The sequence below is a fragment of the Streptomyces sp. NPDC055506 genome (assembly GCF_053643595.1).
Genome location: NZ_JBSHKH010000065.1, coordinates 1 through 44,449, shown reverse-complemented (window position 1 = coordinate 44,449; position 44,449 = coordinate 1). Strand labels below are relative to the sequence as shown.

At 72.6% G+C, this 44,449-nt stretch carries 44 protein-coding genes; 17 read left to right on the top strand and 27 right to left on the bottom strand.

Annotation, left to right across the window (positions count from 1 at the left end; translation table 11 throughout):
* On the top strand, nucleotides 1–259 hold a 259-nt coding region (locus ACWIF2_RS23900), incomplete at its 5' end, for a substrate-binding domain-containing protein (RefSeq protein ID WP_454362670.1).
* Here ACWIF2_RS23900 and ACWIF2_RS23895 read toward each other — a convergent pair.
* Genes ACWIF2_RS23895 through ACWIF2_RS23880 form a run of 4 tightly spaced genes read right to left on the bottom strand, consistent with a single transcriptional unit; the run spans nucleotide 222 to nucleotide 4,835 of the window.
* Entirely contained in the window at nucleotides 222–1,604 is a 1,383-nt protein-coding gene (locus ACWIF2_RS23895; RefSeq protein ID WP_454362669.1) for a glycoside hydrolase family 32 protein, read from the bottom strand. The genes ACWIF2_RS23900 and ACWIF2_RS23895 overlap by 38 nt on opposite strands.
* Nucleotides 1,601–2,455, bottom strand: coding sequence for a carbohydrate ABC transporter permease (locus ACWIF2_RS23890; RefSeq protein WP_454362668.1), 855 nt, complete (start codon nucleotides 2,453–2,455; stop codon nucleotides 1,601–1,603). Before ACWIF2_RS23890 ends, ACWIF2_RS23895 begins: the two co-directional genes overlap by 4 nt.
* A 17-nt stretch (nucleotides 2,456–2,472) precedes the next feature.
* Nucleotides 2,473–3,429, bottom strand: coding sequence for a carbohydrate ABC transporter permease (locus ACWIF2_RS23885; protein ID WP_454362667.1), 957 nt, complete (start codon nucleotides 3,427–3,429; stop codon nucleotides 2,473–2,475).
* Nucleotides 3,426–4,835, bottom strand: coding sequence for an extracellular solute-binding protein (locus tag ACWIF2_RS23880; RefSeq protein ID WP_454362666.1), 1,410 nt, complete (start codon nucleotides 4,833–4,835; stop codon nucleotides 3,426–3,428). The genes ACWIF2_RS23885 and ACWIF2_RS23880 overlap by 4 nt, the downstream gene beginning before the upstream one ends.
* A gap of 157 nt (nucleotides 4,836–4,992) precedes the next feature.
* Between ACWIF2_RS23880 and ACWIF2_RS23875 the strand changes: the two genes are divergently transcribed.
* The 3 genes from ACWIF2_RS23875 (at nucleotide 4,993) to ACWIF2_RS23865 (ending at nucleotide 8,107) form a co-directional block, all read left to right on the top strand.
* Entirely contained in the window at nucleotides 4,993–6,537 is a 1,545-nt protein-coding gene (locus tag ACWIF2_RS23875) for a glycoside hydrolase family 32 protein (RefSeq protein ID WP_454362665.1), read from the top strand.
* Nucleotides 6,538–6,625: 88 nt separating this feature from the next.
* Complete coding sequence (locus tag ACWIF2_RS23870) at nucleotides 6,626–7,600, top strand: TauD/TfdA dioxygenase family protein (RefSeq protein ID WP_454362664.1); 975 nt, start codon at nucleotides 6,626–6,628, stop codon at nucleotides 7,598–7,600.
* Nucleotides 7,601–7,681: 81 nt separating this feature from the next.
* Entirely contained in the window at nucleotides 7,682–8,107 is a 426-nt protein-coding gene (locus ACWIF2_RS23865; RefSeq protein ID WP_454362663.1) for a peptidoglycan-binding domain-containing protein, read from the top strand.
* A gap of 40 nt (nucleotides 8,108–8,147) precedes the next feature.
* Here the strand turns inward: ACWIF2_RS23865 and ACWIF2_RS23860 are convergent, their stop codons facing one another.
* From ACWIF2_RS23860 to ACWIF2_RS23840, 5 genes are all read right to left on the bottom strand, one after another.
* The gene (locus ACWIF2_RS23860; RefSeq protein ID WP_454362662.1) at nucleotides 8,148–9,176 is read right to left on the bottom strand and encodes an LLM class flavin-dependent oxidoreductase; all 1,029 of its coding nucleotides are present in this window, start codon (nucleotides 9,174–9,176) and stop codon (nucleotides 8,148–8,150) included.
* A gap of 94 nt (nucleotides 9,177–9,270) precedes the next feature.
* Nucleotides 9,271–10,776 (bottom strand): metallophosphoesterase family protein, encoded by a 1,506-nt coding sequence (locus ACWIF2_RS23855; RefSeq protein ID WP_454362661.1) that lies wholly within the window; start codon nucleotides 10,774–10,776, stop codon nucleotides 9,271–9,273.
* A gap of 46 nt (nucleotides 10,777–10,822) precedes the next feature.
* Complete coding sequence (locus tag ACWIF2_RS23850) at nucleotides 10,823–11,668, bottom strand: MHYT domain-containing protein (RefSeq protein ID WP_454362660.1); 846 nt, start codon at nucleotides 11,666–11,668, stop codon at nucleotides 10,823–10,825.
* A 122-nt stretch (nucleotides 11,669–11,790) separates the two neighbouring features.
* Nucleotides 11,791–12,546, bottom strand: a complete 756-nt coding sequence (locus ACWIF2_RS23845; protein ID WP_454362659.1) for a dienelactone hydrolase family protein — start codon at nucleotides 12,544–12,546, stop codon at nucleotides 11,791–11,793.
* Between the two features lie 195 nt (nucleotides 12,547–12,741).
* Complete coding sequence (locus ACWIF2_RS23840; protein WP_382488613.1) at nucleotides 12,742–13,362, bottom strand: L-threonylcarbamoyladenylate synthase; 621 nt, start codon at nucleotides 13,360–13,362, stop codon at nucleotides 12,742–12,744.
* A 136-nt stretch (nucleotides 13,363–13,498) separates the two neighbouring features.
* Between ACWIF2_RS23840 and ACWIF2_RS23835 the strand changes: the two genes are divergently transcribed.
* The gene (locus tag ACWIF2_RS23835; protein WP_454362658.1) at nucleotides 13,499–14,992 is read left to right on the top strand and encodes a helix-turn-helix domain-containing protein; all 1,494 of its coding nucleotides are present in this window, start codon (nucleotides 13,499–13,501) and stop codon (nucleotides 14,990–14,992) included.
* Between the two features lie 215 nt (nucleotides 14,993–15,207).
* Here the strand turns inward: ACWIF2_RS23835 and ACWIF2_RS23830 are convergent, their stop codons facing one another.
* Genes ACWIF2_RS23830 through ACWIF2_RS23805 form a run of 6 tightly spaced genes read right to left on the bottom strand, consistent with a single transcriptional unit; the run spans nucleotide 15,208 to nucleotide 20,685 of the window.
* The gene (locus ACWIF2_RS23830; RefSeq protein ID WP_454362657.1) at nucleotides 15,208–16,434 is read right to left on the bottom strand and encodes a cytochrome P450 family protein; all 1,227 of its coding nucleotides are present in this window, start codon (nucleotides 16,432–16,434) and stop codon (nucleotides 15,208–15,210) included.
* On the bottom strand, nucleotides 16,431–17,669 hold the full coding sequence (locus tag ACWIF2_RS23825; protein WP_454362656.1) for a cytochrome P450: 1,239 nt from the start codon (nucleotides 17,667–17,669) through the stop codon (nucleotides 16,431–16,433). Before ACWIF2_RS23825 ends, ACWIF2_RS23830 begins: the two co-directional genes overlap by 4 nt.
* Nucleotides 17,666–18,292, bottom strand: coding sequence for a GTP-binding protein (locus ACWIF2_RS23820; protein ID WP_454362655.1), 627 nt, complete (start codon nucleotides 18,290–18,292; stop codon nucleotides 17,666–17,668). Before ACWIF2_RS23820 ends, ACWIF2_RS23825 begins: the two co-directional genes overlap by 4 nt.
* A complete protein-coding gene (locus ACWIF2_RS23815) occupies nucleotides 18,264–18,626 on the bottom strand; it encodes a DUF742 domain-containing protein (protein WP_391113339.1) in 363 nt (120 codons plus the stop codon). The genes ACWIF2_RS23820 and ACWIF2_RS23815 overlap by 29 nt, the downstream gene beginning before the upstream one ends.
* Nucleotides 18,623–19,045 (bottom strand): roadblock/LC7 domain-containing protein, encoded by a 423-nt coding sequence (locus tag ACWIF2_RS23810; protein ID WP_454362654.1) that lies wholly within the window; start codon nucleotides 19,043–19,045, stop codon nucleotides 18,623–18,625. Before ACWIF2_RS23810 ends, ACWIF2_RS23815 begins: the two co-directional genes overlap by 4 nt.
* A complete protein-coding gene (locus ACWIF2_RS23805) occupies nucleotides 19,042–20,685 on the bottom strand; it encodes an ATP-binding protein (RefSeq protein ID WP_454362653.1) in 1,644 nt (547 codons plus the stop codon). The genes ACWIF2_RS23810 and ACWIF2_RS23805 overlap by 4 nt, the downstream gene beginning before the upstream one ends.
* A 273-nt stretch (nucleotides 20,686–20,958) precedes the next feature.
* Here ACWIF2_RS23805 and ACWIF2_RS23800 point away from each other — a divergent pair, with 273 nt between their 5' ends.
* Nucleotides 20,959–21,195 (top strand): hypothetical protein, encoded by a 237-nt coding sequence (locus ACWIF2_RS23800; RefSeq protein WP_454362652.1) that lies wholly within the window; start codon nucleotides 20,959–20,961, stop codon nucleotides 21,193–21,195.
* Between the two features lie 65 nt (nucleotides 21,196–21,260).
* Here ACWIF2_RS23800 and ACWIF2_RS23795 read toward each other — a convergent pair whose 3' ends face one another.
* Nucleotides 21,261–21,929, bottom strand: coding sequence for a hypothetical protein (locus tag ACWIF2_RS23795; RefSeq protein ID WP_454362651.1), 669 nt, complete (start codon nucleotides 21,927–21,929; stop codon nucleotides 21,261–21,263).
* A gap of 256 nt (nucleotides 21,930–22,185) precedes the next feature.
* Here ACWIF2_RS23795 and ACWIF2_RS23790 point away from each other — a divergent pair, with 256 nt between their 5' ends.
* Complete coding sequence (locus ACWIF2_RS23790; protein WP_454362650.1) at nucleotides 22,186–23,613, top strand: alkaline phosphatase family protein; 1,428 nt, start codon at nucleotides 22,186–22,188, stop codon at nucleotides 23,611–23,613.
* A 49-nt stretch (nucleotides 23,614–23,662) separates the two neighbouring features.
* Here ACWIF2_RS23790 and ACWIF2_RS23785 read toward each other — a convergent pair whose 3' ends face one another.
* Together ACWIF2_RS23785 and ACWIF2_RS23780 are read right to left on the bottom strand one after the other, a co-directional pair.
* A complete protein-coding gene (locus tag ACWIF2_RS23785) occupies nucleotides 23,663–24,517 on the bottom strand; it encodes a fructosamine kinase family protein (protein WP_454362649.1) in 855 nt (284 codons plus the stop codon).
* A 61-nt stretch (nucleotides 24,518–24,578) separates the two neighbouring features.
* Complete coding sequence (locus ACWIF2_RS23780; RefSeq protein WP_454362648.1) at nucleotides 24,579–25,034, bottom strand: hypothetical protein; 456 nt, start codon at nucleotides 25,032–25,034, stop codon at nucleotides 24,579–24,581.
* A 225-nt stretch (nucleotides 25,035–25,259) separates the two neighbouring features.
* Between ACWIF2_RS23780 and ACWIF2_RS23775 the strand changes: the two genes are divergently transcribed.
* Entirely contained in the window at nucleotides 25,260–25,583 is a 324-nt protein-coding gene (locus tag ACWIF2_RS23775) for a hypothetical protein (RefSeq protein WP_454362647.1), read from the top strand.
* 33 nt (nucleotides 25,584–25,616) lie between these two features.
* On the opposite strand, the gene ACWIF2_RS23770 is transcribed toward ACWIF2_RS23775, so the two are convergent.
* Together ACWIF2_RS23770 and ACWIF2_RS23765 are read right to left on the bottom strand one after the other, a co-directional pair.
* The gene (locus tag ACWIF2_RS23770) at nucleotides 25,617–26,153 is read right to left on the bottom strand and encodes a hypothetical protein (protein WP_454362646.1); all 537 of its coding nucleotides are present in this window, start codon (nucleotides 26,151–26,153) and stop codon (nucleotides 25,617–25,619) included.
* The gene (locus ACWIF2_RS23765; RefSeq protein WP_454362671.1) at nucleotides 26,150–26,782 is read right to left on the bottom strand and encodes a hypothetical protein; all 633 of its coding nucleotides are present in this window, start codon (nucleotides 26,780–26,782) and stop codon (nucleotides 26,150–26,152) included. The genes ACWIF2_RS23770 and ACWIF2_RS23765 overlap by 4 nt, the downstream gene beginning before the upstream one ends.
* 253 nt (nucleotides 26,783–27,035) lie before the next feature.
* Here ACWIF2_RS23765 and ACWIF2_RS23760 point away from each other — a divergent pair, with 253 nt between their 5' ends.
* Together ACWIF2_RS23760 and ACWIF2_RS23755 are read left to right on the top strand one after the other, a co-directional pair.
* On the top strand, nucleotides 27,036–27,566 hold the full coding sequence (locus ACWIF2_RS23760; RefSeq protein ID WP_454362645.1) for a hypothetical protein: 531 nt from the start codon (nucleotides 27,036–27,038) through the stop codon (nucleotides 27,564–27,566).
* Between the two features lie 127 nt (nucleotides 27,567–27,693).
* Nucleotides 27,694–28,659, top strand: a complete 966-nt coding sequence (locus ACWIF2_RS23755; RefSeq protein ID WP_454362644.1) for an NAD-dependent epimerase/dehydratase family protein — start codon at nucleotides 27,694–27,696, stop codon at nucleotides 28,657–28,659.
* Between the two features lie 74 nt (nucleotides 28,660–28,733).
* Here ACWIF2_RS23755 and ACWIF2_RS23750 read toward each other — a convergent pair whose 3' ends face one another.
* The gene (locus ACWIF2_RS23750) at nucleotides 28,734–29,297 is read right to left on the bottom strand and encodes a hemerythrin domain-containing protein (RefSeq protein WP_454362643.1); all 564 of its coding nucleotides are present in this window, start codon (nucleotides 29,295–29,297) and stop codon (nucleotides 28,734–28,736) included.
* An 81-nt stretch (nucleotides 29,298–29,378) separates the two neighbouring features.
* Nucleotides 29,379–29,912, bottom strand: coding sequence for a DoxX family protein (locus ACWIF2_RS23745; protein WP_454362642.1), 534 nt, complete (start codon nucleotides 29,910–29,912; stop codon nucleotides 29,379–29,381).
* A gap of 210 nt (nucleotides 29,913–30,122) precedes the next feature.
* Between ACWIF2_RS23745 and ACWIF2_RS23740 the strand changes: the two genes are divergently transcribed.
* The 5 genes from ACWIF2_RS23740 to ACWIF2_RS23720 are packed head-to-tail and all read left to right on the top strand — an operon-like array spanning nucleotide 30,123 to nucleotide 33,991.
* A complete protein-coding gene (locus ACWIF2_RS23740; protein WP_382488642.1) occupies nucleotides 30,123–30,311 on the top strand; it encodes a hypothetical protein in 189 nt (62 codons plus the stop codon).
* Between the two features lie 20 nt (nucleotides 30,312–30,331).
* Nucleotides 30,332–31,027 (top strand): hypothetical protein, encoded by a 696-nt coding sequence (locus tag ACWIF2_RS23735; protein WP_454362641.1) that lies wholly within the window; start codon nucleotides 30,332–30,334, stop codon nucleotides 31,025–31,027.
* Nucleotides 31,024–31,986 (top strand): DUF6895 family protein, encoded by a 963-nt coding sequence (locus ACWIF2_RS23730; RefSeq protein WP_454362640.1) that lies wholly within the window; start codon nucleotides 31,024–31,026, stop codon nucleotides 31,984–31,986. The genes ACWIF2_RS23735 and ACWIF2_RS23730 overlap by 4 nt, the downstream gene beginning before the upstream one ends.
* Nucleotides 31,983–32,900 carry a DUF6895 family protein gene (locus tag ACWIF2_RS23725; protein WP_382488648.1) on the top strand — a complete coding sequence of 306 codons (918 nt, stop codon included), beginning with the start codon at nucleotides 31,983–31,985 and terminating at the stop codon, nucleotides 32,898–32,900. Before ACWIF2_RS23730 ends, ACWIF2_RS23725 begins: the two co-directional genes overlap by 4 nt.
* 59 nt (nucleotides 32,901–32,959) lie before the next feature.
* Entirely contained in the window at nucleotides 32,960–33,991 is a 1,032-nt protein-coding gene (locus ACWIF2_RS23720; RefSeq protein WP_454362639.1) for a serine hydrolase domain-containing protein, read from the top strand.
* Between the two features lie 61 nt (nucleotides 33,992–34,052).
* Here ACWIF2_RS23720 and ACWIF2_RS23715 read toward each other — a convergent pair whose 3' ends face one another.
* From ACWIF2_RS23715 to ACWIF2_RS23695, 5 genes are all read right to left on the bottom strand, one after another.
* Entirely contained in the window at nucleotides 34,053–35,420 is a 1,368-nt protein-coding gene (locus ACWIF2_RS23715; RefSeq protein WP_454362638.1) for an alpha-lytic protease prodomain-containing protein, read from the bottom strand.
* Nucleotides 35,421–35,475: 55 nt separating this feature from the next.
* Nucleotides 35,476–37,140: an alkaline phosphatase D family protein gene (locus ACWIF2_RS23710; RefSeq protein WP_454362637.1), complete on the bottom strand. Its 1,665-nt coding sequence runs from the start codon at nucleotides 37,138–37,140 to the stop codon at nucleotides 35,476–35,478.
* Nucleotides 37,141–37,378: 238 nt separating this feature from the next.
* Nucleotides 37,379–38,143, bottom strand: coding sequence for a metallophosphoesterase family protein (locus tag ACWIF2_RS23705; protein WP_454362636.1), 765 nt, complete (start codon nucleotides 38,141–38,143; stop codon nucleotides 37,379–37,381).
* Nucleotides 38,140–38,427, bottom strand: a complete 288-nt coding sequence (locus tag ACWIF2_RS23700; protein WP_454362635.1) for a BON domain-containing protein — start codon at nucleotides 38,425–38,427, stop codon at nucleotides 38,140–38,142. Before ACWIF2_RS23700 ends, ACWIF2_RS23705 begins: the two co-directional genes overlap by 4 nt.
* A gap of 10 nt (nucleotides 38,428–38,437) precedes the next feature.
* Nucleotides 38,438–39,115 (bottom strand): nucleotidyltransferase family protein, encoded by a 678-nt coding sequence (locus tag ACWIF2_RS23695; RefSeq protein ID WP_454362634.1) that lies wholly within the window; start codon nucleotides 39,113–39,115, stop codon nucleotides 38,438–38,440.
* Between the two features lie 211 nt (nucleotides 39,116–39,326).
* Between ACWIF2_RS23695 and ACWIF2_RS23690 the strand changes: the two genes are divergently transcribed.
* The gene (locus ACWIF2_RS23690; protein ID WP_454362633.1) at nucleotides 39,327–39,911 is read left to right on the top strand and encodes a hypothetical protein; all 585 of its coding nucleotides are present in this window, start codon (nucleotides 39,327–39,329) and stop codon (nucleotides 39,909–39,911) included.
* Nucleotides 39,912–39,927: 16 nt separating this feature from the next.
* Nucleotides 39,928–44,449, top strand: a 4,522-nt coding sequence (locus ACWIF2_RS23685; protein ID WP_454362632.1) for an HAD-IC family P-type ATPase, incomplete at its 3' end; no start/stop codon positions are given.

Genomic DNA, 44,449 nt, shown 5'->3' with positions numbered 1-44,449 from the left:
CCTGCACGCCGCGACCCGGCTCGGGATCTCCGTGCCCGGCGAGTTGTCGGTGGTGGGCTACGACGACCAGGAGCACATGGCCGCCTACCTGGCGCCGCCCCTCACCACCGTCGCGCTGCCCCACCGGGCGATGGGGGAGGCCGCGGCCGGGCTCCTCCTCGAAGCCATCGCCACCGGACGGACACCGCCCGCCACCGTGCGGCGTCTGGCCTGCCCGGTGATCAGCCGCGCTTCGGTGGGACCAGCGCCCATCCGGTGACGGCCGCGCCGGACGTCACGCTCAACTCACTCACGTCGTCCGGACGCCGGTAGATCCGCTCGGTGACCGTGGCCCGGTCGCCGACGAACAGCTCGTACAGCGAGCCGTCGACGAGGACGCGCACCGTGAGCTCCTCGTACGGCGGCACATGGACGACGATCGGCCCGGCCGCCTCGGCCTCCTCGCGGGGCCAGTCCCCCCGGTCGAGTGTCACCGCGCCCTCTTCAGGGTCGAGACAGACCGTGAGCCCGGCTCCTGAGGCCGAGCGCAGGAGGGTCACGGTGGTGCGGTCGCGGGCGCTGACGGTCAGGTCGTAGGCCGCCGGGAGCGCGGTCCGGCCGGGGGCGGTGACGAACGGCTCCGCGTCGTGCAGCCGGTGCAGCTCCGGGGCCGGGGCCACCCGCAGGGCACCGTCCGGATGGACGTCGACGACGCGAGGAGCGGTCAGGACACCGGCCCAGTCGCTCTCGCCCTGCGCGCGGGCCTCCCACGACCAGCCCCACATCAGGGCCCGGTCCGGCTCCTGGAGCACCGCGGGCGCATAGAAGTCACGGCCGTGGTCGAGCCGGCCGCCCGCCCGGGCGGTGAAGCGGAGGTCCGCGTTCAGACGGCCCGTCAGGTAGCCGGTGGTCCAGGGACGGCCGTCCCACAGCGACACGACCAGCACCCACTCGCCGGCCCGCGCCGCGTACAGCTGCGGGCACTCCCAGCCGGTCGCCCGGTCGCCGAACGCCGCCGCGGCGGCCGGGTCCCGGCCGTCCAGGAGCACACCGGCGAACCGCCAGTCGGTCAGGTCGTCGCAGTCGTAGAGCAGGACCGACGGCGTGCCGTCGGCGTGCCCCGCGCCGACCAGCGCCAGGCGGCGTCCGTCGTGGTCGAAGACGAACGGGTCGCGGAACATCACCACGTCCAGCCCCTCGGGCGGGCCCGTCACCACCGGAGTGGGCAGGGGAGTCCACTCGGTCAGCTTCTCGTCGTCCGGGTCCGCCGCCCGGGCCAGGCAGATCGTGCCGAGGCCGGTGTGGTTCCGGTCGACCCCGGTGTAGACGGCCGTGGGCACGCCGTCGTCGTCGACCACACACCCCGACCAGCAGCCCGCCTCGTCCGGGCCGCCCGGTGCCGGGGTGAGCGCGATCGGGTGGTGCTCCCAGTGCACGAGGTCGGGGCTGGAGGCGTGCCCCCAGTGGACGTTCGCGTGCACCGGGGCGTCAGGGTTGTGCTGGTAGAAGAGGTGATGGCGGCCACGCCAGAAGAAGGGCCCGTTCGGGTCGTTCATCCAGTTGGCCGGCGGGCGGACCCGGAAGCGCGGGGCGTGCGGGTCCTGCGGGGGAGCGGTGAGGCTCAACGGTTGACTCCTGCGGAGGTGATGCCCTCGCGCAGAGGGCGCTGGCCGACGACGAACACGGCGACGGCGGGAATCATGGAGAGGACGACACCGGCGAGCACGACGGAGATCGAGCCGGTGCCGAGATTGCCCTGGAGGGAGACCAGACCCAGTGGCAACGTGTAGTTCTGCCCCGAGGTCTCGAGGATCAGCGGCCGGAAGAACTCGTTCCAGTGGTAGTTGAAGGCCAGTACGCCGACGATCGCGAGGCCGGGCGCGGCCAGCGGGGCGTACACCGAGCGGAAGGTCCGCCAGGGCCCGGCGCCGTCCAGCATCGCCGCCTCGCCCAGGTCCTTGGGCATGCCCAGGAAGTACTGGCGCATCAGGAACGTGCCGAAGGCGGTCGGGAAAGCCGGGATGATCAATCCCAGCAGGGTGTCGGTCAGGCTCATCGACTTCAGCACCAGGAACACCGGCACGATGGTGACCTGCAACGGCACCATCATCGTCGCCAGGACCAGGCCGAACAGCGGCTTCTTGAAACGGAACTCCAGCCGCGCGAAGGCGTATCCGGCAAGGCCCGCCGTGATCATCTGGCCGACCGCGATCAGCCCGGTGACCAGCGTGGAGTTCAGCGCCAGCAGCCAGACGTCGATCTGGTCGAACACGCCCCGGTACGCCTCGGTGGACGGGTTCGCCGGGACGATCTGGGGCGGCAGGTCGAACGCCTCGGCAGGCGTGCGCAGCGAGGTGGAGACCGTCCACACCACCGGGCCGAGGGTGAGCAGGGCGCACACGGCCAGACCGGCGATCCGCGCCCAGGGCGCCAGCCGGTACCGCACACGGCCGGGGGACAGGGTTGCTTGGCTCATGGGAAGACTCACCCGGCTCACTGGTAGTGGACGAAACGCCGGCTGAGCCGGAACTGGAGGGCCGTGACCGCCATGATCAGCACGAACAGCAGCACACCCACCGCGGACGCCTCACCGAAGCGCAGCTGCTCGAACGCCGTCTCGTAGATCACCATCACGACCGTGCGGGTGGAGTCGCCGGGACCGCCGTTGGTGAGGACGTACGGCTGCTCGAAGACCTGCAGCGCGTTGATGATGCCGACCACCGAGGCGACCAGCAGTGTCGGTGACAGCAGCGGCAGAGTGACGGTGAGGTGCTTGCGCAGGCCGTTCGCGCCGTCCAGGGCGGCGGCCTCGTGAATCTCCTTCGGGATGTTGTTCAGGCCGCCGATGAACAGCAGGAACGAGAAGCCGAACTGCTGCCAGACATAGACCAGGACCACGGTCGCCATCGCCGCGTTCTCCGACGTCAGCCACGGCACGGGCGCGATCCCGACGAAGCCGAGCAGCCAGTTGACCACCCCGAAGTCCTGGTTGAACAGGTACTTCATCACCACCGAGATCGACGCGGCGGACAGCACCAGCGGGAAGAAGAACGCCGAGCGGAACACCGACCGCAGCCACACCGGCATCCGCCCGTTGAGGGTCAGCGCGAGCGCCAGCGCGATCAGCAGCTGCAGCGCCACCGCGAACACCATGAACACCAGCGTGTTGCGGAAGGACACCAGGACGGTCTCGTCGCCGAACACCTCCCCGTAGTTGGAGAGCCCGGCGTAGGACGGCGAGTCGATGACATTCCAGTGGAACAGACTCAGGACCACCGAGCCGAGGATCGGGACGACCGTGAAGACCACGATGCCCACGATCGTCGGTGTCAGGAACAGCGTGGCCAGCAGCCGGGTGCCGCGATCACGGGCCGAGGGGCCCTTCGGCGCGGGGGCGGGCGGGGCCACGGGGCGTTCGGCCCGGGCGGGCGGTGTCTGGGTGTTCGTCACGCGTCACGCTCCATGGCCTTCTCCAGATCGCCCTGCATCCGGCGCAGCGCGGGACGCACCGAGCGCGCGGCGGCAAGGGCCGTACCGGTGTGCTTCAGCAGCACCTGCTCGACCTCCGCGACCTGCGGCGGCGCCGGGATCGGGCCCGTGTCGGGGAACCGGTCGAGGGTGTCGTAGAAGACGGGCCAGCGCGCCGGGCCCGTCTTCTCGTAGCGGGCGGCGGTCAGCAGCGAGCGGCGGGCCGGGGTCGTCTGGTTCGTGGCGAACAGCCGGTCGAGGGTGTCCTTGCGGGCCGCGTACTTGATGAACTCCCACGCCTCGTCCTGCATCTTCGAGGTGCGCAGCAGCGCGTAGCCCGCCGCTCCGTACTGCATGCGCTGGGTGCGCCAGCGCGGGAAGTACTGCACGTCGAACCCGTCCCGCCGCATCCCGGCCAGATGCAGGCCGCCCGCCCAGAAGCCGCCCGCCGGTGTGACACCGACCCGGCCGGTGGAGAACACGCCGATCAGGTTCTGGCCGTTGCCGCCCTCGGGGCGGGTGCACAGGCCGTCCTGGATGAGGGAGGCGAGGTAGTCGTAGACCTCCTCCACGCGGTCGTGGGTGGCCTGCGGTGTCGTCCAGCGGAAGCCGCCCCCGCGGCCCTTGCGCTGGGCCGCCGGATAGAAGCCGTCCCAGAGCCACTGCCCGCCGGGCGCCTTGGACTCGGTGAGCAGGTTGGTCTCGTTCGCGAACAGCCAGGGCACGACACCGCCCCACAGCCGGTTGGTCCAGAAGTACGGCGTGAAGCGGGAGCCGCCGGACTTCTTCATGTCCCGCAGCAGCGTGGTGAAGTCGTCGCGGTTCCAGTCGGACGGCGGGAAGTCCGCCCCGGCCCGGCGCAGGACCTGCCGGTTGAAGTACATGTCGGCCGCGTTGAACTCCACCGGCAGCTGGTAGAGGCTGCCCTCGTACATCATCGACTCCACCAGCGACGGGTGGACGTCGGCGAAGTACTCCTTCAGCTCGGCCGCGTCCCGCCGCACCCACTTGTCCAGGGCCACGCCGAGCCGCTGCGCGAACAGCTGCACGCCCTCGGTGGCGACATAGACGAGGTCGGGGGCGGTGCCCGCCGCGACCTGGGTGAGGATCTTCGCGAAGAAGTCCGACCAGTCGACGGCCTGCACCGCGTTGATCCGGAGCTTGATGTCGGGGTGCAGCTCGCGGAAGCCCTCCCGGAGCGTGCGGATGGCCTCCGGCCCGTAGGCGGGGCCGAGGGTGGCGACGACCAGGGAGCCGTCGTCCCGGCCGGGGATGTCGGCTCCGGTGAGCCGGTCCCAGCTCGCGGCGGTGCCGGCCAGGGCGGCGGCCCCCGCGCCGTAGGCGCCGTACCGCATGAGGGCGCGGCGGGTGAGGTGCGAGTCGGTCATCTATGGGGCCTAACTCGTGTTAGACGAGGGTTGATGCCCCAGATGATGTGAGGACCGAACGGACCTGTCAAGGCGTGTGAACGCTTGACCTTTAACGAGTTAGGTCCGAGAGTCCTGGTCCCATGAGCCGCCGTTTCCGACGAGAGGAACGAGTGTGATGAGCGGGATCACCAGGAGAGCGCTGTTCGCGGGCACGGCCGTGGGGACGGCCGGCGCGTTACTGCCCGCCGCGGCGGGTCCGGCCGAGGCCAGGCCGAAGGAGGCCGGTGCGAGCTACCGCGCCGCCTATCACTTCACCGTCCCCGGACAGTGGAAGAACGACCCGCAGCGCCCCATCTGGATCGACGGCGCGTACCACTACTACTACCTCCACAACGCCGACTACCTCTCCGGCGAGGTCGGCACCGCCTGGCGCCTGGCCACCAGCACCGACCTGGTCTCCTTCACGGACCGGGGGATCGCAGTGCCCAAGGACGTCAACGCCAACGGCGACGTCTGGTCGGGCTCCGCGGTGGTCGACACGGAGAACACCGCGGGCTTCGGGGCGGGCGCGGTCGTCGTCCTGGCCACGATGTCGCCGCACGACGGCCCGAGCGACCAGGCGCAGTACCTGTACTACTCCACCGACGGCGGCCGTTCGTTCACCCCGCACGGCACCGATCCGGTGCTGCCCAACCCCGGTGTGCGCGACTTCCGCGACCCCAAGGTGATCCGCGACGAGGAACGCGGACGGTGGGTGATGACCCTCGCCGAGAACGACAAGGTGGGCTTCTATCACTCCGCCGACCTCAGGTCCTGGAGGTACGTGAGCGGTTTCGTCAGGGGCGGCATCGGGGTGCTGGAGTGCCCCGACCTGTTCCGGATCCGCGCCGGGGACGGCACGGTGAAGTGGGTGCTCGGCGTGAGCGCCAACGGCAAGGCCGCAGGGCTGCCGAACACGTACGCGTACTGGACGGGCTCCTTCGACGGCAGCGCCTTCACCGCCGACGCGACCGATCCCCAGTGGCTCGACCACGGCTGGGACTGGTACGGGGCGGTCACCTTCGACAAGCGCGGCACCGACGGAACCCTCGACGAAGAAGGCCGCTACGCGATCGGCTGGCTGAACAACTGGGACTACGCCCACATCACGCCCACGATCGACAGTGACGGCTTCAACGGCACCGACTCGATCGTCCGCGAGATCACGCTCAAGCGCGGGAGTGACGGCACGTACTTCCTGGCGTCCCGGCCGGTCGCCGCGCTCGACCGGTACGTCTCCCGCACGGTGACGCTCGGCGACCTGGAGGTCGAGGGCACGCGCCTGCTCGACTATCGGGGCACCGCCTACGAGCTGACCTGTGACATCACCTGGGACCGGCTCACGGGCGCGGGAGTGCAGTTGCGGCGCTCCCCGGACGGCGTCCGGCACATCGACGCCGGCGTCCACCGCGACTACGCCTACCTCAACCGCCGCCCCTCCGTGTCCCCGGACATGTCGGGCCGATGGCAGGAGAGCCACAGCCCCTTCGACCCGGCCCGGCGCACGGTGAGGCTCCGCGTCCTGGTCGACCGCACATCGGTGGAACTCTTCGTCGACGACGGACGGTACGTGCACTCGACGGCCGCCTTCCCGTATCTGGTCGACACGGGGCTCGCGCTGTTCGGCATCGACGGGAGGGCGGTGTTCCGGAACACGGTGATCCGGGAGTTCGCGGTGTGAGGTGCGCCGATGCGGTGTCGCCCCGGGCGGGGATCACTGTCACGATCTTCGGGACGGCAGACACACGCCCACGACCAGCGGAGCGCTCATGACGACGGACGGCCCGATCACGGACGAGGCGGCGCGGGACACCGGGGTGGAGGTGAAGCCGGTCGCCGGGCACATCGGCGCCGAGATCGGCGGTGTCGACCTGGCCGCGGACCTCGACGACGCGGTGATCGCCGCGATCAGGGCGGCGGTGCTGCGGTGGAAGGTGGTGTTCTTCCGGGGCCAGCGCCTGGACCACGCCGGCCATGTGGCGTTCGCGCGTCGCTTCGGTGAGCCGGTGGTGCTGCCCCGGCGCGGCAAGGCCTCGCCGCCGGAATTCCCCGAGATCGAGACCACCGCCGACCGGCTGGAACTGGGCGGGCGGTTCGGCATGGAGCATGACGAGTGGCTGCGGCGCCGCCGCCACACCCTGCTGCGCGGCTGGCACTGCGACCACGGCGCCCGCGTCGACCCGCCCGCCGCGACGATCCTGCGCGCCGAGACCGTACCGCCCTACGGCGGCGACACCACCTGGTCGAACCTGGCGGCGGCGTATGCCGGACTCTCCGCGCCGCTGCGGGAGTTCGTCGACGGACTGCGGGCCGAGCACCGGCTCGGCGTCGGCTACCAGCCCCGGCCCGGGGACGACGCGTACGTCCGCCACCTGCTGGACCGTCAGGTCGCCTCGCTGCACCCGCTGGTGCGCGTCCACCCGGAGACGGGGGAGCGGATCCTCTACGTCAACGGCTACTACGTCGAGCAGATCGCCGGCCTCTCCCGGCCCGAGAGCGGCGCGATCCTGAACCTGCTGCTGGAACAGGCGGTCCGGCCCGAGTACACGGTGCGCTTCCGCTGGGAACCCGGCAGCGTGGCGTTCTGGGACAACCGCGCCACCATGCACCTGGCGCCCGGCGACACCGCGCACCTCGACCATCCGCGGATCATGCACCGGGTGATGCTCGCGGGGGACGTGCCCGCCGGGGTGGACGGCAAGGCGTCGGAGCCGATCACCGGAACGGCCCCCGGGCGTTGGTGACCTGCGGCTCTCCCGAGATGCAACCCGGGTGCGGGAAGCGCACGATGAGGAAAGGGGGAATGCTTCCTGGAGGTGATCTGGATGAGACGTGTGCTCACCGCCGCAGCGGCGCTGACTCTTTCCATCACCCTTGCGGGACCACCGGCCGCCGCGGCATCGCAGGAAACCTCTGTGACCACGGCGGCGGCCGACGCCCAGGCCGCACACAAGTTGAAGCGTCCAGCAACCCTCGTGGCCCAGGGGCCCGTCGATGTGTGCGACTACACCAACAGGCGTCCGAACCTTCGCGTGGGGTCATCCGGGGCAGTCGTCCAACAGGCCCAGTGCTACTTGAACCACGCCATTGGTGCCGATCTGGACGAGGACGGGGACTTCGGCCCGGTCACGCAGTCCGCGGCAGAGGACTTCCAGCGATGTGCCGGCATCGTCGTCGACGGGCGCGTCGGTGCCCAGACCTGGTCGTTCCTCTCCTTCTGGGCCAACGCGCCGGATGCTCCCTTCTGTTGAGGGAGCCCGCCCTGTCGGCCCGCCCGGCCCGCCGGAATGCTCACGCGCCCGCCCGCCACCCCAGCGCCGGCCCGAGCTTCGTCGCCATGTCCGTGAGGATCTGTACGTAGTCCTCGTGCTCGAACGTGAACGGCAGCGCGAACGCCACCTCGTCCACTTCCCGGAACGCCGCGTGCGCGTGCAGTCGCTCGGCGATCTCGGCCGATGTGCCGACCAGGTCCGGCGCGAACATCAGCCGCGCCGGGCCCTGTGGTTCGGCCGTACGGGCGGTGCGCTTGGCGGCGTACTCCTCGTACCGGGCGCGCTGTTCGGGCGAGGCCGAGTCCGTCGGGATGGCCACGAGGCCCTGCGAGACCCGGGCGGCCTCGCCGTCGGGGTGGGCGGCGCGGAAGGCGCGGATGTGGGAGAGCTGGATCTCCGCGAAGTCGTAGGGCCCGTCGGGGCCTTCGGCCTTCACCACGCTGCTGGTGAGGAGGTTCATGCCGTGCTCGCCCGCCCACCCGGCCGAGCGCAGGCTGCCGCCGCCGTACCAGATGCGCCGGCCCAGGCCGGGGGAGTGCGGCTGCACCCGCTGCGAGAAGACCTCGAACCCTTCCCGCCCGCTGAAGTCCGTCGCCGGCTTGCCCCGTACGAAGTCCAGCAGCCGTTCCACTCGTCCGTAGCCGAAGTCCTCGGTGTCGCCCGTGTCGGGGTAGAGCGCGCCCTTGACCTGGTCGTAGTGCATCGGCGGGCCCACGCTGACACCCGGGTTGAGGCGGCCGCCGGACAGCAGGTCGACGGTGGCCAGGTCCTCGGCCAGCCGCAGCGGGTTCTCCCAGCCGAGCGGGATGACCGCCGTGCCGAGCTCGATGCGGCGGGTGCGCTGGGAGGCCGCGGACAGGACCGCGACGGGGGAGGAGATGCCGAACTGCAGATGGCGGTGGCGTACCCACGCGCTGTCGAAGCCGAGCCGCTCGCCCAGCTCGATGATCTCCAGCGTCGACTCGTGGCCGCGGCGTGGATCCGCCTCGTCGAACAGCCCGATGGTCAGGAAACCCAGCTTGCGCAGCGGTCGTGAGGTCGGTGGCACGGACCCTCCATCATTGAACGTTCAATGGCTACGGCTGTGCCAACCCCGCGGCGCCCTGTGCTGTTCCCGCGGCATCGGGGCCGCCCGCACCGGCTCAGCGCAGCGGGATCGTCACCTCGTCCTCGATCGGCGGGGCGAGTTCCTGGGCGCGGTCACCGGTGGCCGCGTAGCAGCGCAGGCGGACCGAGTCCGGGGAGACGTCCAGGCGCAGGAAGCACTTGAAGAACGGCGGGCTGTAGGTCGCCGAGCTCGGCGAGAACAGCGACGTGTAGATCTTCCGCACGGGCAGCCGGAACCGCTTGGCCTTGTCGGGCCGGCGGCCGGTGCCGAGCAGCCCGGCGACCAGGCGCACGCGCCGGGTGACGCGGGTCGAGGTGGCCGGCGAGCGGGCGGGCCGGATGCCGAGGCGCTCGGCGATCACTGCCGTCGCCTCGGCCTCGGTGAGGGTGAAGAAGCGGCGCATGCGCAGCCGGCGGCCGTAGAGCCGGCTGTAGAAGGCGAGGGAGTCGCCGCGCAGCGGATAGCAGCGGAAGTCCTGCTCGGTGACGTCCGCGACGGAGACCCGGGGAATGGTGTGGGTGGCGTGCATGAACGCCCCGCCGCCGCCCGCGACCACGTACTGGAGGGTGCGTCCGTCGTCCAGCCGGACCGGGTAGCGCTGGTAGTTGTGGATGTCGCCGCCGATCGCCGCCACGTAGTGGTGCGCCGGGTCGCGGACGATGCCGTCGACCGTGCCGCCTCCCTCGATGGCGCACGGCTCGTGCCTGCCGTCCACGTACAGGGGCGATCCCGTGACCAGGATCTTCGGTCGCGGGCCCTGGGAGACCTCGCGCAGCCAGGCGCCCTGCTCGGCGTCGAGGGTGCCCAGCAGGCCCGTGTCGATGCCGATGATCCGCACCGGCCCGGCGTCGATCGCCCAGTACGGGCCCGGCTGGACGGCCTGCTGAGCGGGCGAGGAGCGCAACTTGCGGGCCTCGGCCAGGTGTTGTCCGTCGTCCGGGCGCGGCCGGTGCCACAGCAGGGACCGCAGCCAGGCCCGGCTGAGGGGGCGCGGCCGGGGCTCGGGCGGCAGCGGCGGGGCGTCGTCGCAGAAGACGCGCATGAAACCGCCGAGGTCCTCGTACCAGTCGTGGTTGCCGGGTATCGCGTAGATGGGCGCCTGGTAGTCCCGGTACGGGCGGAAGAACTTGGTGTCGTAGTCGTCCGCGCTGCCCACCGGGTAGATCACGTCACTGGCCAGCACGGCGAAGCTGGTGTCCTGACCGGTCTTCAGAAAGCCCGGCACGACGGCGTACTGAGGGTCGTCGCCCTCGCCGGTGTCGCCGATGACGAGGAAGGAGAAACGGTCCGGCTCCTCGCGCCGGATCACCTTGTCGGCAGGTGCGCCGGTGGCCTCGCGCTGTGCCACCCACCGGCCGCGGATCCGCCCGGTGGGGTCGCCGAACCAGGAGGCCAGCACGCCGTTGCGGGCGGCCCACAGCGTCTTCGGGTTCAGCCAGGAGATCTTCTCGACCCGCTGCGGCATCAACTGCTGGTACGCGCCGCGTTCGGTGCTGTTCCAGCCGGCGCCTTCGGCGGTATCGCGTGAGGAGTCAGACACCGATGCACCGTAACAATCGATCTAGAACCCGTCCGCGGCGGGTTCCTCACCGCCTGCGGGTGGGCCACGCCGCTTCCTTGCGCGAACCGCGGTGCGACGCGGCGGAGTTGGCCACCGATCCCTTCGCGGAGGTGCCCGGCTGCGAAACGGAGGGCCGTTCGCCCAGCACCAGCAGCGGATCGAACATCACCACGACCCCGGCCAGCAGGAGGAAGACGACCGGCCCCAGCAGCATCGGCAGCAGCAGCGACATGGGCGAGTCGCCGGCCCACGTCCCGCTGGTCGTGTCGTGCACACGGACGCTGACGGCGGCCATGCCCGTGTAGTGCATCCCGGACACCGCCACACCCATCACCAGGCTCGCCCCGAGGCTCATCAGCAGACTGCGGATCGTGACGGCCGACCACAGCGCGGCGGTCGCGGCGGCGATGGCGATCAGGACGGACAGCGCGACACCGAGCGGGTCGTAGCCGACGTCGCCGTTCAGCCGCATCGCCGCCATGCCCAGGTAGTGCATGGTCGCGACGCCCAGTCCCGTGACGGTACCCGCGACCGCCAGGACCGTACGGCCCGTGCCGCGGTAGCCGACGATGAACACGCCGATGCCGACCACGACAACGGCCACGACGAGACTGAGCACCGTCGTGGCCGCGTCATAGCGGATCCGGGTCTCCTCCACGTGGAAGCCGGTCATGGCGATGAAGTGCATCGTCCAGATGCCGCACCCGATGGAGGCGGCGCCTAATGCCAGCCAACCGGGCTTCCAGGATCGCTCGTTGAGCAGCGAGCGCACGATGCACCGCAGCCCCAGTGCCCCTCCCAGGCAAGCCATCAGATAGGCCGCAACCGGGGTCACCGCACCGTAGCGGAACCCGTCGACCGTGCCGTCCATAAGCCAACTCCCCCCAGAGTCTTGGCTGGTGTGGAGGCAAGGTCTACGTGCAGTGGACACGTGAAAGCAAGCCCTTACCGTCGGTAGATCGACAACTTGCGTTCAACGAGTGTCGACTTCGGTCAGAATGTGCGCTTCAGGAGGTCGAGCAGGGCCGCCCAGTGCCGCTCGTCGCCCTCCTGGTGGTACGACGCCGTGTCGGCCTGCGTGAAACCGTGGGGCGCGCCCGGGTACACCTCGCAGCGGTGGCGGACGCCCGCCGCCGTCAGGGCCTCCTCCAGGCGCTCGATCTGCTCCGGCGGCAGCGAGGGGTCCTCGTCGGCGTGGCCGAAGTACAGCTCGGCGGTGATCGCGCCGGCCACCAGGTGTGGGCTGTCCGGTGTGTCGGTCGCCAGCCGCCCGCCGTGGAAGCCGGCCGCGGCCGCGACCCGCTCCGGGTAGGTGCCGGCGGTGAGCAGCGAGAGGCGTGCGCCCATGCAGTAGCCGGTCAGCGCGACCGGGCCGTCGGCCGCCGCGGGAGACTCGGCCAGCCAGCCGAGATAGGCGGCGGCGTCCCGCATCGCGACGTCAGGCGTCAGGGCCTGCATGACCGGCATGATGCGCTCGAATATCTCCGGACGCGCCCCCGGGTCGATGAACTCGGGCAGCTCGAACAGCGGGGCGCGACCGTGCCGGTAGAACACGTTCGGCACCAGCACCGTGTAGCCCTCACCGGCCAGCCGGTCGGCCATGGAGCGCAGCCGCGGACGCAGGCCGAAGGCGTCCATGTAGAGCAGGACCGCCGGATGGGCGGCCCCGTCGTCGGGACGGGCCAGATACGCGTCCGCGGTGCCGTCCTCGGTGGGGATGTCGACAGCGGTTCCCTGTACGGCGGTCATGGCTGGGCTGCCTCTCTGCGGGGGTGTCGGAGCTGCGGGGGCCCGGACCCGAGAGGTCTTCGGACCCGCGGGATCCCGGCCGGGGACCCGTCCGCGTGACCGGGCGGATCACCGGCATCGTGACACGCGCTTTCCCGGGGCATTTCGCCCACCCCCCGCACACGGTTCTACCGTGAACGGGCCTTGGTGTGCCCTTTACTCGAACCGTGTGGTGTCGCCCGCGCCGTGCCGCACGATCTCCGCCTCGCCGCCGGAGAAGTCGATCACCGTCGTCGGCTCGGTGCCGCAGTCGCCGGAGTCGACCACCGCGTCCAGGACGTGGTCGAGCTCGTCCTTGATCTCCCAGCCCTGTGTCATCGGCTCCTCCTCGCCGGGCAGCAGCAGCGTGCTGGACAGCAGTGGCTCACCGAGCTCGGCGAGCAGGGCCTGGGTGACGACATGGTCCGGGATCCGGACGCCGACCGTCTTCTTCTTGGGGTGCTGCAGCATGCGCGGCACCTCCTTCGTCGCCGGCAGGATGAACGTGTAGCTGCCGGGCGTCGACGCCTTGATCGCGCGGAACACGTCCTTGTCGACCCGTACGAACTGGCCGAGCTGCGCGAAGTCCTGGCACACGAGGGTGAAGTGGTGCCGGTCGTCCAGCTTGCGGATCGACCGGATCCGGTCGATGCCGTCCCGGCTGCCCAGGCGGCAGCCCAGTGCGTAACAGGAGTCCGTGGGGTAGGCGACAAGGGCGTCCGCGCGGATGCTGTCGGCGATCTGGCCGATGGTGCGCGGCTGGGGATTGTCGGGGTGCACGTCGTAGTACTTGGCCATCTGCCGAGCTTATGCCGCCCGCGAGGGTCGGTGGAGCAGGGTGGGGTCTCGGCCCGGGATGAGTGCGCGGCACACGTGAGGTAACGTCCCCGACCGGTGCGCCGGAGGCGGTGCGAGAAGCGAGGGGAAGGCCGAGGTGGCTGGCCGAGAGGACGGGAACCGGCAGCAGGAGACGCCGGCCGACACGGGTCCGGCGTGGGCGGAGGAACTGCTCGAGCATCTGCGCCCGGCGGGTCGCGACGTCCGCAGGGTCGTCGCCTGGCTCTCCGGCGCCGTGCACGGATCGGTGGCCCTGCAGGACTCCGCCGGGAATCTCATCGCGGGGAACCGGCTGCCGCTGGACGAGGACCTCGTCACGGACATCACCGCGGGCCGGATCGCCTCCGCCGCCTGGGAGAGCCGGGAGCGCCATCTGCGCCTGGTCCGGGTGGAGCACCCCTCCCACGCGTGCGTGCTGGCCGTCTCCCGCGCCACCCCCTTCGACCGGCGGGCCTCCGACGTGATCACCCATACCGCCCAGGTGATCGAACTCCTGCTGACGGCGCGCGAGTCCACCGCGGCGGGGCACCGGCTCCGGCGGGCCACCTCCGACCTGCGCCTGGCCATCCTGCAGCTGCTCATGGTCGAGGACACCGTCGCCGCCCGCCGCGTCGCCGCCGGGCTCTGGCCCGGGCTGCTCGACGCCGACACCGCGTGCGTGTACGTGGTCGAGTCCGGCCCCGCCGTACGCGACCGCATCGCCGAGGAGTGCCTGGACAGCACCGGGGAGGAAGCCCTGGTCGTGCGCTGCCCGGCCATGGACGGGCACGTGATCGTCGTCAGCCCCCGGGACGCCACGCGCGAGGCCTTGCGGTCACTGGTGGGACGCCACCCCGACCTCTTCCTCGGCGGCAGTGTCCGGCAGAGCCTGGCCCGGACCGCCACCGCCTACGGACAGGCCGTCAGCGCCCTCGCCGTCGCCCACTTCCGGCCCGACAAGACGGCCGTGTACGCCGAGCGCACCCACCCTGAACGCCTGATGGACCCGGTGGCACTGCGCGGCTGGACGTCCCGTGTGCTGCGCCCGCTCGACACCCTGCCGCACCACACCCGCGCCGAACTGCTCGCCACCAACCGACTCGGCCTGGAGTTCACCGCCGTCAACGCCGCCAAGGTCCTCGGCGTCAGCCGCAACACCGTCCGTGCCCGCATGGAACGCGTCGAGGGCCTGCTCGGCACCGACTTCGCCGACCTCACGGTCCGGGCCGTCGTCCACCTGGCGCTCAACACCCAGATCGGCCTGCCCGACGCGCACCCGGCGGGCGACACCGGCAACCCCGGACTCCGGCTCTCCGACCTGCTGTCCGGGGCCGCCGTGCGCACCTGGGCACAGGACCTGCTGGGCCGGCTGGACGCGGACGCCAGGAACCCGCGCCGGACCCTGCGCACCTGGATCGCCGCCGGCGGCAACGCCGAACGGGCCGCGCAGACCCTGGGTGTGCACGCGCAGACCGTGCGCGAGCACGTCCGCAGCGCCGAACCCGTCCTGGAGCGCCAGCTGCTGGCCGCCGGTACCGACCTGTACGAGGTCGTGCTCGCGCACCTGGCCGTCGGCGACCTCGACCTGCCGGTTTTCCACCGCCACGACTGAGCGGTTTTGCCTCTGAGGCAACCGGTTGGCCAGGTCCAGGCGGGACGAAACCGGGCCAACCGGACTCAGCTGTGCACGGGTGAGCCTTGTTGAGCGTGCAACGGGCATCGACGCGGTTCACAAGGCCTCTGCCATGGACGTAAGTTCAACGCACCGCGGGGGCACGACCGGAACGGGGGACCGGTCGCGCTCCCGCGAGCTGCCCGTCGCCCGGCTCAGCCCCGTAGCCGCACCGGGATCTCCTGCCAGCCGAAGGCGATGAAGGACGGCACCTGCCGCAGGCCCTCGTCACCGGTGGCCAGGCACAGATCGGGGAAGCGGTCGAACAGGGCGGGCAGCGCGGTGAGCGCCTCCAGACGGGCCAGCGGTGCCCCGATGCACCGGTGGACACCGATCCCGAACGCCAGATGGTCGTCGGCGGCGCGGGTGGCGTCGAAGAGGTCGGCGTCCGCACCGTAGTGCTCGGGGTCGAGTCCGGCGGCGGCGTACGTCGTGATGATGGCGTCACCGGCCGGGACAGTGACGTCGCCGACGGTGAGGTCGGTGACGGCGAACCGGAGCGGCAGCGACGCGATCGACGGGTGCGCGCGCAGCGTCTCGTCGACGACGGCGTCCCAGCCGATCTCCCCGGACCGCACGGCCGCCAGCTGCTCGGGGTGCCGGAGCAGGGCCACGGCCGCGTTGCCTATCAGGTTGACCGTGGTCTCGAAGCCGGCCCCGATGACCAGCAGCAGCGTGTACAGCAGCTCCTCGTCGCTGAGCCGGTCGCCGTCCTCGTTCCGCACCCGGATCAGTTCGGTGGTCATGTCGTCACCGGGGTGCGCGGCCTTGTGCGCGATCAGCGCGGGCAGCACAGTGCCGATCTGCCGCTGGACGGACGCCGCGTGCTCCGGGCTCGGGTCGGTGGTGTCCATGAGGGCCGCGATCATCCTGGCGGTGTCCTCCCACAACGTGTCCGGGACACCGAACAGTTCGCAGATCAGGCGCATCGGCAGCGGATGGGCGAACCCCTCCTTGATGTCCACGACCTCGTCGTCGGCCGCCGCGAGCGCGTCCAGCAACTCCGCCGTGATGGCCTCCACGCGGGGCCGCATCGCCTCGGTGCGCCGGTGCGTGAAGCTGGGCGCCACCAGCTTGCGCAGCCGCGTGTGGTCCGCGCCGTACGTGGAGAGCATGTTGACCACGCCCACCCAGCCCAGGATCCAGCCCCAGGACGGGTGCTCGCCGATCTCGGGCCACAGCCGCCAGTGCAGTCGCGGGTCCCTGCTGACCCGCGGATCGAGGATGAGCTCCTTCAGCGTGTCGTAGCGCGTGGGAGCCCAGGCGGGGATGCCGCCGGGCAGCTCCACGGGCACGATCGGGCCGAGGGAGCGCAGCCGGGCGCTCTCGCCGGCGATGTCGGCGCCGAACGGGTCGAGAGCGATGCGGTCGGTCACGGTCACGGTCGTCCTCCTGGCTGGTCGGGGGAGCGGGGGCTGAAACGCACGGGCAGCGCCGTCAGCGAGCGGTGGAAGGGCCCCGGGCGCCAGGTGAGGCGCTCGCGGGGCAGCACGGGTTCGAGGTCGGGCAGCCACTGGGTGAGCCGTTCGATCGCCTCCGTGGCGATGAGCAGCGTGTGCTGCTTCACCGGGCAGGCGTGCGGGCCCGCCGACCAGGACAGGTGGGAGGCGTCCCCCGGGTGCCGGTCCGTGCCGCGCTCCTGCTCGGCGGCCTGCGCCAGCGCTCCGTAGGAGATCACCACCGGCACCGCGGCCCTGAGCCACACGCCGTGGAAGGTCACGGGTGTGCGGGCGTAGTGGATGCCGTAGTTGGCGAGCGGTGTCTCGTGGTGCAGCACCTCCAGCACCGCGTCCGTCACGGGGCGGGCGCCGCTGGTGAGCGTCGAGTAGTAGGCCGGGTTGCCGAGGATCCTGGACAGCGCGTTGGACACCAGGTTGGCCGTCGGTTCGTGCCCCGCGCCGAGCGTGAGGAACACCTGCCAGGTGACCTCCTCGGGGGTCAGCCCGGCCGGATGGTCCAGCAGCCAGCTCGGCAGGTCGTCGCCGCGCCGCGCGCTCTTGGCGGCGATCAGCTCCAGCACGTACCCGCCGAACTCGGCCTCGCCCTCCGCCGCCTGGGCGCCGCCCTCGATCAGCTTGCCGAGCGCGGCGTCGAGCCGGTCGCTCGCGCTGTCCGGCAGCCCGAACAGGCTGTTGAACACCAGCGCCATCAGCGGCCTGGTGAACTCGCCGACCAGATCGGCCTCGCCCCGCGGCCCGAACCGGCTCACCAGCAGGTGCACCGCCCGGTGGATCCGGGCCCGCAGGTCGTGCGGCTCCACCAGGTCGAAGGCGTCGAGCAGCGCGGTGCGGTAGCGGATGTGGGCGGCGCCGTCGGCGAACAGCGTGTTGGGGCGCCAGCGCATCATCCCGAGCACGGGGGAGTCGTCGGGGACGGTGGCCTCCCACGGCCGGGGGTCGTGGGAGAACGTCTCCGTGTCGTGCAGCAGGTCGAGCGCCGCCCGCCGGTCCGTGACGACGTACGCCGCCACACCGGGCGCGAGTTCCGCCCAGCCGACCGGGCCGTGGGCGCGCAGCGCGGCGTAGTAGGGGGAGGGGTCGCGGGCGAAGGAGTCCTCCCACAGGCGTACGGGCGACGCGAGGGAGAAGGCCTGCTCGGCGGGGGACGGACGGTTCACCGGTGCTCCGCGGGTCGGTGGTCGATCAGGTGCTGGACCAGGGCGAGCAGGGAGTCGATCGAGGAGTCCGCCTCCCGCGCGTCGCAGGTCACCATCGGGGTCGTCGGCTCCAGGTCCAGGGCGGCGCGCAACTGCTCCGGCGTGTGGTGGCGGGGCGCGTCCGGGAAGGTGTTGAAGGCGACCGCGTACGGCAACCCGGTCTCCTCCACCAGCCCGAGCACGTCGAACGAGGCGTCGATGCGACGGGCGTCGACCAGGACGAGCGCGCCGAGCGCCCCGTAGGCGATGTCATCCCACAGCGGCCGGAACCGCTCCTGGCCCGGCGTGCCGAACAGGTACAGCACGATCCCGCCCGGCAGGCTGATCCGGCCGAAGTCGATGGCGACCGTGGTGGTCGACTTGTCCCGCACCCCGGCGAGGTCGTCCACCCGCGCGGACGCCTCGGTGAGCTGCTCCTCCGTGTGCAGCGGGCGGATCTCGGAGACGGAGCGGATCAGGGTGGTCTTGCCCACCCCGAAAGGCCCTGTGACCAGGATTTTCACCAGATCGCGCGCGGTGTCCGGGAGGTGGATGTCCGTGTCACCGGGCTGGGCGTCAACGGTGCTTGAGGTCGCGGAGGCCATCGGCCACTCTCTTCAGCAGGTCGGGGTCGAAGCGTCGGGCGGGCGGGATGGGCGCGCGGGCCAGTGCCAGGTCGCGGTCGACGAGGCCGGCGGCCAGCACCAGCACGGCGGAGACGGGCAGCCGCAGCAGGGCGGCGGCCTCCACGACCGTCAGGGACCCGTACTCCAGCTCTTCCAGCAGGGCCGCCTGCGCGGCGGGCAGATCGGGGGGAGCCGGCGCACCGCTGCCGGTGAGCACGGACAGCCGCTCCAGATGGGCACGGCTGGGCCGCGCCACCCCGCCGGTCGACAGGTACGCGGGAACCAGGGGACGGCCGCCTCTGCGGCCGGTCATGCCGGCGTGCCGCCGTCGGCACCTCGGGGACCGGCGGCCATCGCCTTCTCGCCCAGCCGGGCGACCTGCGAGTGCACCCGGTGGGCGAGCAGGTCCAGGCGCACCTCGGGATCGCCGTACGCGGCCACGCAGGTCCCGTGGTCGGTCGGCACGATGAGCACATAGCCGTGGTCCGACTCGATGACGACCTGCCGTATCTCGGCCCCGTCGGTGTCGGCGAACGCGGCCGCCGCGGTACGGCAGGCGCCCTGCACCGTGCTGGTGATGGCGGCGACCCGCTCGGCGGACGGCTGCGACAGCGCGTCGGTGTAGCCCGTCACGAGCCCGTCCCGGGTGAGCAGGACGGCGGCCACGACGTGCGGCACCTCCAGGACCGGTTCGAGCACCCATGCCGTGTCCCCCGCTGCGCGGCTGGTCATCGAGCCGTTCCCCCTTCGTCGTCGTGCCGGTCGTGATCGGTGTCGTCGGATGCCGCGTCGGCCGTGGTCACGGCCGGCGCACCCTCAGGTACGGCTGGGAAGGCCCCGGTGTTCGGCCGGGCGGCGGCGGAACGTCCGGCCGCCGTGCCGGACTGGAGCGCGCCGAGGGCGGCGGCCGACTCCTCGGGGCGCCGGGGCCGGCGCTGCGGCGCGGGGGCGGGGGCGGATGCGGGACCCTGGGTGTCCGACGCCGGCGTGGCCCGGCTGCGGCGACGGCGCTGGGGGAGGCCGCCGCTGTCACCGGGGCTGTGGTGACCCGGGGGCGGGGCGGCGGCACGGTCGTCCTGGTCGGCGCCGTAGCCGTGCTCCCGGTTGGCGGCGGTGGGGGTCGGCTCGGACGTCTCCGGGCCGGCGGCCGGCTCGGGCGACTGGGACGCGGCGGCCGGGGCCGGTTCGGTCCCGTGGGACGGGGACAGGGGCGGAGACGGGGACGGGGACGAGTCGGGCGCGGCCGGTTCCGTGCCGCGGGGCGAGGCGGAGCCGCCCGCCGTGTCCCGCACGGCCTCCTTGCGGGTGGAGCGTGGGGCACTGGCCGCCGGGGGCAGTTCCTCGGGGTCGATCCGGGTCAGCAGATGACGGTCGACCCGCAGCACCGCCCGCACACCGCCGTACGGGGACGGGGAGGACAGGTCGACGCTCAGATCGAACTGCCGGGTCAGCTGGCCGATCGCGGCGAGACCCATGCGCGGCGGGTCGCCGAGCTCGGTGAGCAGGATGGGTTCGCGACCGCCCACCATCCGCTGGGCCCGGGCCCGTTCGTCCTGTGTCATGCCCAGCCCGGCGTCGTCCACCGTGACACAGACCCCGTGGTGCACGGCCTCGAGGTTGACCACGATGCCGGTGTCGGGCGCGGAGTGCCGCAGCGCGTTGTCGAGCAGTTCGGCGACGATGATGGCGACCGGTTCGACGGCGTGGGAGACCAGGGCGGTGCCGGCCTCCAGGTGGTTGTGGATCCGGACGCGCTGGTAGCCCGCGAGCCGGGCCTGGCCGCCCGTCACCGCGTCCACGAGGTGCGACTCCTCCCGGGCGAGCCCGACCCAGGCCCCGCACACCACCGCGGCGATCTGCGCGCGGCGCAGCGACTGCTCGTTCTCGTGGTCCAGTTCGAAGAGGGTCTGGGCCAACTCGGGGTCGTCGTAGCGCTGTTGCAGACCGCGCAGGGCGTCCTGCAACCGGTACAGCGCCGCCTGGATCTCCCGGGTCGCCCCGCGCATCCCGGCCTGCGCGGCGGCGTCGATCCGGGTGCGCTGCGCGGCGAGTTCGGCGTGCAGCCCCTTCAGCACCTGCTCCAGCGCGAATCCCAGAGGCGAACCCGCGAGCTGCGGGCTCAGCGGGCCGGGCACGGCGATGTGGGGATGCGCGACCTGCCGGGCCGCGGAGGGCAGTCGCCGCGCCGCCAGATGCTCGACCTCGGCAGTGAACGCCCGTGAGGTTCCGTCGAGTTGGGCCCGCAGCGCGGCCGTCTTCGCGCGCTGGGCGGCCAGTTGCCGCCGGGAGCGCAGCAGCCCGCCGCCGAGGGCGAACGCGGACAGTGTGCCGAGGGCGAGACCACCGACGGCCAGGTCCGGTAGTTCGATCATCGAAGAGATTCCAGGGGGAGTCGGGCAGGGCGGAGTCCGAGGCGCTCTGGCGAGCTACCCGCAGCACAGTACACACCGTCATCGACTGATCTCGCACGGTGTAGCGACACTTCGCTCCGAAAGTGATCGCTTTCTGTTCGCGTCTGGGGCAACTGTCGCTATTGCCGTGCAGGGGAGGGGAGTTGGTGGTGTGTGCGGTTCTCTGTGTGTTCGACCGGCGGGCGGGTACTCGTCCGGCGCCTGAGGTCCACTCCGCGAGAAGGAGATCCGAAAATGACCAGTGGGACGGAGACCGGCGGCGTGACCGGTACGCAGGACAAGGACTACAACCTGATCTGGTACGTGGAAGCGTGCCTGAACAACGCGCTGCGCCTGGAGGGGCACATCCAGGACGCGGAGCGCGCCAAGGACACCGAGGTCGCGGACCTGTTCCGCAAGGCCCAGGCGGACAGCCGCAAGGGTGCCGAACTGGGCAAGAAGCTCCTGCGCGCACGCCTCGCCGAGGGCTGAAGCGCGACGGGCCGCAGGGCCCGGACACCGCGAGCGGGCGGTGTCCGGGCCCTCTTCATGCGCCGTCAGAGCCGGAAGGCCCCGCTCACCCGCTCGGCGAGTTCGTCCTCCGACAGCGAGCGGTCGACGATGATGGCGGGCAGCCCGAGGCGTGCGGTCTCGTCGTGGAGGCGCATCGTGAACAGGTCGTCCCGGGCGGCGAGGTTGCGGTTCGCCCGCTCAGGGTCGCTGGTCCTCGCCGTGAAGCCTTCCCCCGGGGCGGACCGGCTCCGGAAAGCGGCCCGGCGGAACTCCGGTGTGGGCAGCAGCCAGACGGCCTGCCCGGGAGTGGTGAGCAGAGGCCGCACGAGATGCGGCAGCAGGCGGAACCCCTCGGCCAGGACGGGCGTCTCCCGCGGCATGCGCAGCAGGTCCTCGACGATCAGCCCGAAGGCCTCCCCGCGGAACCAGTGGAACGTCTCGAGCATGATCTCGGGCGACCGGTCCACCCACCGCTCGTCCATGTCCATCGCCATGAACGCGTGCAGAAACGGCGCTTCCTCGGCGGTGGTCCGCAGCGCGTGCTCCCGCATCACATCGTCCGTCGGGTAGAGACGCCAGCCGTGTCGCTCCGCGAGCCGGCGGGCGATCGTCGACTTGCCCGCACCGCTGCCGCCGCCGATCCAGTAGACATGCCGCAACCGCGCGGCCGATACCGCGCCGGTGGCCCTCTCGTCGTGCCCACCCGTCCGCATCGCTGTCCCTTCCGTGTTTCCCACGCACTGGCCATCCCTCTCCCAAGCCCGGGCAACGCGCTGGGAATGCGGTGATATGGCCGGTCAGGTCTTGGCCAACCGCACCCCGCGCATTGGTCACCTGTTCACCGACTGCCCCTGACACGCCCGGTCCCGCCGGGCGGAGAGTGATCGACGGCCCGGAGCGAACCGGGCCGGCCGGCCCTCCGGAGAGCCGCGTTCGCGCACCCTCCCTGTCAAGCAAGAAGGGGCAGACATGGCCGAGTTGACCCGTCGTAGACTCCTGGGTTCCGCCGCGGGCGCGCTGGGCGGCGCCGCGGCGCTCTCCCTCCTCCCGCCGAGCGTCCAGAAGGCCGTCGCCGCCGAGCCGCCGAAGCACAGCTCGCTGCGCGACATCGAGCACGTCGTCATGCTGATGCAGGAGAACCGGTCCTTCGACCACTACTTCGGCACCCTCTCCGGTGTCCGCGGCTTCGCCGACCCGCACGCCCTGCGGCTCGACACCGGCCGCTCCGTCTTCTACCAGCCGGACTCCGAGAACCCCAAGGGCTACCTGCTGCCCTTCCACCTCGACACCCACACGTCCAGCGCCCAGGCGATCCCCTCCACCAGCCACGCGTGGTCCGTGCAGCACGAGGCCTGGAACGGCGGCAGGATGGACCGCTGGCTGCCGGCGCACCGCAAGGCCGACGGCGTCAACGGCCCCTACGTCATGGGCTACTACACACGCGAGGACATCCCCTTCCAGTTCGCCCTCGCCGAGACCTTCACCGTCTGCGACCACTACTTCTGCTCGGTGATGGGCCCGACCTGGCCGAACCGCCTGATGTGGATGACCGGTTCCATCGACCCCGGCGGCACCCGGGGCGGCCCGATCCTCAGCAACGTGGCGCCCACGCCGTACCGTTGGACGACGTTCGCCGAGCGCCTCCAGGCGGCCGGGATCAGCTGGAAGGTGTACCAGCAGGACGACGACTACGGCTGCAACATGCTGGAGCAGTTCGCGACGTTCAAGGACGCCCGGCCCGGCTCCGATCTGTACGAGCGGGGCGTGCGTCCCCAGCCGGAGGGCACCTTCGAGGACGACGCCCGGAATGACCGGCTCCCGACGGTGTCGTGGATCATGCCGACCAGCTACCAGTCCGAGCACCCGGACTATCTGCCGGCCGCGGGCGCCGACTTCGTGGCGTCGAAGATCGAGGCGATCGCGTCGAACCCGAAGGTGTGGCGCAAGACCGCGTTCATCCTCAACTACGACGAGAACGACGGCCTGTTCGACCACGTGGTACCGCCGACCCCGGCCGACGGTACAAAGGACGAGTTCGTCCAGGGGCTGCCGATCGGCGGCGGCTTCAGGGTCCCCGCCATCATCGTCTCGCCGTGGACGGTCGGCGGCTGGGTCGCCTCCGAGCCCTTCGACCACACCTCCGCGCTGCAATTCCTGGAGCGGTTCACCGGAGTCGAGGAGCCCAACGTCAGCGACTGGCGGCGGGAGACCTTCGGCGACCTGACCTCCGCCTTCCGCTTCTCGCACGCCCGGCCGCGTCCGCCCCGTCTGCCCGACGACACGGCCGAGCAGCTGCAGAAGGCCCAGCAGGAGGTCGCCACCCTGCCCAAGCCGGCACTGCCGGGAGCCGACCAGCGCTTCCCGCGCCAGGAGAGGGGCCGCCGTCCGCACGTGTGACGCCCGCCCGGCCGGCCCGCTCGACGGCACGTCGTGACCCGCCGGCCGGTCACCCCGCCAGGGCGTCACGGGCCACCGAGAGGGCCTGTTCCGCGTACCCCCGGCCGAACAGCACGGCGTGCACCAGCAGCGGGAACAGCTGGTGCACGCCGACCCGGTCCGCCCAGCCGGCGGCGAGCGGCGTCTGCTCCTGGTAGCCCTCCAGCACCGCTTCCAGGTGGGGACAGCCGAAGAGACGCAGCATCGCCAGGTCGGTCTCGCGATGCCCGCCGTGCGCGGCCGGATCGATCAGCCACACCTGCCCGTCGGACCCCCACAGCACATTGCCGTTCCACAGATCGCCGTGCAGCCGGGCAGGCGGCTCATCCGGCCCCGCCAGCCCGGGCAGCCGCTCGCACAGCCGCTCCACGACGGTCGCCTCACCGGGGCGGACGGTGCCCTGGTCGACGGCGCGCCGCAGATACGGCAGGACACGCTGCCCGGCGTACCAGCGCGGCCAGTCGGTGCCCGGCTCGTTGCGCATCGGGGCGAGCCCGATGTACGCGTCGGCGGGCCCGTCCGGGGGCGGCGCGCCGAACGCGGGCGCCCCGGCGGAGTGCAGGGCGGCCAGGTCACGACCGAACCGGGCCGCCGCCTCCCCGCTCGCCCGCCCCTGCGGAACCCGGTCGATGACCAGCCAGCTCTCGTCGTGGCCGTGCACGCCCGGCACCCGCACCGCCCCGGCACCGGCCAGCCAGCGCAGCCCGGCCGCCTCGGCCCGCGTCGCCCCCGGATCGTCGGCACGCTTGACGACCACCACCCGCCCGTCGTCGAGGGTGACCTCCGCCAGGGCCCCGGACAGGGGCCGTTCGCCGGTGACCACCCGTCCGGTGAGCCGGGCGGCGGCGTCCGTACGGGCGGTCATTCCTGGTCTTCCTCGACTCCGCGGTTGATCTCCGACCAGCGTACGGCCGTGGCGGGGCCGCTCAGCTCCCGGAACCGCAGTCGACGTCGAGCAGCTGGATCGGCCGCGTCGCGTCCAGGTCGACGTACGCCGTGAAGTCGGCCTTGGCGGACCCGCCGTTCCAGTACGTGCTCACGGTCGCCCAGCCGACCCGCGCGGACTGGGCCGTGGTGACCGGGCCGATGTCGATGGACGCCGGGATGTTCTGGGCGCACAGCAGGACGTCGAACTCCGGGTTTTCGGCGACCTTCTCCTTGAGCTGCGGCGAGATGCCGTACTTGCGGGCGAAGTCGCCGGGACCGTGCTCGCCGTAGAAGTCCTCGAGGAAGGTGTGGATCTCCTCTGCGGTGTACCGGTCGTTGCCGTCCACGGCGGGCGCGGCTGCGGCCGGGACCGCGGCGGCGGCGATGCCGAGAGCGGCGACGCAGCCGACGGCGCAGGCGCGCCACCTGGCAGGGCGCGTGGCGTTGCGAAACATGTGGATACCCCCGTTGTGGTCTCTTCGACGTGCTCCCCGTGCCGCGGCGCGGCCGTTCGTCGGGGAAGCCGGTCGCAGTCGGAGACCTCTCGTGTCCGGCCGCCGTTGTGCCCGCCTCGACGGTCGTTTCGATTCCGGGACATTCGCCACGCACCGGTCACGCGGGACGGTGAAATCCCGCCGCCCACCGACAGAAGCGGCCGCCGCCGGGGGACCAGTCGGGGCATGACGACTTCACCGTTCCAGCGCACCATCGCCCTGCCCGCCCCCGTGTGCGAACAGGCCGCACAGCACCTGGAGCAGGCCGCGCAACGGGCCATCGACGGAGCCGCGATCCCCCTGAAGGCGTTCCGCGCGGCCGCCGACAGCGACTTCACCCTCCCCGTGCCGGTCGTCGAGCAGGCGGCGGCCTGTCTGCTGGTCCTGGCCACCGAGACCGCCCAGACCGTACGCCCCTCGGCCCTGCGCGCCACGATCAGCGTCGCGCTGCGGCTGCGCGACGCCGTGGAACTGACGCATCAGCCGGCCCTCAGCAGCAGGTTCTGGTAGATCCGGGCCGGTGTTCCGGGACGGGCCTGCGCGTCAGGTGGTCTCGCGGAAGGCGACGTCGACCTGTCGGCGGCGCAGTTCCTCCAGTGCGGAGTGCTGCCGCCGGGCCCGTTCCACCAGGTCGTCGAGCTGCCGCGCGTCGAGGCGCCGGTCCGTGCCGGCCAGGGCGCGCAGGGCCTGCCAGACCGCGGTCTTCCCGTCCACCCCCAGCCGCAGCGCCTCCAGCTCCCACAGCGTGGACAGCGGGGAACGCCGTACCAGGCTGCCGTTGCTCTTCAGACGCCCCATCTGCTCGGCCGCCCGGCCCGCGTAGACCTTGTAACGCCGCACCGGGACATCGAGCCGCCGCATGATGTGGAGCAGGCTCGCCCGGTCCTCGGCGATCTCGTCGGCGATCGGGGCCAGGGCGTCGGCGAGCGCCGGATCACCGCACGAGCGCAGCAGATAGCGGACTCGGGCGGTCCCGGCGGTGGCACCGGCGAGATGGTCGTTGAGGTAGATGCCCAGCAGGGACATGTCCGTGGCCGGAGCACCCGGTGCGCCCGGCGGGTCCGCTCGCTGTTCCGTCATGGCACTGCTCCTGTCCTGCTCCGGCCCTGTGCCACGGCCACCCGCGTGGTGACGCGTACGACGCAGGGGTTGCGGGGCGTCGAGCCGGGCCCGAACCGTACGGGAGGCTCGACCGGGGAGAGGGCGCCGAGGCTCTCGCCCTCGTAGGTGACGGTGGCCGAGATGACGGGGTGCAGGTCCCGGACGCCGTACCACTGGTGCCGGCCGGCCCGGGCGCTGCCGTGGGTGCGCGCGCCGAGCAGCAGCCGGGCGGGCCGGTCCCACAGCGCGATCCAGCCCGGGCTGGTGGCGAGCCGGTCCGGCACCGCCCGCAGCGCGAGGCCCGGCAGGCCCCTGCGGCCGGTGCTGAAGCGCAGATCGAGCGGCGGCGCCGAGACGGCCCAGTGCCGCCGGTCCGTGACCCGCACTCCGACCGGCACGACCCGCACCTCGTCGAAGAGGTACGTACCGGCCACGAAGTCCGCCGTCTCCCGTGAGGGCGCCAGCAGCAGCCGCGTCCCCCCGGGCGCTTCGAACATCACATCGCTGAACGGCCCGAACGGCGACCTCGCCCAGTGCCCGACCACCACACGGGCGCCGGACGCCGTTCCGATCCCCGCGATCCAGCCGTCGAAGCGCAGTGTGCGCAGCGGCGACCGGATGCGGGTACGCCGGGCCGGACCACTGGGTTCGCCGGACTCACCGGGCCCATGGAAGAGCACGCGGCCCGGGTGCCCGGCCCCTTCGCGGCGAAACGGCACCGGGGCTCCTCCCTCCGGGCCGCGGCGATGTGGCCGAGGCCACGTCACGGACGAGGTCCCTGTCACGCCCGGGCGGGCACGACGGCGGCTACCGTCTACGAGCGGATCCCCCACTTCCCCCACCCTTTCGGACGGCCCGGCAGTGCAAGCAGATCTCTCCCCTGTCATCGCGGCGACCGCCCAGTGGCTGACCCGCGCCTACCCCGCCTCCGGTGGCGCGCTGGCCTCCGCCCTGTGCGAGGTGCAGGCCCGGCAGGCCGTGACGGTCGCGGCGTGGCTCAGGTACCCGACGGAGACGGACGCCGCCCTGCTCGGCATGGCGGGCCCCGGCGGCTCCGCGCGGCTCGACTGGGTCACCGGCGCCGACGCGGCCCCGTGCGACGACGAGGACGACGCGCGCGCCTGGCGCACCTGGGTGGACGAGGTCGTCGCGAGCTGGGCGGCCTGCCTGCTCAGCGACGGGGAGCTGGCCGGCCGGGCGGTGGCCGCGCTCGCCGAGGGCAGCCGCAGCACCGGCACACCGGCCGAGTTCCGCAGGCTCCTCGCCCCCGACGACGGCGACCGCCGCGCCGCCGCTCTGCTGCGCCACCCCGACCTGCTCGCCCCGGTGGCCGGCCTGCACCACTCCCGGCTCCTGGACCGCCTCCACCCGGGCCGCACACTGATCGCCTGACACAGCCCCGGGCGGTACCCGTCCCTCACCCTCCGTCACTCACCTCTTTGCCGTACACGACCGTGCCCCGCCCGCACCGGCGGCGGACGCTGAGCGTGGCCACGCCGCCGACGGAGGAGAGACCGACATGACCACCGCCCTCTCACAGAGCTGGGAACACGCCGTCGTGACGGGCGGTGCCGGGTTCGTCGGATCCCATCTGTGCGCGGCCCTGCTGGACGCGGGTGCCGCCGTCACCTGCGTGGACGACTTCAGCACCGGCAGGCCGGAGAACATCTCGCCGCTGCTCGAACGGCCCGGCTTCACGCTCGTGCAGGCCGACGTCGCGGAGGAACTGCCGGTCAGACAGCGGCCCGACCTCGTCCTGCACTTCGCCTCCCCGGCATCCCCGGCGGACTACCTGAGGCTGCCGCTGCACACCCTGGACACGGGCAGCCTCGGCACCCGCAACGCCCTGGACCTCGCACACTCCGCCGAGGCCCGCTTCGTCCTGGCCTCGACCTCCGAGGTGTACGGCGACCCACGGCAGCACCCCCAGGACGAGCGCTACTGGGGCAACGTCAACCCCGTCGGCCCGCGCAGCGTCTACGGCGAGGCCAAACGCTTCGGCGAGGCGCTGACCACGGCCCACGCCCAGACCCGCGGCACCGACACGTGCATCGTGCGGCTGTTCAACACCTACGGCCCCCGGATGCGCGGCGAGGACGGACGCGTGGTGCCCGCCTTCGTACGGCAGGCCCTGGCGGGCGAGCCCCTCACCGTGACCGGCGACGGCCGGCAGACCCGGTCGCTGTGCTACGTCGACGACACCGTGCGCGGCGTTCTGGCGGCGGCCGCACACGGCATGCGCGGCCCCGTCAACATCGGCAGCCCGACCGAGATCAGCATGCTCGACCTGGCACGGCTGGTCGTCGAACTCGCCGGGTCCTCCTCGGAGATCCGCCCCGTCGCACGCCCCGTGGACGACCCGGCCGTGCGCTGCCCGGACATCACGCTGGCCCGCGACAAGCTCGGCTGGGAGCCGCAGGTACGCGCCGAGGAGGGGCTGCGGCGCGCCATCGCCTGGTTCCGTGACGACGCGACGGACGGCTGACCCACCCGGCATGCCCCCAATTCCTCGCCGTGGGCACCGCCGCGCCTCGCCCTCCACGGGGTGCGGCGGCCGCTCTAGTCGAACTTGCCGCGGCCGGTCAGCGCGTCGCGCAGCCGGTCGACCATCCCCGTGCCCGGAGCCAGGAGCTTGTTCGCCGGAGGCCTGTCGGGGGCGGCCGGGTGGGGCCGGGTCGGGGCGGTCTTCTTCGCCTTGCGGACCTTCTCGCCCAGCTCGTTGAGCGTGTCCATCGGACAGGCCTGCCGCAGCGCGGGGAAGAGGGTCCCCTCCTCCTCCGCGAGGTGGGAGCGGATCTCGCTCATCAGCATGCCCATCAGCCGGTCGAAGTCCGCGTCGCCCGCCTCGCAGCCCTCCAGGTCCTTCATGATGCGCTCGGCGGTCGCGTGGTCGGCGAGTTCCCGGTCGGCGAGGGCGTCCCCGTTGGCCACGTGCTCGCGCACGGCCGGATACAGATAGGCCTCCTCGGCCACCGAGTGCCGTACCAGCTCGATCGTGACCTGGTCCGCGTACACCTTGCGGTCCTGGTGACCGGACGGCAGAGCCTCGATCCGGCCGAACATCTCCTCGACTTCGCGGTGATCGGTCACCAGCTCGTCGATGACGTTTCCTCCGTGTCCCATGTCCTTCACCTCCGGCCCCCCGAGTCCCCCCTGCCACGAATGGGCTAACGCGCGGTCCCGGACACGCGCACTGCCGACGGTTCAGACGGGGAGCTTGGCCCGGACCCGTCCGGCCGCGGCGGCGGGCCCCGCGGTGGCACGGACGGAGCGGCGGACCAGTCCCGCGTCGTGCCGCAGGCCATGGGCGGCATGGGTGCCGCGCCACAGCAGCGAGGGGCGGGCGCCGGTGTCGTCGGCGGCGATCAGCAGCCCGCCGAGCATGGACATGTTCTTGAAGAAGTGAATGCGCTGCTGGGCCCGTTCCGAGGGGTCCTCCGCCTCCCAGAAGCGGTGCGCCGCCAGCGTCGTGGGCACCAGCGTGGCCGCGATGGCCAGCGCGGCGGGACGCGGCATCCGGCCCGTGGCCAGCATCAGGCCCGCCACGACCTGCACGGCGCCGTTCAGCCGTACGACCTGCTCGGTGCTGTCGGGCAGGGCCGAGACACGTTCGGTGACCGGTTCCACGACAGGCTCGGCGAGCGGGGCGACCTCCTCCGGGGCACGGACGGAACTCAGGCCGCCCGTCAGGAACATCGAGGCCAGCATGGGGCGGCCGAGCACACGCAACAGACTCATGGTCCTCTCCAGGGGTGTCGGTGGGTACAGCGCTCGCCGGGTTCCCCGCCAGAGGCGAAAGCACGCACCCGATCCGCTGGGCGGGGCTGATACGTGTGCGCCGGATGTTGAACAAGTGATCTAAATAAACTCATGGGTAAGTTGGCATGATTTGTCCCCATCAGGTGCACTAGAGGAGAAGCATCCGCTTCCCCCCAAGGAGATGGTGCAATGTCCTCCACCGAGAAGGTCACCAAGGAACTGACGGGCATCCAGAGTGCCGACATCGAGGCGGCGCTCGACCCGGCAGAAACCGACGGCATCTACCGCGACAGCCGTGAGTGCGCCGCACTCGCGCTGTTCAAGGGCGGATTCGGTCTCCTCCTGTCGCCGCCCACCCCGCGCCCCAAGAAGGGTTGAGTGGACCGACAGGAGCAACCATGAAGCAGTCAGGCACTTCGTCTCTCTTGCAGGACGCGGTGCAGGACCTCGCTTCCGGCGTGGTCTCCGCTCTTCGGAGCGGAGACCACGCTCGTGCGGCCGCCCCCGTGGCGGTCGACCCGGAAGCGGAGGGCCTCGCCCTCGCGGCCGTACGTGTGCTGGGAGCCGACGCGTTGCTGTCGAGCACCCTTCAGCACAACCCGCCCCCGAACGACGAACTCGCCGTGTTCCGGAAGGCCGTGGAGGCCTACCCGCCCGGCGCCCACGCCGCCCCCACCGTCGTGTGGAGCCACTGGGGCATGCGACGCACGCTGCGGCGGCTCGACCCGGGCCACGCCGACGGCCCGGACGAAGAGCCCGACGCGGCCTGGCTCGAGGGCGCGAGCTGGCAGCTCCTGACGCACCAGCTCGCCGTGCTGGCCGCCCTCGCCCTGCCCGGCGAGGACAGCGCGGTCGCCCGCGCGGCCGCGCACCGGCCGGTCGACGTCGCCCGCGGCTTCGTGCGCGCCGTACGCCGCAGGGACTGGCGGCAGGCGGCCGGCGCCGGACGCTGGCTGACCCTGCTCGACGGCGTACCGCGGACGCTGGGGCTCGAGAACGGCCTGGACTTCGTGGAGCTGATGGGCGGTCAGGACCCGCTCGTGGCGCTGCAGGTGCGGGCGGCACGGATGACCCGGACGGGAGCGTTCGTGTGAGCGACGTTCGGGGACCACGCCAGGTGGCCGAGGACGCGCTGGCCTGGGTGTCCGCACATCGCGAGCGGTTCGCGCTGGGCGAGGACGCGCTGGCCGCCGACGGACAGGTGAACCGCAGCTGGAAACCGCTCGGGGAACTGGCCCAGGTGTGCGCGACCGTCTCCCTGCACACCGCGCCCCCGGACCCGCTCCACGCGTGCGCGGCCGACCTCATGACCTTCGCGTGGCAACAGACCGGCCGGGGAGAGCTGTTCGTGCGCCTGCAACGGCTGGAGCCCTTCGCCACCTACCCGTTGGAGGTGTACGCCGCCATGGCCGCGGCGGGCCTCAGGCACCCCGGCTACGAGGCGGCCACCGCCACGGTGGCCCGCACCCGCGGCTGGCGGCTCACCGAACAGGAGCCCACCCGGCGGCTCGGCGTCCTGAACGCCGAGACCCGCAGCGGCATCCGGCAGTCCGACGCGATGCCGCAGGCGCTGCGGCACACCTGGCTGGCCGGGCTGCCCGAGCCCTGGACCTTCGAGCAGTCCTCCGGCTACTCCCTCACCCACGTGGTCTTCCACCTCACCGACTGGGGACGCGCCGGGCCCGGGGGCGTACCACCGGACGTGGCCGACTACCTGGCCGACTGGCTGCCGCCCTGGCTCGACACCTGCCTGGACGCCGGGATGTGGGACCTCGGCTGCGAGCTGCTGGCCGTGGCGGCGAGCCTGCCCCTGCTGCCCGAACCCGCCGTCCTCGAGGACGCCTGGGCACGGGTCGCGGCGGTACAGCACCCCTCCGGCGCGATCCCGGAGCAAGGAGGCGGAACGGACCACGACGGCGGCCCGGACTTCCTCACCCACTACCACCCCACCCTCATGGCCGCCTTCGCGGCAACCCTGACCACAGGGCGTCTCGAGGACGGAGCCCGGGCGGGCACGCACCACCGGCCCGGCGGACAAGGAGTGCTGGGATGACCGACACCCGCCTGATCCACAACGTCGGGGCCGGCGCCCTGGAATGGCTGTGGGCCCACCGCGACGGATTCGAGCTGGAACCCGACGTCGACCCGGAGGTCGGATTCCTGGAGCGCTTCAAACCCATCGGCGAACTCGCCATGATCTGCAAGGTGCTGTTCCGCGAGGGCGTCGCGGGATCACGCCAGGCACAGCTGGCCCGGCAACTCGTCGACCACGCCTGGCGCGAGACGCTGGACGGCGGCCGCATGCTGGTGCGCGGGCAGCTCACGGAGCCGATCTCCCCCATCCCGTTCGAGGTGTACCTGCCCTTCAAGGAACTCGGCTACAGCCAGCCGGAGGTGGAGCGGGCCGCCGCCCTGAACCACCGGCTGGACAGCTGGGTGGCGTTCGAGGCGACCCCCACCCGCAGACTCGGACTGTCCGCGTTCCAGCGCCGGTTCGGCCTCCCGCCGCGCCCTCCGGAGGCCGAACTGCGGGACACCACCTGGCTGGCCCGCACCCCCGAGCCCTGGACGGTGGAAGGGCACATCGCCTACGACGTCACGCACAACGTGTTCCACCTGACCGACTGGGGAGAGAACCCGGACGGCCTGCCGCCCGCCACCGCCGACTACCTCGCGACCTGGCTGCCCGTCTGGATCGACGACTGGCTGGACCTCGAGCGCTGGGACCTGCTGGGCGAACTGCTGGTGGTCGACGCCTGCCTGCCCCGCCCCACCCTGGACGAACGCGCCTGGGAGGGCTTCGCCGCCGCACAACAGCCCGACGGGGCCATGCCGGCCCTGCGGACGATGCCCGAGGGCGACCCCGACGAGGTGTTCGACATCGTCTACCACCCGACCCTGGTCGCCGCCTACGCCTCCGTACTGGCCACGTCCCGCTCCCTGTCCCGACTGGCACACGCCTCGTGACGACCCGCCGGCACGCCGCGTGGCAGGACGAACCACGCGATTCCCCTCCTGTCACACCCGTGGCCGTTCGCCCAGCCCCGGACGACGGGTCGCTCGGCGCGCGGCTGGCGGACGCCGTCACCGCGGCCGACGCGCCGGACGTCGTCTTCGCCCTCTCACGGCACGGCCGCCGCATCGTCCTGAGCGGCGGCACCGCCCCGCCTCCGCCGCTTCCCCGGGAGGAGCTGCGGTACGAGATCGGCTCGGCCGCCAAGACGTTCACCGGGCTGCTGCTGGCCCGGCTGATCCACAGCGGAAGACTGTCCGGCGGTGAGCCGGCCATCGCCTTCCTGGACCGGGGGCGGCCGGCCGGTGCCCACCCGGTGACGCTCTCCCATCTGATCACCCACACCTCCGGACTGCCCGCCCTGCCGCCCGGCTTCTTCCTCCGCGCCCTGCCCGCCTGGCACACCAATCCCTACGGCCGCTTCCCGGCCGCCCGGGTCGTCGACGCCTTCCTGCGTCACGGTCCGCGCCACCGCCCGGGCACCCGGTGGCGCTACTCCAACTTCGGCGTCGCCGTGCTCGGACACGCGCTCGCCGCCGCGACCGGCACACCGTGGGAGGACCTGCTCACCGGCCAGGTCCTGCACCCGCTCGGCCTGGACGGCACGACGCTGCGCGCGGACGACTCCGGGTTCGACGCGCTCGGGCACGGCAGGGACGGCCGGTCACCCGTGCCCGCCTTCGACGCCGGGGGCTTCCAGGCCGCGGGTGCCGTACGGGCCACGCCGCACGACCTGCTCACCTTCCTCGAGGCCCATCTGGACCCGACCGGCCCATCACCACAACTGACCGCGGCCCTGCGCGAGGTGCGCCGACCCGTGCTCCGCCGGGGCATCGGACACCGGCACGTCCACACCACCGCCTGGTTCCGTCACCCGGCCGACGGCGGACCGATGTACTTCCACAGCGGGGCGACCCTCGGCCAGCAGGCGTTCCTGGGCTTCTGCCCCGACACCGGCACGGCCCTCGCCGCCGTGTGCACCCGCCGCTTCCGCGGCCACGACCCGTTCCTGGCATCCTCCTACGCGCTGCTGACGGGGGCGTAGCGGGCCCGGCCCGGCGCCGACGGCTTGTGCCGCGCCGGCGCCGGACCGTCCTGACCTCTCGTCACACCCGCTGCCACAGGGCCGGAGTGCGGGTCGGTGCCCACGGGCCCTGGGCCTGGTGGGTCTGCAGGCACTGGTAGCGCACCCCGGCGTGACTCACCGTGACGCCGGCCTCGTAGACACGGCCGGCGGCCCAGGTCTGCGCGACATTGCCCTGCGGTGCCGCGGCTTCGGCGACCGCGGTCTTCAGCGTGAGGCCGAAGTCGCTGAGCAGCGGGTTGATCGGCTGGAAGAACGTCGTGCCCCCGCTCTTGCAGTCGCCCGTACCACCGGAGGTCACGCCCTGCGCCTGGACGCCCGCGACGTAGGGCCCGCCGGAGTCGCCCGGCTCGGCGCACACCGTCGTCCGGGTCAGCCCGTCCACCCTGCCCTCGGCGTAGCTGACACTGGCGTCGTGCTGCTCGATCTTGCCGCAGTGCCACCCGGAGGTGGAGCCGGAGCGGCAGACGGCGGCCCCGACGAGCGCCTGGACCGAGCCGGTGACCTGCACCTTCTGCTCGCCCTCGACCTTCACGTTCGCCGTGGTCGTCCACTGGTCGTTGACGGCCACCCACGACATGTCCTTGCCGGGGAACGTGGAGGCCTGGAACGTGCCCTGCTCCGCCTGGTTGAACCCGGTCGTCGTGGCGCCCTTCTTGCCGCAGTGGCCCGCCGAGGCGAAGCCCTGCTGCTGGCCCTTGGTGACGGAGAACCCGATCGAGCAGCGAGCGCTGCCGTTGATGTAGTAGGGATCGCCGCCGGTGATGTCCGCCAGGAGGCGCGGCCGGTCCGCCGCCACCGTCACGCCCACGCTCTTGGCGTCGAGGCCCGCGGCCTTGACGAACGCGGCGGCAGCGGCCTTGCTCCGGGCCTGCACCACGACCCGGTTCGCCGGGATGTCGACGTACCACAGGGGCGTGTCGCGGGTGTTGGCACGGGCCGCTGCCCCGTCCAGCTTCTTCTTCGCCGCTTGGAGGTCCCGGAGCGTCTTCTTCACGACGGCGGCCTTGGCGCCCTGCGCCTTGATGGCGGGCACGTCAGCGGTGTTGGTGGTCGCCACCACGAGCTCCTGTGCCGTCGTGCCGCGCAGCCAGGCCCCCGCGAAGCGGTTGCCCAGGGCGTTGCGCAGCCGCCCCGCCCGGGTGCCCGCCTCCGCCTCGTTGACCAGCCGCCGGGACGCCTGGGCCGGGGTCAGCCCGAGGTCGCGCTGCAGAGCACGCAGCACCGGAGCGGACGGCCGGTCGACGCCGAGGGTCTGGGCGGCCGAGGGCAGCGGGCCCGCGGGGGGCGCCGGCTCGGCCGCCACGGCGGAGGGGAGCCCGGTGGCGACGAGCGCGCCGAGTGCGGTCAGGGCCGCCCGGCGGCCGGTCACGGCGTGTCTGTGGACCATGCGATGTGTCTCCTTCGATCACGGTGGAACTGCGGTACTGCGGGAACCGGGCGTGTCACGCGGGCTTCAGGCCGGGCGAACCCACCTCCGTGACGAAGGACGCGGTCGTCGAGACGGTGCCCCCGGGCTGCGTGATGGACGGGACGGTCCGGAAGTCGACCTGGGCGTTCGCGCGGCCCAGCTCCACCCGGACGTAGCCGCGCCGGCCGTCGTAGTACTTCATGTGGGGGTTGGCCCGCAGGTAGGTGTCCCAGTTGTCGGGCTTCTCGGTCCCGTTGCCGCCGCTGGAGATGGAGGTGCAGGTGAACTCCGTGCCCAGCGTCCGGGACCGCGGGTCGTCGAAGTCGTCCTTGATGTCGAAGGCGTACCCGACGTGGACGTCGCCGGTGAGGACCATCCAGTTGTCGATGCCCGCGGCCTTCGCGCCCGCCGTGACCCGGTCGCGGGAGGCGCTGTAGCCGTCCCAGGCGTCCATGGAGACCCGGGCCGGCCCGGTCACGTCGAACTTGCGCTGTGAGAAGCACACCTGCTGCGGCATCACGTGCCACAGCGCGGAGGAGTTCCGCCAGCCGTCCAGCAGCCAGCGTTCCTGGGCGGCGCCGGTCATGGTGCGGGCCGGGTCGTCCGACTCGGTGCCCGGCGCGTGCGGCCGGTCGTCGTAGGCCTGGTCGGAGCGGTACTGGCGGGTGTCGAGCAGGTCGAACTGGGCCAGTGACCCCCAGTTCAGCCGGCGGTACAGCCGGGCGTCGGGGCCCTGCGGCAGCTGCTCGGCGCGCAGCGGCTGGTTCTCCCAGTAGGCCCGGTAGGCGGCGGCGCGCCGGGCCAGGAACTGGTCCGGGGAGGTGCCGTTCTCGTCGAAGGCGCCCGCGTAGTTGTTCTCCGTCTCGTGGTCGTCCCAGGTGACGAGGAACGGGTGCCGGGCGTGTGCGGCCCGCAGGTCCGGGTCGTTCTTGTAGAGCGCGTAGCGCAGTCGGTAGTCCGCGAGGGTGATCGTCTCGCGGTTGAACACGTCGGGCAGCTTGCGGTCGCTGTAGCGGCGGGCCCCGCCGGCGGAGTCCACCGGATACTCGTACAGGTAGTCGCCGAGGTGGAACACCACGTCGACGTCCTCCTCCGCCAGATGCCGGTGGGCGGTGTAGTAGCCGTCCTGGTAGGCCTGGCAGGCCACGGCGGCCAGCCGCATGCCGGCGGTGGCGCTGTCCGCGGCCGGTGCCGTACGGGTCCGGCCCGTGGGACTGATCCAGCTGCCCACCCGGAACCGGTAGTAGTAGTGGCTGTTCGGCCTCAGGCCATTGACGTCGACGTGCACGCTGTGGGCGTACTCGGGATGCGCCGTGGCGACACCCCGCTGCTCGACGAGCGCGAACCACTCGTCCGTTGCCACCTCCCAGGAGACGGCGACCCGCTCCTGGCCCAGGCCGCCGTCCGCGGTGAACGGCTCGGGGGCCAGCCGCGTCCAGAGCAGCACCGAGTCGGGCAGCGGATCACCGGAGGCGACGCCGAGGGTGAAGGGGTCGTCGGAGACCCGGGCGGCGTCGAGTTCCGGAGCGGCGGTGGCGCCGCGGGCCGGCCGGTTGGTGCTGAAGGCGAGCATCGCCGCCGCCGCGGTGACGGTCAGGAATCGGCGGCGGGCGACGTGCGGCGCCGCGGAGCGCAGTACGGCGTCGTGCGGGGAGAAGGCATGCTCGGACGGTGCTTTCCGACGGCCCGTCAGCGCCATCTGGTGTCCTCTCGTACGGGGCAGGGCGCCCCGGACGGACGCGTGGGGCATCGCCGACGTGGGGAGCGCGGAGCATGCATGCTAAGCAGACAAAATGCCTGAAGCGGGCGCGACCTGCGGGGCGTTCACACCAGAGGCGGTACGGGAACAACGACTCGCGTCAGCTGCGACGCAACACGGAAAACGCCGCCGGCGTCGGCCGGCGGCGGGGGAGCGGGGGTCGGGAAGGAGGGCGGGGCTAGCGCGCTGCCTCGGCGGCGGCCCCGGTGGTCGCGTGATCACGCACCGGCAGGTGGTAGACGTGGAACGCCCGCCCGATGACCGGCTGGGCGACATTGCGCACCCGTACGCCGCCGCTCGTCATGCCGTGCTCCGTGCCGGCGTGCGCGTGCCCGTGCACCGCGAGGTCGGCGCCGGCCGTGTCGATCGCCTCGGCCAGCAGATAGCTGCCCAGGAACGGATGGATCTCCAGCGGTTCGCCGGCCAGCGTGTCCGGGACGGGGGAGTAGTGGGTCAGGGCGATCCGCGCGTCACAGCCCACCTCGCCGAGCCGCTCCAGGGACGCCCGCAGTCCGTCGGCGCAGCGGCGCGAGTGCCTGACGAACTCCTTCATGACCGGCTCACCGAACTCCCCGGCGCAGCGGCCGACGAAGCCGCCGCCGAACCCCTTGGTGCCGGCCACGCCGACCCGCGCACCGCCGCACGGCACGACCGTCCCCTGCCCCTCGAGGACATGCGCGCCGGCGTCCCTGAGCACGGCCGTGACCTCGTCGGGCTTGTCGTCGTGATGGTCGTGATTGCCCAGGACGGCGACCACCGGCACCCCGAGGCCCTGGATCTCCCGGGCCACCACCCGGGCCTCCTCGACGGTGCCGTGCCGGGTGAGGTCCCCGGCCAGCAGCAGGAGGTCGGCGCACTCGGGCAGGGTGTCGAACGCGGGGCGGAGCGCACCCTGGCTGTCGGGCCCCATGTGGATGTCTCCGACGGCTGCGATACGGATCATGAGAGCTCCTCCGCGTGGTCGGGGGAGGACGCCTCGGTGACCACGAGGTCGCTGTGCACCGGTGTCCCGGCGAGCTCCTCGAGGGCGGTGCGCAGGATCTCGTCGCGGCAGGGCGCCGAGGGCACGGTGCCGGTGAGCAGCACCGTCCCGCCGCGGGCCTCTACCCGTACGCCGAGTTCACCGAGTTCGCCGGAGGCGAGTCGCTCCTGGAGATGGGCGATGCGGTAGTCCAGGTTCTGCGCCGACGGCGCGCCGCCCGGGTCCTGGGAACCGTGGGTGCTCATGGGTGCTCCTTCAGATGACGTTCAGGCGCTCCAGGAGGAAGAAGAAGGCGGCGGGCATGGGCGCGTCCCCGCATTCGCGCCGTACCCGCTCCCAGTCGACCTTCTCCCGCAGGGCGCGCGCGATGGGAAGGGCGGCGCCGAAGTCGCAGTGGTGCTCGGAGAAGGCGGCGGCCAGGCTCCACAGCAGGTCGGTCGGGGCCAGCACGGGCATGCGCACCGAGTCGACCGAGATCTCCTCCGCCCGCTCCAGCATGTCCGCGCCGACCGGGCGGTCCGCCAGCTCGAAGATGATGTCGACGGGCTGGCCGAAACACGTGGCCTTGATCAGCCAGTCCTCCGGCGGCGTGTAGACGGTCAGTCCCGCGTCCCGGAGCGTGACGGCCACCGCCTCGGCGTCCTCGGGGCGGACGGCGAAGTCGACGTCGTGCTGGAGGTTCTTCTCACCTCCGTGCGCGTAGGCGGCCACGCTCCCGGCCAGCGCGAAGAGATGCCCCTTCCGCTTCAGCAGGGAACCGACCTGCTTGGCCGCCTCCAGAATCGCCTGGTTGCGGTCCAGGGGCAGTTCGTGCGGGGGCTCGCCGGCCTGCGGGTCCTGGGGCGGCGCGGGCTCGGTCCGGTCCGGTGCCAGTCGGAGGTCGGGTATCCCCGGCCGCCGGACGAGCGTCGCGTCATCACCGTTCTCCGTCATGACCACTCCATTCGCCGAACCGGACACTCCGCTGCCGCAAGGGCCCGCGTGCCCGCTCTGAGTACCCAGCGCGCCTGTGCCGACACGGAAGGCTGCGACTCGCTGCTCCGGCCGAACAAGACAAGCGCTCACACCGTCGACGACGGAATATGGGGCAAGAAGCTGGAAAACCGGTTGAAGACGGATAAAAAACGCACCTGTGGAGGTCGGCATGAACCAGGAGACATCACGTTCGTCTGATCTTCCGCAGCCGTTGCGGGCCGTGGTCTCGGGCCTGAGGCATCTGCCGGGTGCCGAACAGGTGGGGAAGGTGGCCGGAGGAGCCCTGGACAGGGTCGGCGCGGTGTCGCCGCGCGGCCGCCGGATGGCCGTCTACGCCGGTGCCGGTGTGCTCGGTGTGGCCGGAGTGGTGGAGTGGCCGGTGGCCCTGACCGGCGCCGCCGTCGCCTGGCTGACCCGGCCCCGGCCCGGACAGGAACCCGACGGCGCGTCACCGAACGGCGGCACGCGGACCGCCCGGGCCGGCGAACGCCGCGAGGGCACCGTTGCCAGGGACACGCCGGAGGACCAGGACACCTCCGCGTACGGCCCCGGCGGCAGGCTCGCCGCGTCCCACTACCGGCACGACCGGCCCGAACACCACGTTCACGAACAGCCCGCCAAGGTGGGCGACACCGCCACCGCCTCCGCGCTGAAGCAGGTCGCCGAAGCCACCGCGCACCACGAGGCGCACGGCGAGGAGCCGGACCGGGAACACGCTCACCCGCAGGGACACGACAGCCGGTCCGCCGGCTGAGTCGGGACAGCGGCAGATGCTCACACGCTTCGACGTCGCCCCGCTCGTCGGGGCCGTGGCAGGGGCGGCCGCAGGGGCCGTCCGTAACACCGCCCAGGGCGTGACGTCCGTCTACGACACCACGCGACGCGCGCGCAACGTCGCGCGCAACGCCCTGACCGGGGGGCAGCACTGGAAGGCCGGGCAGCACCTCCACCTCGCCCTGCGGAGCTCCGACGGCGAGGCCGGCACGCTCGCCCGCGAGCTGGCCGGGGAACTGCTCGACCACCCGGACGTCCTCATGGCGTACTGGGACGAGGGACTGTCCCGCATGGTGATCACCCTGGCCGAGGAGGCCGCCACCGACCGGGTCACCGAGCGCGCCACCGAACTGGCGGCCCGCTTCGGCCTGGACGAGGGCGCCGACCCGACTGCCCGGGACACCAGCCACCCAGGCGACCCCACCGAGGTACGCGTCACCGCGGCGGCGATCCTGCTGGACGCCGCCGGCGCGGCAGGCGCCCTGGTCGGCCGGTCCCTGCGCCTGCCGCCCACCTCACGCATCATCACCGCCACCGTCACCCTGCTGCGCGAGAACCCCCGCTTCCGCGCCCTGCTCCGTGACCGCTTCGGCAGCCCCGGCATGGAACTCGTCCTCGCCGCCGCCAACGCCGCCGCACACGGCGCCGGCCAGACCCCGCTGGCGCTCCTGCTCGACGGCGCCCTGCGCGGCACCCAGCTGACGGAGGCCGTGGCCAGGGCCGCGGCCTTCGAGGCACTGCACGACGACATCGTCCAGGAACGGCGCACCAGCCTGCCCTGCCCCCCGGACACCCGGCCGCCGCTCAAGGTGACGCCCGCCGCGGAGTACGCCTCCCACGCCAGCACGGGCAGCGTCGCCGGCGCCGCCGCCACCCTCCTCGTCACGCACAGGGCGAGCGACGCGGCCGAAGCGGTCCTCGCGGGATCCCCGAAGGCGGCCCGGTACGGACCGGCCGCCTTCGGCGCGACGCTCGGCACCTTCCTCGCTCACGCCGGGATCCTCCTGCGCAACGGGGAGCGCCTGCGGCAGCTGGAGATCGCCGACGCCCTGGTCCTGCACGCCGACGCCCTGCGCAGCCGGCGGGAGGACACCGAGGACGACGGCGACGGGCTGCCCGACGACCCGGTCCACCCCTTCGCCGAGGCCGTCCTGGACGCCGCCCGCAGGGCGGGACTGCATGTCGTGATCGCCGGCGGCTCCGACCTGAAGGACATCACCCGGCTCGCCGACGAGGTCGCCCCGGGCGCGAAACCGTTCGGCGACGTCGTGCGGGCCCTGCAGCGGGACGGGCACGTGGTGGTGACCGTCGCCCGCCTCAGGGCGTCCGGCGACGGACACGTGGCGGAAGGTCTGCCGGCGGGCGACGTGGCGATCGCCCTCACCGACGGACGGGCCGCCGTCTCCTGGGGCGTCGACGCCCTGGCCCCGGGCGGCCTCGCCGACGTCTGGCGGCTGCTCACGGCGATCCCCGCGGCCCGGCGCGTCGGACGCCGGTCCCAGACCCTGGCCCGCGCGGGCGCCGCCCTGTCCGGGCTCCTGGTCGCCCGCGGCGGACAGCGCCCGGGCCGACTCGGCATGTGGCCCCTCACCCGGCACGCCCCCGTCAACATCGCCGCCGCCTACGCCCTGCTCAATGGCTGGCTCGCGGCCGTCCGGGTGGCCCGCGCCACCCCGCCCCCGCCACGACTGCACATCCCCTGGCACGCCCTGGAGCCCCACGAGGCCCGCGACCGACTGGGACGCACCGGGCGCGACGACGAGCCCCGCGGACTCGCCCTGCTCGCCGACCGCTCGCGACAGCAGGCCGGACGCCTGAGCCGCCACCCGGCCGTGACCCCCGCCCGCTGGACGTGGCAGGCGGCCGGTGCCGTACGCCGCGAACTCGACGATCCGCTCACCCCCGTCCTGGCCACGGGTGCCGTCGCCTCCGCGCTGCTCGGCTCGCTCGTCGACGCCCTGCTGGTCGTGGGCGCCATGGACCTCAACGCCGTGACGGGCGGACTCCAGCGGCTGCGCGCCGAACAGGCACTGGCCCGGCTGGCCGCCCGGCAGCAGCCCAAGGCCCGCATGCAGGACAGGCATCGGCGCACCGTCACCGTCGACGCCGCCCGGCTGCGGCCCGGCGACGAGATCAGCCTCGACGCAGGCGACGTCGTACCCGCCGACGCCCGGCTGCTGGAGGTCGACGGCCTCGAGGTCGACGAGTCCGCACTCACCGGCGAGTCCCTGCCGGTGACCAAGGCCGTCGACGCCACGCCCGGACTGCCGGTGGCACAGCGCACCTGCATGGTGTTCGAGGGCACGACCGTCGTGGCCGGACGCGCCACCGCCCTCGTCGTCGACACCGGCGACCAGACCGAGGCGGGCCGCGCAGTCACCCTCGCCGCCCGCACCCCGCCGCCCGCAGGCGTCCAGGCCCGGCTGCAGGAACTGACCCGCAAGGCGCTGCCGGTGACGTTCACGGGCGGCGCCGCCGTGACCGGACTGTCCCTGCTGCGCGGCAGCCCCGTACGACGCGCCGTCAGCGGCGGTGTCGCGGTCGCCGTCGCCGCCGTTCCGGAAGGACTCCCGCTCGTCGCCACGGTCGCGCAGATGGCGGCCGCCCGGCGGCTGTCCCGGCGCGGCGTCCTGGTCCGCACCCCGCGCACCCTGGAGGCGCTCGGGCGGGTCGACACCGTCTGCTTCGACAAGACCGGCACCCTCACCGAGAACAGACTGCGCCTGGTCCGCGTCGCCACCGCCGACGGCACCGTCGTCGAGACCGGCACCGAACAGGCCCTGCCGGTCGTGCGCCTGGCCGCGCGCGCCTGCCCGCAGGAGGAGACCGGAGAGGGCCGCCGGGTCGCGCACGCCACCGACGAGGCCGTCCTCGACGTCGCCCCGCCCGACGAGGGCTGGGCCCCGACCGGCGAGCTGCCCTTCGAGACACGGCGGGGCTACGCCGCGGCGGTCGGCCGCGACGGCGACCCGGACTTCGGTGAACTCCTCGTCGTCAAGGGCGCCCCGGAGACGATCCTGCCCGCCTGCCGGGACCTCCCCGGCCACGCGACCGACACCGCCCACGAGCTGGCGGGAAAGGGGCTGCGCGTCCTCGCCGTCGCCCGGCGCCCCTGCCGGGCCGATGACGCCGAGGCCGAACTCGACGCACCGCTCGCGGACCTGGAGTTCAGCGGTTTCGTCGCCCTCGCCGACGTCCCGCGCGACACCTCGCACGCCCTGCTCGCGGAACTCCGCCGCTCCGGCATCCTGCCCGTCATGCTCACCGGTGACCACCCCGAGACCGCCCGCGCCATCGCCCTGCAACTGGGCTGGCCGGAGGAGACCGAGGCGGTGACCGGCGACGAACTCGTGGCCATGGAACGCCGCGAGCGTGTCCGGGTGCTGCACGGCGCGGGCGTCATCGCCCGGGTCGCACCCGAGCAGAAGCTGCACGTCGTCGAGGCCCTGCAACAGGCCGGACGGGTGGTGGCGATGGCCGGCGACGGTGCCAACGACGCCGCCGCCATCCGCGCCGCCGACGTCGGGGTCGGCGTCGAGTCCCGCGGCTCCGCGGCCGCCCGCAACGCCGCCGACCTCGTGCTCACCACGGGCGACCTGTCCGTACTCGTCGACGCGGTCGCCGAGGGCCGTGCCCTGTGGCGCAGCGTCGCCGACGCGGTGAGCATCCTCATCGGAGGCAACGCCGGCGAGGTCGGCTTCAGCGTCCTCGGCACCCTGCTGGCCGGTGCCTCGCCCCTGTCGACACGTCAGCTGCTGCTGGTCAACCTGCTCACCGACATGTTCCCGGCCATGGCCGTGGCGGTCACGCCGAGCGATGACCCCTCGACGGCGGAGCACGCCGCGACCGGCCCGATGAGCCTCGACGTCCTCGGCGCCCCGCTGCTGCGCTCCATCCGGCGCCGGGGCATCACCACCTGCCTCGGCGCGGTCACGGCGTATCTCATCGGCCGCCTCACCCCGGGCACCGAACGCCGGTCCACCACCATGGCCCTGTGCGGTGTCGTCGGCGCCCAGCTCGTGCAGACCCTCGCCGGCCGCCGCCACAGCACGCTGGTGTGGGTGACGGCCCTCGGCTCGGCCGCCGTACTCGCCGCGCTCGTCCAGACCCCCGGCGTCAGCCACTTCTTCGGCTGCACCCCGCTCGGCCCGGTGGCCTGGGCGGGCGTGGCCGCGGCCATCGCACTCTCGGCCCTGGCCCCGCGCCTGGAACACCTGCGGGCAGTCCACCTGCTCTACGAGGCCCTGACCCGCCTCGCCCTGCGCCTGGGTGACCTGACCCAGCAGGCCCGGGAACTGCTGCAGAGCGGAATCGCCCGGCCCCTCGGCTGCCGTCATCAGGCGAGCGATCTGCGGGAAAACCTCCGGATCACCTCCTTCCGCCGCACGCCGGTACCAGGCGAGGGCCTCCGAGGGTCTCCCCAGTTCCTCGTGCAGGGCGGCGACATGTGCCACCGCGTCCCGTCCACCGGCGTCGGCCTCTTTCCGGTACAGCACGAGTGCTTCCGCCAGTCGGCCC

Coding starts and splice junctions, on each gene's coding strand:
- ACWIF2_RS23740 (WP_382488642.1), top strand. CDS start 30,123: ATGTCCTCCACCGAGAAGGTCACCAAGGAACTGACGGGCATCCAGAGT.
- ACWIF2_RS23750 (WP_454362643.1), bottom strand. CDS start 29,297: ATGGGACACGGAGGAAACGTCATCGACGAGCTGGTGACCGATCACCGC.
- ACWIF2_RS23840 (WP_382488613.1), bottom strand. CDS start 13,362: ATGGCCAAGTACTACGACGTGCACCCCGACAATCCCCAGCCGCGCACC.
- ACWIF2_RS23795 (WP_454362651.1), bottom strand. CDS start 21,929: ATGCGGACGGGTGGGCACGACGAGAGGGCCACCGGCGCGGTATCGGCC.
- ACWIF2_RS23775 (WP_454362647.1), top strand. CDS start 25,260: ATGACGACTTCACCGTTCCAGCGCACCATCGCCCTGCCCGCCCCCGTG.
- ACWIF2_RS23715 (WP_454362638.1), bottom strand. CDS start 35,420: ATGGTCCACAGACACGCCGTGACCGGCCGCCGGGCGGCCCTGACCGCA.
- ACWIF2_RS23810 (WP_454362654.1), bottom strand. CDS start 19,045: ATGACCAGCCGCGCAGCGGGGGACACGGCATGGGTGCTCGAACCGGTC.
- ACWIF2_RS23850 (WP_454362660.1), bottom strand. CDS start 11,668: ATGGACGGCACGGTCGACGGGTTCCGCTACGGTGCGGTGACCCCGGTT.
- ACWIF2_RS23875 (WP_454362665.1), top strand. CDS start 4,993: ATGAGCGGGATCACCAGGAGAGCGCTGTTCGCGGGCACGGCCGTGGGG.
- ACWIF2_RS23705 (WP_454362636.1), bottom strand. CDS start 38,143: ATGATCCGTATCGCAGCCGTCGGAGACATCCACATGGGGCCCGACAGC.
- ACWIF2_RS23805 (WP_454362653.1), bottom strand. CDS start 20,685: ATGATCGAACTACCGGACCTGGCCGTCGGTGGTCTCGCCCTCGGCACA.
- ACWIF2_RS23725 (WP_382488648.1), top strand. CDS start 31,983: ATGACCGACACCCGCCTGATCCACAACGTCGGGGCCGGCGCCCTGGAA.
- ACWIF2_RS23800 (WP_454362652.1), top strand. CDS start 20,959: ATGACCAGTGGGACGGAGACCGGCGGCGTGACCGGTACGCAGGACAAG.
- ACWIF2_RS23870 (WP_454362664.1), top strand. CDS start 6,626: ATGACGACGGACGGCCCGATCACGGACGAGGCGGCGCGGGACACCGGG.
- ACWIF2_RS23735 (WP_454362641.1), top strand. CDS start 30,332: ATGAAGCAGTCAGGCACTTCGTCTCTCTTGCAGGACGCGGTGCAGGAC.
- ACWIF2_RS23865 (WP_454362663.1), top strand. CDS start 7,682: ATGAGACGTGTGCTCACCGCCGCAGCGGCGCTGACTCTTTCCATCACC.
- ACWIF2_RS23820 (WP_454362655.1), bottom strand. CDS start 18,292: ATGGCCTCCGCGACCTCAAGCACCGTTGACGCCCAGCCCGGTGACACG.
- ACWIF2_RS23890 (WP_454362668.1), bottom strand. CDS start 2,455: ATGAGCCAAGCAACCCTGTCCCCCGGCCGTGTGCGGTACCGGCTGGCG.
- ACWIF2_RS23695 (WP_454362634.1), bottom strand. CDS start 39,115: ATGACGGAGAACGGTGATGACGCGACGCTCGTCCGGCGGCCGGGGATA.
- ACWIF2_RS23690 (WP_454362633.1), top strand. CDS start 39,327: ATGAACCAGGAGACATCACGTTCGTCTGATCTTCCGCAGCCGTTGCGG.
- ACWIF2_RS23815 (WP_391113339.1), bottom strand. CDS start 18,626: ATGACCGGCCGCAGAGGCGGCCGTCCCCTGGTTCCCGCGTACCTGTCG.
- ACWIF2_RS23710 (WP_454362637.1), bottom strand. CDS start 37,140: ATGGCGCTGACGGGCCGTCGGAAAGCACCGTCCGAGCATGCCTTCTCC.
- ACWIF2_RS23770 (WP_454362646.1), bottom strand. CDS start 26,153: ATGACGGAACAGCGAGCGGACCCGCCGGGCGCACCGGGTGCTCCGGCC.
- ACWIF2_RS23845 (WP_454362659.1), bottom strand. CDS start 12,546: ATGACCGCCGTACAGGGAACCGCTGTCGACATCCCCACCGAGGACGGC.
- ACWIF2_RS23745 (WP_454362642.1), bottom strand. CDS start 29,912: ATGAGTCTGTTGCGTGTGCTCGGCCGCCCCATGCTGGCCTCGATGTTC.
- ACWIF2_RS23785 (WP_454362649.1), bottom strand. CDS start 24,517: ATGACCGCCCGTACGGACGCCGCCGCCCGGCTCACCGGACGGGTGGTC.
- ACWIF2_RS23790 (WP_454362650.1), top strand. CDS start 22,186: ATGGCCGAGTTGACCCGTCGTAGACTCCTGGGTTCCGCCGCGGGCGCG.
- ACWIF2_RS23755 (WP_454362644.1), top strand. CDS start 27,694: ATGACCACCGCCCTCTCACAGAGCTGGGAACACGCCGTCGTGACGGGC.
- ACWIF2_RS23780 (WP_454362648.1), bottom strand. CDS start 25,034: ATGTTTCGCAACGCCACGCGCCCTGCCAGGTGGCGCGCCTGCGCCGTC.
- ACWIF2_RS23700 (WP_454362635.1), bottom strand. CDS start 38,427: ATGAGCACCCACGGTTCCCAGGACCCGGGCGGCGCGCCGTCGGCGCAG.
- ACWIF2_RS23880 (WP_454362666.1), bottom strand. CDS start 4,835: ATGACCGACTCGCACCTCACCCGCCGCGCCCTCATGCGGTACGGCGCC.